The sequence below is a fragment of the Corynebacterium sp. TAE3-ERU2 genome, from assembly GCF_019209955.1.
Lineage (GTDB): Bacteria > Actinomycetota > Actinomycetes > Mycobacteriales > Mycobacteriaceae > Corynebacterium > Corynebacterium megadyptis.
The window spans coordinates 1-57,671 of record NZ_JAHUTL010000005.1 but is presented as its reverse complement, the minus strand read 5'-3'; the positions used below and the strand labels follow the sequence as shown (position 1 = coordinate 57,671).

The 57,671-nt window shown below is 63.2% G+C and carries 53 protein-coding genes, 1 tRNA gene and 1 rRNA gene (1 of these 55 running past the window's edge); 26 read left to right on the top strand and 29 right to left on the bottom strand.

Annotated features, from left to right (window positions below; translation table 11 throughout):
- The 4 genes from cobN to KRX12_RS07985 form a co-directional block, all read left to right on the top strand.
- Positions 1–3,333: the 3' portion of a cobaltochelatase subunit CobN gene (gene cobN, locus KRX12_RS08000; protein ID WP_218366285.1), read on the top strand. 288 nt of this gene lie to the left of the window's left edge; only the last 3,333 of its 3,621 coding nucleotides appear in the window; its start codon lies beyond the left edge, outside the window; it ends in the stop codon at positions 3,331–3,333.
- Positions 3,334–3,481: 148 nt separating this feature from the next.
- Positions 3,482–4,033, top strand: coding sequence for an FxsA family protein (locus tag KRX12_RS07995; RefSeq protein WP_218363223.1), 552 nt, complete (start codon positions 3,482–3,484; stop codon positions 4,031–4,033).
- Positions 4,033–5,496, top strand: coding sequence for an apolipoprotein N-acyltransferase (lnt, locus tag KRX12_RS07990; RefSeq protein ID WP_218366284.1), 1,464 nt, complete (start codon positions 4,033–4,035; stop codon positions 5,494–5,496). The genes KRX12_RS07995 and lnt overlap by 1 nt, the downstream gene beginning before the upstream one ends.
- Positions 5,497–5,570: 74 nt before the next feature.
- On the top strand, positions 5,571–6,380 hold the full coding sequence (locus KRX12_RS07985; protein WP_218366283.1) for a polyprenol monophosphomannose synthase: 810 nt from the start codon (positions 5,571–5,573) through the stop codon (positions 6,378–6,380).
- Between the two features lie 141 nt (positions 6,381–6,521).
- Here the strand turns inward: KRX12_RS07985 and KRX12_RS07980 are convergent, their stop codons facing one another.
- Positions 6,522–6,920 (bottom strand): RNA polymerase-binding protein RbpA, encoded by a 399-nt coding sequence (locus KRX12_RS07980; protein WP_151528807.1) that lies wholly within the window; start codon positions 6,918–6,920, stop codon positions 6,522–6,524.
- A gap of 166 nt (positions 6,921–7,086) precedes the next feature.
- Between KRX12_RS07980 and KRX12_RS07975 the strand changes: the two genes are divergently transcribed.
- The 6 genes from KRX12_RS07975 (at position 7,087) to KRX12_RS07950 (ending at position 10,993) form a co-directional block, all read left to right on the top strand.
- The gene (locus KRX12_RS07975; RefSeq protein ID WP_192795998.1) at positions 7,087–7,422 is read left to right on the top strand and encodes a hypothetical protein; all 336 of its coding nucleotides are present in this window, start codon (positions 7,087–7,089) and stop codon (positions 7,420–7,422) included.
- Positions 7,423–7,443: 21 nt separating this feature from the next.
- Positions 7,444–8,157 (top strand): YceI family protein, encoded by a 714-nt coding sequence (locus tag KRX12_RS07970; protein WP_370625565.1) that lies wholly within the window; start codon positions 7,444–7,446, stop codon positions 8,155–8,157.
- A 9-nt stretch (positions 8,158–8,166) separates the two neighbouring features.
- Positions 8,167–8,328: a hypothetical protein gene (locus KRX12_RS07965; RefSeq protein ID WP_192796229.1), complete on the top strand. Its 162-nt coding sequence runs from the start codon at positions 8,167–8,169 to the stop codon at positions 8,326–8,328.
- Between the two features lie 1,461 nt (positions 8,329–9,789).
- Positions 9,790–10,119, top strand: coding sequence for a hypothetical protein (locus tag KRX12_RS07960; protein WP_192796000.1), 330 nt, complete (start codon positions 9,790–9,792; stop codon positions 10,117–10,119).
- A gap of 63 nt (positions 10,120–10,182) precedes the next feature.
- Positions 10,183–10,329 (top strand): hypothetical protein, encoded by a 147-nt coding sequence (locus tag KRX12_RS07955; RefSeq protein WP_192796001.1) that lies wholly within the window; start codon positions 10,183–10,185, stop codon positions 10,327–10,329.
- A gap of 103 nt (positions 10,330–10,432) precedes the next feature.
- Entirely contained in the window at positions 10,433–10,993 is a 561-nt protein-coding gene (locus KRX12_RS07950) for a hypothetical protein (RefSeq protein ID WP_151528810.1), read from the top strand.
- Between the two features lie 258 nt (positions 10,994–11,251).
- Here the strand turns inward: KRX12_RS07950 and KRX12_RS07945 are convergent, their stop codons facing one another.
- Positions 11,252–12,568 (bottom strand): cyclopropane-fatty-acyl-phospholipid synthase family protein, encoded by a 1,317-nt coding sequence (locus KRX12_RS07945; RefSeq protein ID WP_218363218.1) that lies wholly within the window; start codon positions 12,566–12,568, stop codon positions 11,252–11,254.
- A gap of 422 nt (positions 12,569–12,990) precedes the next feature.
- Between KRX12_RS07945 and KRX12_RS07940 the strand changes: the two genes are divergently transcribed.
- From KRX12_RS07940 to KRX12_RS07915, 6 genes are all read left to right on the top strand, one after another.
- Positions 12,991–14,418, top strand: coding sequence for an NAD(P)/FAD-dependent oxidoreductase (locus tag KRX12_RS07940; RefSeq protein ID WP_218363217.1), 1,428 nt, complete (start codon positions 12,991–12,993; stop codon positions 14,416–14,418).
- 375 nt (positions 14,419–14,793) lie between these two features.
- Positions 14,794–16,902, top strand: coding sequence for a pyruvate formate lyase family protein (locus KRX12_RS07935; RefSeq protein WP_218366281.1), 2,109 nt, complete (start codon positions 14,794–14,796; stop codon positions 16,900–16,902).
- A gap of 82 nt (positions 16,903–16,984) precedes the next feature.
- Positions 16,985–17,236, top strand: coding sequence for an autonomous glycyl radical cofactor GrcA2 (gene grcA2, locus KRX12_RS07930; RefSeq protein ID WP_018019663.1), 252 nt, complete (start codon positions 16,985–16,987; stop codon positions 17,234–17,236).
- Positions 17,237–17,280: 44 nt separating this feature from the next.
- Positions 17,281–18,150 carry a pyruvate formate-lyase-activating protein gene (gene pflA / locus KRX12_RS07925; protein ID WP_218366280.1) on the top strand — a complete coding sequence of 290 codons (870 nt, stop codon included), beginning with the start codon at positions 17,281–17,283 and terminating at the stop codon, positions 18,148–18,150.
- Between the two features lie 305 nt (positions 18,151–18,455).
- Positions 18,456–19,727: an amino acid permease gene (locus KRX12_RS07920; RefSeq protein ID WP_218366279.1), complete on the top strand. Its 1,272-nt coding sequence runs from the start codon at positions 18,456–18,458 to the stop codon at positions 19,725–19,727.
- Between the two features lie 102 nt (positions 19,728–19,829).
- Positions 19,830–20,591, top strand: coding sequence for a cyclase family protein (locus KRX12_RS07915; RefSeq protein WP_218366278.1), 762 nt, complete (start codon positions 19,830–19,832; stop codon positions 20,589–20,591).
- On the opposite strand, the gene KRX12_RS07910 is transcribed toward KRX12_RS07915, so the two are convergent.
- Positions 20,588–21,196 (bottom strand): bifunctional 2-polyprenyl-6-hydroxyphenol methylase/3-demethylubiquinol 3-O-methyltransferase UbiG, encoded by a 609-nt coding sequence (locus tag KRX12_RS07910; protein WP_218366277.1) that lies wholly within the window; start codon positions 21,194–21,196, stop codon positions 20,588–20,590. The two genes, KRX12_RS07915 and KRX12_RS07910, sit on opposite strands and share 4 nt — an antisense overlap.
- Before the next feature lie 37 nt (positions 21,197–21,233).
- Complete coding sequence (locus KRX12_RS07905) at positions 21,234–21,674, bottom strand: PaaI family thioesterase (RefSeq protein WP_218363211.1); 441 nt, start codon at positions 21,672–21,674, stop codon at positions 21,234–21,236.
- A 104-nt stretch (positions 21,675–21,778) separates the two neighbouring features.
- On the opposite strand from KRX12_RS07905, the gene gndA reads away from it, so the two are divergent.
- The 6 genes from gndA to KRX12_RS07875 are packed head-to-tail and all read left to right on the top strand — an operon-like array spanning position 21,779 to position 29,488.
- A complete protein-coding gene (gene gndA, locus KRX12_RS07900; RefSeq protein WP_218366276.1) occupies positions 21,779–23,233 on the top strand; it encodes an NADP-dependent phosphogluconate dehydrogenase in 1,455 nt (484 codons plus the stop codon).
- Between the two features lie 7 nt (positions 23,234–23,240).
- The gene (locus KRX12_RS07895) at positions 23,241–24,605 is read left to right on the top strand and encodes a DEAD/DEAH box helicase (protein WP_218366275.1); all 1,365 of its coding nucleotides are present in this window, start codon (positions 23,241–23,243) and stop codon (positions 24,603–24,605) included.
- Positions 24,606–24,643: 38 nt separating this feature from the next.
- A complete protein-coding gene (locus KRX12_RS07890) occupies positions 24,644–26,029 on the top strand; it encodes a hemolysin family protein (RefSeq protein WP_218363208.1) in 1,386 nt (461 codons plus the stop codon).
- The gene (locus tag KRX12_RS07885; protein WP_218363207.1) at positions 26,026–27,093 is read left to right on the top strand and encodes a hemolysin family protein; all 1,068 of its coding nucleotides are present in this window, start codon (positions 26,026–26,028) and stop codon (positions 27,091–27,093) included. The genes KRX12_RS07890 and KRX12_RS07885 overlap by 4 nt, the downstream gene beginning before the upstream one ends.
- Entirely contained in the window at positions 27,086–27,967 is an 882-nt protein-coding gene (locus KRX12_RS07880; protein WP_218366274.1) for a 3-methyladenine DNA glycosylase, read from the top strand. The genes KRX12_RS07885 and KRX12_RS07880 overlap by 8 nt, the downstream gene beginning before the upstream one ends.
- A 57-nt stretch (positions 27,968–28,024) precedes the next feature.
- The gene (locus KRX12_RS07875; RefSeq protein WP_218366273.1) at positions 28,025–29,488 is read left to right on the top strand and encodes a hypothetical protein; all 1,464 of its coding nucleotides are present in this window, start codon (positions 28,025–28,027) and stop codon (positions 29,486–29,488) included.
- 131 nt (positions 29,489–29,619) lie between these two features.
- On the opposite strand, the gene KRX12_RS07870 is transcribed toward KRX12_RS07875, so the two are convergent.
- The 5 genes from KRX12_RS07870 to secA2 all read right to left on the bottom strand — a co-directional run bounded on the left by KRX12_RS07870 (position 29,620) and on the right by secA2 (position 34,965).
- On the bottom strand, positions 29,620–30,162 hold the full coding sequence (locus tag KRX12_RS07870) for a MerR family transcriptional regulator (RefSeq protein ID WP_218366272.1): 543 nt from the start codon (positions 30,160–30,162) through the stop codon (positions 29,620–29,622).
- A 224-nt stretch (positions 30,163–30,386) separates the two neighbouring features.
- Entirely contained in the window at positions 30,387–30,977 is a 591-nt protein-coding gene (locus KRX12_RS07865) for a bifunctional nuclease family protein (protein WP_218366271.1), read from the bottom strand.
- A gap of 90 nt (positions 30,978–31,067) precedes the next feature.
- A complete protein-coding gene (locus tag KRX12_RS07860; RefSeq protein ID WP_151528876.1) occupies positions 31,068–31,733 on the bottom strand; it encodes a MerR family transcriptional regulator in 666 nt (221 codons plus the stop codon).
- A 189-nt stretch (positions 31,734–31,922) separates the two neighbouring features.
- On the bottom strand, positions 31,923–32,357 hold the full coding sequence (odhI, locus tag KRX12_RS07855) for an oxoglutarate dehydrogenase inhibitor Odhl (RefSeq protein ID WP_151528827.1): 435 nt from the start codon (positions 32,355–32,357) through the stop codon (positions 31,923–31,925).
- A gap of 292 nt (positions 32,358–32,649) precedes the next feature.
- Positions 32,650–34,965, bottom strand: coding sequence for an accessory Sec system translocase SecA2 (gene secA2 / locus KRX12_RS07850; protein WP_218366270.1), 2,316 nt, complete (start codon positions 34,963–34,965; stop codon positions 32,650–32,652).
- Positions 34,966–35,227: 262 nt separating this feature from the next.
- On the opposite strand from secA2, the gene KRX12_RS07845 reads away from it, so the two are divergent.
- The 4 genes from KRX12_RS07845 to KRX12_RS07830 all read left to right on the top strand — a co-directional run bounded on the left by KRX12_RS07845 (position 35,228) and on the right by KRX12_RS07830 (position 38,065).
- Positions 35,228–36,430, top strand: a complete 1,203-nt coding sequence (locus KRX12_RS07845) for an alpha/beta fold hydrolase (protein WP_218366269.1) — start codon at positions 35,228–35,230, stop codon at positions 36,428–36,430.
- Complete coding sequence (locus KRX12_RS07840; protein ID WP_370625564.1) at positions 36,423–36,866, top strand: YchJ family protein; 444 nt, start codon at positions 36,423–36,425, stop codon at positions 36,864–36,866. Before KRX12_RS07845 ends, KRX12_RS07840 begins: the two co-directional genes overlap by 8 nt.
- 77 nt (positions 36,867–36,943) lie before the next feature.
- A tRNA-Pro gene (locus KRX12_RS07835) sits at positions 36,944–37,017 on the top strand.
- A gap of 211 nt (positions 37,018–37,228) precedes the next feature.
- Positions 37,229–38,065, top strand: a complete 837-nt coding sequence (locus KRX12_RS07830; protein ID WP_218363201.1) for a PASTA domain-containing protein — start codon at positions 37,229–37,231, stop codon at positions 38,063–38,065.
- 83 nt (positions 38,066–38,148) lie between these two features.
- Here KRX12_RS07830 and der read toward each other — a convergent pair whose 3' ends face one another.
- From der to rrf, 20 genes are all read right to left on the bottom strand, one after another.
- Positions 38,149–39,828: a ribosome biogenesis GTPase Der gene (gene der / locus KRX12_RS07825; protein WP_218363200.1), complete on the bottom strand. Its 1,680-nt coding sequence runs from the start codon at positions 39,826–39,828 to the stop codon at positions 38,149–38,151.
- Positions 39,825–40,610 carry a (d)CMP kinase gene (gene cmk / locus KRX12_RS07820; protein WP_218366268.1) on the bottom strand — a complete coding sequence of 262 codons (786 nt, stop codon included), beginning with the start codon at positions 40,608–40,610 and terminating at the stop codon, positions 39,825–39,827. The genes der and cmk overlap by 4 nt, the downstream gene beginning before the upstream one ends.
- A 22-nt stretch (positions 40,611–40,632) precedes the next feature.
- Positions 40,633–41,580, bottom strand: coding sequence for a pseudouridine synthase (locus KRX12_RS07815; protein WP_218363198.1), 948 nt, complete (start codon positions 41,578–41,580; stop codon positions 40,633–40,635).
- A gap of 26 nt (positions 41,581–41,606) precedes the next feature.
- Entirely contained in the window at positions 41,607–42,293 is a 687-nt protein-coding gene (gene bioD, locus KRX12_RS07810; protein ID WP_218363197.1) for a dethiobiotin synthase, read from the bottom strand.
- Positions 42,294–42,386: 93 nt separating this feature from the next.
- Positions 42,387–43,676 carry an adenosylmethionine--8-amino-7-oxononanoate transaminase gene (locus KRX12_RS07805; RefSeq protein WP_255549028.1) on the bottom strand — a complete coding sequence of 430 codons (1,290 nt, stop codon included), beginning with the start codon at positions 43,674–43,676 and terminating at the stop codon, positions 42,387–42,389.
- Positions 43,677–43,882: 206 nt separating this feature from the next.
- Positions 43,883–44,413, bottom strand: a complete 531-nt coding sequence (scpB, locus tag KRX12_RS07800; RefSeq protein WP_218363645.1) for an SMC-Scp complex subunit ScpB — start codon at positions 44,411–44,413, stop codon at positions 43,883–43,885.
- Between the two features lie 41 nt (positions 44,414–44,454).
- The gene (locus tag KRX12_RS07795; protein WP_218366266.1) at positions 44,455–45,279 is read right to left on the bottom strand and encodes a sulfurtransferase; all 825 of its coding nucleotides are present in this window, start codon (positions 45,277–45,279) and stop codon (positions 44,455–44,457) included.
- 82 nt (positions 45,280–45,361) lie between these two features.
- Positions 45,362–46,192 (bottom strand): ScpA family protein, encoded by an 831-nt coding sequence (locus KRX12_RS07790; protein ID WP_255550180.1) that lies wholly within the window; start codon positions 46,190–46,192, stop codon positions 45,362–45,364.
- Positions 46,193–46,232: 40 nt separating this feature from the next.
- Positions 46,233–47,105, bottom strand: coding sequence for a ParA family protein (locus KRX12_RS07785; RefSeq protein ID WP_151528838.1), 873 nt, complete (start codon positions 47,103–47,105; stop codon positions 46,233–46,235).
- A 175-nt stretch (positions 47,106–47,280) separates the two neighbouring features.
- Positions 47,281–48,192, bottom strand: a complete 912-nt coding sequence (gene xerD, locus KRX12_RS07780; protein ID WP_218366264.1) for a site-specific tyrosine recombinase XerD — start codon at positions 48,190–48,192, stop codon at positions 47,281–47,283.
- Positions 48,193–48,198: 6 nt separating this feature from the next.
- Positions 48,199–48,846, bottom strand: coding sequence for an NUDIX hydrolase (locus tag KRX12_RS07775; protein WP_218366263.1), 648 nt, complete (start codon positions 48,844–48,846; stop codon positions 48,199–48,201).
- Positions 48,847–48,941: 95 nt separating this feature from the next.
- Entirely contained in the window at positions 48,942–49,982 is a 1,041-nt protein-coding gene (locus KRX12_RS07770) for a copper transporter (protein ID WP_218366262.1), read from the bottom strand.
- Complete coding sequence (steA, locus tag KRX12_RS07765) at positions 49,983–51,188, bottom strand: putative cytokinetic ring protein SteA (protein WP_218363190.1); 1,206 nt, start codon at positions 51,186–51,188, stop codon at positions 49,983–49,985.
- Between the two features lie 75 nt (positions 51,189–51,263).
- Positions 51,264–52,997, bottom strand: a complete 1,734-nt coding sequence (recN, locus tag KRX12_RS07760; RefSeq protein ID WP_218366261.1) for a DNA repair protein RecN — start codon at positions 52,995–52,997, stop codon at positions 51,264–51,266.
- Positions 52,998–53,079: 82 nt separating this feature from the next.
- Positions 53,080–54,063 (bottom strand): NAD kinase, encoded by a 984-nt coding sequence (locus KRX12_RS07755; protein WP_218366260.1) that lies wholly within the window; start codon positions 54,061–54,063, stop codon positions 53,080–53,082.
- Positions 54,060–54,881: a TlyA family RNA methyltransferase gene (locus KRX12_RS07750; RefSeq protein ID WP_218366259.1), complete on the bottom strand. Its 822-nt coding sequence runs from the start codon at positions 54,879–54,881 to the stop codon at positions 54,060–54,062. Before KRX12_RS07750 ends, KRX12_RS07755 begins: the two co-directional genes overlap by 4 nt.
- The gene (locus KRX12_RS07745) at positions 54,881–55,084 is read right to left on the bottom strand and encodes a hypothetical protein (RefSeq protein WP_151547686.1); all 204 of its coding nucleotides are present in this window, start codon (positions 55,082–55,084) and stop codon (positions 54,881–54,883) included. The genes KRX12_RS07750 and KRX12_RS07745 overlap by 1 nt, the downstream gene beginning before the upstream one ends.
- A 3-nt stretch (positions 55,085–55,087) precedes the next feature.
- Complete coding sequence (locus tag KRX12_RS07740) at positions 55,088–56,107, bottom strand: HAD-IIA family hydrolase (protein WP_218366258.1); 1,020 nt, start codon at positions 56,105–56,107, stop codon at positions 55,088–55,090.
- A gap of 116 nt (positions 56,108–56,223) precedes the next feature.
- Positions 56,224–57,390: a M48 family metallopeptidase gene (locus KRX12_RS07735; RefSeq protein WP_218366257.1), complete on the bottom strand. Its 1,167-nt coding sequence runs from the start codon at positions 57,388–57,390 to the stop codon at positions 56,224–56,226.
- Between the two features lie 161 nt (positions 57,391–57,551).
- Positions 57,552–57,668, bottom strand: a 5S ribosomal RNA gene (gene rrf, locus KRX12_RS07730).
- Positions 57,669–57,671 lie beyond the last annotated feature (3 nt).

Here is a 57,671-nt window from a genome sequence, read left to right as displayed (position 1 = left end):
GTGACCACCGAGGCCCACACCTATCTCGCCGAGGGCGGGGCGAAGAACCTGGTGCAGCTGCACCACTTCCTCTCCGATACCGTGCTGCTCACCGGCTTTGGCTTCCAGCCGCCGGAGCGTATGCCCATGTGGGGCCATCTCGACGAGGCAGTGCCCGACGCGAGCGCGGCGCACGCGGCGCCGCGGGTGGGCATTATCTACTACCGCGCCCAGCACCTCGCCGGCAATACCGACTACATTGCGGAGCTCGCGCGCGCCATCCAGGCCGCGGGGGCGGTGCCCGTGCCGCTCTTTGCCGCGTCTTTGCGCCAGGCCTCCGAGGAATTGCTCGATGAGCTCTCCACCATGGATGCCATCATCACCACCGTGCTGGCCGCCGGCGGCAAGGCTCCCGCGAGCGCACAGGCCGGCGGCGACGATGACTCTTGGGATGTGAAGGCACTCGCCGCCTTGGATGTGCCGATTATTCAGGGCATCGCCACCACCTCGCCGCGCAGCCAGTGGGTGGATAATGACGACGGCCTCACCCCGCTCGATGTCACCAACTCGGTGGCCGTGCCCGAGTTCGATGGCCGCATCATCACCGTTCCCTTCTCCTTCAAGGAATATGACGATGATGGCCTGATCTCCTATGTGGCCGATAAGGAGCGCTGCGCTCGGCTGGCGTCGATCAGCGTCAACCATGCCAAGCTGCGCTCGATTCCCAATGAGCAGAAGAAGATCGTGCTCATGCTCTCCGCTTATCCCACCAAGCACGCCCGCATCGGCAACGCGGTGGGCCTGGATACCCCTGCCTCCACGCTGCGGGTGCTGCACGCCCTGGACGAGGCAGGCTACGATCTCGGCGATACCACCCAGATCCCCGGTTTCACCGATGGCAACTCCGATGCGCTCATGCACGCCGTGATCGACGCCGGTGGCCACGACCCCGAGTGGCTCACCGAGGAAGTGCTGCGCACCAACCCGCTCAAGCTCTCTAAGGAAGACTACTGCTCGTTCTTCTCCACGCTGCCGCAGGCAATGCAGGAAGAAATGATCGAGCACTGGGGCCAGGCACCCGGCGAGCACTACGTGCATCCCGACACCGGCGAGCTCTATATCGCCGGCCTGAAGTTCGGCAATGTCATGCTGATGGTGCAGCCGCCGCGCGGCTTCGGGGAAAACCCTGTGGGCATCTACCATGACCCTGATCTTCCCGCGAACCACCACTATCTGGGCGTGTACTACTGGCTGCGAGAGATCTTCGGCGCCCACGCCATTGTGCACATGGGCAAGCACGGCAACATGGAATGGCTCCCCGGTAAAACCGTGGGCCTGTCCAATGAGTGCTATCCGGATCAAGCCATCGCCGATGTGCCCTTGATCTACCCCTTCTTGGTCAATGACCCCGGCGAGGGCACCCAGGCCAAGCGCCGCGCCCACGCCCTCTTGGTCGATCACATGATCCCGCCCATGGCCCGCGCCGAATCCTATGGCGATATCACCCGCCTCGAGCAGCTTCTCGACGAGCACCAGAACATCTCCGCCATGGACCCGGCCAAACTTCCGGCCATTCGCCAAGAGATCTGGACGCTTTTGCAAGCCGCCAAGATGGACCAAGACCTCGGCTGGGAGTCTCGCCCCGACGAGGAGGTCTTCGATGACATGCTCATGCACGTCGATGGCTGGCTCTGCGAGATCAAAGACGTTGCTATCCGCGGCGGCCTGCACGTGCTCGGCCAGCGCAGCAAGGACGAGGAGCTCGTGGAGCTGGTGGCCGCGATGCTGCGTTCCCGCCAGCTATGGGGCGGCTCCAGCGCGGTGGAGGGCCTGCGCGAAAGCCTCGGGCTCTCCGAATCGGGCGATGAAAGCCGCACCCGCGTCGATAACATCGAGGAGCTGGCTGTCGCGCTGATCCGCTCCCTCTCCGACCACAACTGGGACCCAGACGCCGTAGACGAGGTGCTGCGCAGCGTGGAGCTGCCGGAGACCGCCAAGCCGGAGCAGTTGGCACACCTGCTGCGCTTCGCCGCCGAGGAAGTGGTGCCGCGACTGGCGGCCACGCCGCGCGAGATCACCCAGATCCTGCGCGCCCTCGACGGCCGCTTCATCGAGGCCGGGCCCTCCGGATCGCCGATGCGCGGTTTGATCAATGTGCTGCCCACCGGCCGCAACTTCTACGCCGTGGATCCCAAAGCCATCCCCTCGCGGCTCGCGTGGGAGACCGGCCAGCTGCTGGCCGATTCACTTATCGAGCGCTACCAGTCGGATCACGACGGCGCCTATCCCGAGTCGGTGGGGCTTTCGGTATGGGGTACCTCCGCCATGCGCACCTCCGGCGATGACATCGCCGAGGTATTCGCCCTGCTGGGTGTGCGCCCCGTGTGGGACGAGGCCTCGCGACGCGTCGTGGATCTGCACGTGATCCCGCTGGAGGAACTCGGCCGCCCGCGCATCGATGTCACCGTGCGCATCTCCGGCTTCTTCCGCGATGCATTCCCGCACGTCATTACGCTTATCGACGATGCCGTCCAGCTCGTCGCCGGCCTGGACGAGCCCCACGAGCAGAACTATGTGGCCGCCCACGCCCAGGCCGATGTGGACTCCGGGCTCACCCCGCGCCGTATCTTCGGCTCCAAGCCCGGCACCTATGGCGCCGGGATGCTCGAGCTCATCGAATCCGGCAACTGGCGCGATGATCAAGACCTCGCGGCCGTCTACACCTCCTGGGGTGGCTATGCCTATGGCCGTGACCTCCCCGGTGTGAAGGCCGATGAGGAGATGAAGGCCGCCTACCGCCGCATCAAGGTCGCAGCGAAGAACATCGACTCCGCCGAGCACGATATCGCCGACTCGGATGACTACTTCCAGTATCACGGCGGCATGGTGGCCACGATTCGCGCTCTGACAGGGGAGAATCCCGACGCCGTCATCGGCGATTCCACCCGCCAGGAAACGGTGAAGACCCGCAGCCTGCACGAGGAATCGCGGCGCGTCTTCCGTGCCCGCGTCGTCAATCCGCGCTGGATCGAGGCGATGCGCCGCCACGGATATAAGGGCGCATTCGAGATGACCGCCACCGTGGACTATCTCTTCGGCTATGACGCCACCACCGGCCTCATGGACGATTGGATGTATGAGACTCTCACAGACACCTATGTGAAAGACGAGACCAACCGCGAGTTCTTCCAAGAGTCCAATCCGTGGGCGCTGAAGGATATCGCAGAACGTCTACTCGAAGCCGCCGACCGCAACCTCTGGGAGGAGCCGGACCAAGAGCGTCTGGATCTGCTCCGCGATACCTTCCTAGAGATGGAAGGCGATATCGAGGCCCGCGGCGACTCTCAGAGCTAGCCACGGCCACAGCGCCCTCCCGAGTATCTGCCCGCGCAGTGCTTCGGAAGGGCGCTTGTCGTCTCTTCTAGCCGGCAGGTGCCACGAGGGTAGGGGCGGGCGCTTGGCTTCACCCGTGTGCCCTTAGGCTCAGGTAGACTCGACCACCGTGCGTTTAGGACTACTTTTTCCCCTGTACATCGTCGGCGAGATCCTCGCCTTCTACCTCGTCGGTAGGTGGATTGGCTTCGGCTGGGCGATCCTACTGCTTGGCCTGCTGTTCATCCTCGGCTTTGTGTTCGCCAACTATGAGATGCGCGCGATCGTGCGCCGCGCCGCCAGCAACCCCACGGCGGCCCGACCCGGTCAGGTAGTAGGGGATTATGGCCTGCTCTTCGCCGGTTTGGTGGGCGTCGCTCTGCCCGGATACATCACCTCCATCACCGGTTTGCTCTGCATTCTGCCGCCCACCCGCGCGGTGATCCGGCGGGTCATGGCGCGCACCACCATGGCGCGCCTGGATAAGCTGAGCGTTAAGACCTTCACGATGACCCAAAAGCGCGGCACCTATGGCTCTTTCGCGCCGGTGATCGATGAAGAAGAAATCAAGAAGTGGACAGAAAGCGTCAATCCGGACGATTTCGACACCCCGCATAACGGCCAGAACAAGGGCCGCAGCAACGGCCCGAGCAACGATAGCGATAGCCCCGAATCTCAGTAATGCCGCTGCTTCTCCACCTCGCCTGCGCAGCCCTCTCAGGGCTGCTCTTGTATTTTTCCTTCGAACCCCACGGCTATTGGTTCGCCGGGGTGCTGAGCTTCGCGCTGCTGTATATCGCGCTGCACCCCTGGCGCCGCTGGCTGGCGCGCCCGATCACCTGGCGCAGCGGACTACTCATTGGCGCCACCCACGCCCTATGCGCCTACCTGCCGCTTTTGCCGTGGGTAGGCGAGTTCGTCGGCGCCCCGCCCTATATTGCCCTCGCTATCGTCAATACCCTCTATATCCTGCTCTTTTCCGCTATCGCACCGCGCCTCGGGCCGCTGGCCTTCACGCTGTTTTATGTGGCCGTGGAGTGGCTGCACTCCACATGGCCCTTCGGTGGCTTCGCCTGGGTGCGGGTGGCCTGGGGACAAATCACTGGGCCCCTCAGCGCCCTAGCCCCGGTGGGCGGACCGGCGCTGGTGACCGCCGCCACCGTCGGCATCGGCGCCGGACTCGCCGGCCTGCTCCTGCGCGCGCGGCTATCGTCACTGCTCACGCTCGCATCCGTCGCCGTGATACTGCTCGGCGGCACGCTATATGGCTCCTCGCTGGAGCAGCGCCCCTCTTCAGGCGAGGTGACGGTCGCCGCCGTGCAGGGCAATGTGCCGCGCATGGGCTTGGACTTCAACGCCCAGCGCGAGGCAGTGCTGAACAACCATAGTGCCGAAACCGAACGCATTGACCGCCCAGTCGATCTGGTGGTCTGGCCGGAAAACGCCGCCGATGTCAATCCTTTTGCCCACGCTTCTGCCCGGGCGCGCATCGCGGAGGCGGTGGCGCACGTGAACGCGCCACTCTTGGTAGGCACGGTCACCCGCGATGAGGTGGGCGCGCGCAACACGATGGTGGTGTTCAATGCCGATGGCACAGTGGGCGAGCACCATTACAAGAAGTATCTGCAGCCCTTCGGCGAGTACATGCCCTACCGAGATTTCTTTCGGCACTTCTCCGACTACGTTGATCTCGCCGGGGATTTCAGGCCCGGCGAGGGCTCGGGCGTGGTGCATATGAACGACATCGCGGTGGGTGTATCCACCTGCTACGAGGTGGCCTTCGACCGCGCCGGCCGCGATGCCGTGCTGGCCGGCGCGCAGATCCTGACCACGCCCACCAACAATGCCACCTTCGGTTTCACAGACATGACCTATCAACAGTTGGCGATGAGCAGATTCCGCGCCAAGGAGTTGGATAGGGCAGTTGTGGTGGCCGCCACCTCTGGGGTCTCCGCACTGGTCAGCCCGAGTGGAAAGGTGCTGGAACAGACCGATATTTTCACCGCGGATCACCTGGTGGACACGCTACCGCTGCGGTCCACGCGCACGATCGCAGCCATCCATGGTGGTCAGATCGAGGCCGGACTCACTATTATTGGAGTGTTAGCCGCTGCGGCCGGTATAGTGCGTGGTCGCAAAGCCTGAAGTCAGCCCCTAGTGGCGCTTTCTCACCGTGCTGGTGCGGATGCGTCCCGTAGCAATGGAAAGTAGCGACATCTGTGACGAAGCCGAGTGAGAAGACACTGGTCATTATCCCGACCTACAATGAGCGCGAAAACACCCCGCTGATCACCGCTCGTATCCGCCAGGCCGCGCCGAGTGTGGACATCCTCATTGTGGACGACAACAGCCCCGACGGCACCGGCGACGTCGCCGATGAGCTTGCCGCCAAGGACGATCAGATCCATGTGTGCCACCGGAAGGTTAAGGAAGGTCTGCTCGGAGCCTATATCGAGGGCTTTAACTGGGGCTTGGAGCGCGACTACAGCGTGCTCTGCGAAATGGATGCAGACGGTTCCCATGCCCCGGAGCAGCTTCAGCAGCTGCTGAACGCGGTGGATGAGGGCGCCGACCTGGTCATCGGCTCGCGCTATATTCCGGGCGCCCGCGTGGTCAATTGGCCCAAGAAGCGCTATGTGCTGTCCAAGGGCGGCAATATCTACATCTCGCTCGCCCTCGGCGCAGGCCTGAGTGATATGACCGCAGGCTATCGCGCTTATCGACGCGAGGTCCTCGAAGCAATCGACTTCTCGGAGCTGTCCAACGCCGGCTATATTTTCCAGGTGGATCTCGCCTTCCGCGCCGTCCAAGCGGGCTTCGATGTCCAGGAAGTCCCGATCACGTTCACCGAACGCGAAATCGGCGAATCCAAGCTGGACGGCAGCTTCGTCACCAGCTCGCTATCCCAGGTCACGCTCTGGGGTCTCAAGCACCGCGCCCAGCAGCTCCGCGATCTCTACAACGAGACCAGCAAACAGGTGCAGTACGAAATCAAGCGCCACAAGACCCGCCCCAAGTTCAACCACTAATTACCTGCACCCCGCCACGAGCACCGCAGCTCGCGGTGGGGGCAGGAACTAGGGGAGTAGCTTATAAGGACAAAGACCACGACCCGAGAACCGCTGCGTGTTGGTTCTCGGGTCGTGGTCTATCTGTGCACGGCGCTGGGCTTATTTGCCAGCCTCCTGCTTAGCGCGCTCTTCTTCTTCCTTCTGCTGCTTGAGCAGCTTAGCGGCGTTGCGGCGGCGCTTACGCAGATACTCGATGCGCTCATCGAGCAGCTCATCGAGTTCTTCCATGCTGCGGCGCTCGCAGAGCATGTCCCAGTGGGTGCGCGGCGGCTTCACCGGCTTACCCTCAACACCCTCGCCTTCCATGAGGGTGCCCATCTGGCCGTTCTTGCACAGCCACTCCTCGGGGAGTTCGGCATCGTCGGCGAAGGGAACCTCGAAGATCTCTCCCGAGTCCGTCTTGTACTTGACCATGCGCCGAGGTGCGAGATCATGATCTCGATCGGTTTCGTAACTCACAGCACCCATGCGGCTGCCGCGCAGTACGCGATCTGCCATGTTTGAATCCGTCCTTTTCTTTGCGGCTGTATTGCTTTAGGTACAACGCACATGCCGTGTATTTAGTTCCACCACGGAGCACTGCGGTTGTAGCTCATCAGACATATTTTAGCCACGCGGATCCTCCCGCACTCACACAGGGCGGGGTGCGCTAATATATACAGCCGTGACTAGACGCGATTCTGTGACCCACACCTGCCAGTGGTGCGGAAAGGAATTCGCCACTAGCGGCAGGGGGCGACCAAAGAAGTACTGCAGCGCCTCGTGTCGGCAACGTGCTTATGAGCACCGGCAACTGGCGGAGAGTCGACAGCTTCCTAGCGACGCAGTGGTAATCACCCCCGAACAACGGGCCCAGTTCACGGACTCGCTCTATGAGCTGCGTTGCGCCGCCGAGGATATCGCCACCGCGGTGGCCGAGGATGCCGAGCCCGAGGACATCGACGAGTTGTGCGAGGAGCTGCAGCGCATGGCTCGGGCCATTGAACATTTCCGTTTCTAGAATTGGGTTAGGATGCAAGACATGAATACTGGGGCTTCCAAAGGGGCTAATAAAGCCGTTGTCGTCGGTGCCGTTGTAGTCATCGTCGTACTCACGCTGCTTGCCGTGGCTCCCGTGGTGTATAAGGCCGTGATGAACTCCGGAGTGCAGACCGGGGGTATCTCTACCGAGCAGGCCAACGCGGCCAGCACGGACGTCAATGGCGAGTGGACTGTCGTTCCCAGCGCCGAGGGAAACACCACCTCGGTGGGCTATACCTTCGAGGAAATCCTGCCTGGAGAGCGCCGCAGCACCTCTGGCTCCACGCGAGCTGTCACCGGCTCGGCGACGGTCAGTGATAATTCCGTCCAGGCCGGCGCAGAAATGGTGGCCGACCTCACACAGGTCGAGACCGATCAGAAGCGCCGCGATGTGAACGTGCGCCGCAAGCTCTTGGAGACGGAGCTCTATCCCGAGGCCCGCTTCGTGCTCACCGAGCCTGCGGATCTCTCGCAAGTGCCCGATGATGGCACTCCGGCCACCGTGCAGCTCGATGGCGAGTTCACCATCAAGGGCGTGACCAACCCGGTGAGTGCCGAGTTCGAGGTGCTGCGCAGCGGCGAATCCATCATTCTGGCGGGCACCATTCCTTTTAATCGCGAGGACTTTGGAGTCAAGACTCCAGACTTCATTGCCGCGAAGATCTCCGAGGACGGCGAGCTTAATATCCGCATCAGCATGCAGAAAGACAGCTAGGAAAACGCCATGGTGAATAAGCTGATTCCCGCCATGTGGGTGCGCCTCGTCGTACTCATTATCTTCGGCATCTTCATGTACACCGAAGGCCTACCGTGGCTGGCCGGTTTCTCCGTACTGCTGATCGCATTAACCATCTGGCAGTTGGTTACGGCTTATAAACAGCGATAGCCGCTTCATCCAATAGCCTAGGAATGCCACTTATTTCGTCACTGTGACGTAATAGGTGGCATATCTGCATAGGGCAGAGGTACGCGCCGAGGGCCGCCTGGGCGGGGCTACTACGCAGTGGCGCATTCTCTCGCGTCGTTAGCGGGAGCGATGGCGGGATGAGCGCCTCGCACTCAGTGGCGCGTGAGCGTGTGGGCGTGGGCGGCAAGGCCGCACGAAGGCCGCACAGCGCAGATGAGCACATGGACAACCGAGCCGCCGAGAACGGCTGAGCACGAAGCGCGCGCCACGGACGCCGCAGGCGCTGCGACTGAACCTCACACAGTGAGCGAAGATCCAAAGGGCGACGCCGCACCAGGCGTGCACAGAGCCGCAGACAGCGGCGCGGGAGGACAATAGTCTCAACCACGGGCAGACGGCGGAAACCATAACGGCAGCATGCGCCCACCAGCATCCGTATTTGTCCGATAATATACATTATGTCACTTTAGCGATGCCCCCCATTCCCCGCTCAGCGTTGGCGGCGCATCGCGCTCCACACTCCAGCGAGGCCTAGCGGTCTCACCCGCTTCCGCATCCGGCCCCTAGATTCCCCATTCCGCCATCGCTGGGGCCACGTCCACGTCTCGCGCTCTGTTCTCAGTGGCCACCGCACGCCTCACGCCACACTCAGGCCCAGACACAGCGCCCCATACGAGTCACAGCACGCACTTAGTGGACTGTGTACAAGTGCTCAGAATGGCGGCACATAACCCCCGACCGACATCGGACATCACCCCCAGATTAGCCTACCCTGAATCGGTCGCTATGGCCCCTTGTTAAGCGATAGACATCGACATTTACGCGTCCCCACATACGCTGGCGAGCGACGCTGTGCAGTGCATCCTTTGCTGAGGTGGCCACAAGTCTGTACACATCCCACCACCCCCGCGCCCCACACACGGCCGGCTGGCGCCTCATGTCGCCATAGGGTTAATCAATAAATCTGGCCATGGACGAGGTGCGCCTTACTCCCCTAACCTACGGACAAGTAGGGATTATCACTGCTCAACACCCAGCACCCTTGCTGCACTCACTACCGCGCCGATGTCCGTCATCAGACCACATACGCCCGTTATTCCATAGGTTTTAATAGAAAAGCTCTTCCAGTAGCACATCATTTTGTTGCACTATTCAACAAGTCTTAAGCATTCCGAATAATGATGTAAATTGAGCCGCTCAATCATTCTCAGAATCGCTATATTCAGCTTTTTCTTAGCTTCTTGTCAGGAGCGTAAGTTGGCTCATTTTTCGAGGTGCTAGCGGTTTTCTTCTGCGTCCGTTAGTGTTCATCGTAACGAGCTGGTGAGACGTTACAGAGAGTTACTTCACACCTAGCGAGTTACGTGTACAAGGCGCGTTATGTGCCACATTCTGAAGAATCTCGTGAAATCGAGATCCAACTCATAAGGAGTTTGTTTCATGGACAATGCAGTAGTTGAGAACGACGTGATTGACGAGACCACCACCGTGACCGAAACCCCCGTGGCTGACGCTCCTGAGACCGAGGCTCCCGTCGTGGACGCCCCCGAGACCGAGGTTCCCGAGGTGGACACCCCTGCCGTTGACGCCCCCGCTGGCGATCTTCCGGTAGACGAGGTTCCGGGCGCCGGCGAGACCACCGGTGTTGCCGACACCTCCAGCCTGGATGCCTTCTCCTCCGAGATCAGCGTGGACAACGTCGACAGCTTCTTCTCCAACGCCGTCGACCTGACCGTCGCCATCCTGGGCCTCGTGGGCAAGCTGGCCTAAGACTCCGTAGTGCTGGGTCATGCCCAGCACCTCCGAAGCACTTTCAGCCGAAAGGATTACATCATGGGTGCAGATCACGACCCCAATGCAGGCATTCCGCTCGACCCGCCCAGCGACCCCATGCCGGTGGTCCACTGGTTCCAAGAGGTTGGACCTGCACTAGTTGATGCCACCAAGGCGATGCTCGGCTTCGCCGCTGGCGTCGTGTAGTACACAGGCACCGTTCTCAGTGCTTAGCGGCGGGCCGAACCTTCCCGGCTCGCCGCTTTTTCTCCCCACTTATAACCTCTACCGAGAGAATATTATGCGTTCATTGACTAAAGGTATTAGCGCGTGCGTCATCGCCGTGAGCACTCTCTGTGCCGGCGTTGGTACGGCCAACGCTGTTCAGGATCGCCCATGGTGGGATCCCACGCAGGTGATCGAGTCTCCCGTCAACCCGAACCGTGCTGAAGGTGCGGTGGAGGGCGTCTCCTTTACCGCTTCTGATTCCGCTGCGAAGGAAGTCAGCCCGAGCGACTGGGCTCGCGTCACCTTCACCGGCACCGGTTTTACCCCCGGCTTGTACTACACGGTGCGCGTCACCCTCCGTGAGCCGGGCACCGGCCGCGACTGGGGCGTCTACACCTGGCTGACCTATCGCGCCACCGCAGAGGGCAAGATCCACTCCAACCTGCGCGTGTTCATCCCGAGCCGTGCGGTACCTGGGGAAAAGGTCATCGCCGTTCCCACCGTGTACAACGCCGAGGATGTTCGCCGCGATGGTCGCCCGGAAAAGGCCGATCCGAGCTGCGTTCTGCAATGTGAGCGCGTGGCCCCGCTGGCCGCGTACACCAATCTCACTGATCCCGGCGCCACCATCACCATCCGCTAGTACCCCCTTCCCATCACGTTTTTTCACACAGTAAGGACATAGCTATGCCTACCGGACCCGCACCCCACCCCGGCTACTTTGACCAGGATGCACTCGACTTCTCTGTCGCCATCGTCGAGACGATCCTCGGCGGCGCCGGACAGATCTTCGGCGCTATCTAAATAGCGAGCATCAACTCACACACACGCCCCGGCCAGATACTGGTCAGGGGCGTGTGCTTCGTCGTGCCCTGATGCGTTCTCGGGGCACTAGACAGTACTAGCTGCGCCGGCTGGCCCGACTACGCGAGGTCAGCCGCAGCTGCAGCGCATCGAGGTGGTTCTCCTCCAGCAGCGCTTGTTGCAGCGCAAGGTGGAAACGCCACAACCGCCGGAAGGTGATATCGAAGCCGGCGGCGGCAGCGTCACGCGAGTTGGCGTCGAAAAGCTCGCCCTGGATCGCCGCAACCTGTGCGTAGTGCGAAGCGAAGTGGGTCTCGCCGATGATGCGCAAGGAGGTATCGCGGTCGACCGTCTTGTGCAGCTCCTCGATGCTCGGATAGTCCATGGCCGGCCAGATATAGGCCCGCTCCACGGCGAGCGCTTGGCGCGTGACTGCAGAAAAGTTGCTGCCTTCGCTGAGGGTCTGGATCGCGGCGACGCCGCCTACCGACAACATGCGGTCGATAGCGCGGAAGAACTCCCGCTGCCCATCGGCGCCCATGGGCACGAGCTTGTCCAGGCTGACGATGGATTCATAGCGCGAACGCCAGTCCTCGCGGGTGGCGATGGGATGCTCGATGGTGTGAATGAACACCGAATCGGCCACTCCGGCGAGCTGCACGCTCTCATCCACGGCCGCCACAAACTCCGCATCGGGGCTGAGCGCATCCACACTGGCCCCGCGCTGGGCGGCACGAATCGCCAGGGCGCCACGGGAGAGCGGATATTCCAGCACATCGCGGCCGCCACCAACCTGCGCGGCATCGAGAAGAGAGTCGATAGCGCGGTTCTGCGCATCGGCGAGATCCGCCCGGCCCACCTCGGCCGGCGGGGAGATGCGCGTGTCATCCACAAAGTGGTGCGAGGACTCGGCTTTCGGCCGCGAACTGTGGGTATAGCTTTTGCGGGTAATTCTTTCGGTCGTGGCCACCCCGGAGGCGAACATGCCGCCGCCGTCATGAATGCTGTCAGTGGAGGTGAACTCGCTGAGCGCCGGCGGCAGTTCACCGCCCTCATAGCGGCCGCGCTGCGGCAAGCGGCGGGCCGTACCGAAGGTGGTGCCCAGCAGTGCCTTCACCACAGCACCGAGATCGCGGGCATGCCACTCCCCTGCCATATAGCTTTCGGCCAAGCCGAGCCAGCCGCCATCGGAGAGGCGGTAGAACAGCTCCTCGTGCTCCACCACCACGTCGGAATCTTCGAGCGAAATGCCCACGCTGAGCCCAGCGTCGGCGAGAGCGCGAGCGAAGTGAGCCTCCACGCGCCGCAGCCGCCACGAAGCAATCCGATCGCCCCAGGCGACCGGCACCGTGGCCACTCCCGGCCACCGCTGCGCATCCACATGCGCCAGGTGGCTGGCCTTATAACGGGGCATAGATTCTTCCGGCTCCCTTTCCACATCCGAGATAACGCGCAATCTGAACATGACGCGCGTGGTGCGCTCCCCTCCTCAGCGCCTGAGCACGGCCGACGCCGCAGCGGCGAGGAGTGGGAGGATGGCCGCAACGACGCCTCGTTGCTCCATCACCATTGATGAATTCATGGTAGAACTCTCGCTACCCTCGCTCGGGGAGGCGGGGCCGCAGACGGCACCCACCGCGGCAAATACCATAAGGGATAATGGCGCACCTCAACATGGCTGTGTTTTCTATCACCACGGCGGAGGTATAAACTGAGCATCTATGCGCGCCCTGCCTTGCACTCGCGCCGCTTTCCGCGGCTGCCGAGCACAGGGCCCTTATATATGTCATGCTGGGCGCGCGAGAATCTGTTCTTTGTTTCGAGGAGTTTATCTTTATGTCTGACCAGCCCTTCCGCCCAGAGAGCGGCCGCCACCACGTGGTGATTATTGGCTCCGGCTTCGGCGGCATCTTCGCTGCTCAGCGCCTTAAGGAGGCCGATGTTGATATCACCATCATCGACCGCACCAACCACCACCTTTTCCAGCCGCTGCTGTACCAGGTGGCTACCGGCCTGCTCTCCTCAGGGGAGATCGCTCCAGCAAACCGCCAGGTGCTGAAGAACCAGGACAATATCAATATTGTCAAGGGCGAGGTCACCGACATTAACGCCGAGGAGCAGACGGTCACCGCCGAGCTCGGCGAAATCAAGCGCGTATATAGCTATGACTCGCTCATCGCCGCCGCCGGCGCCGGCCAGTCCTATTTCGGTAATGAGCACTTCGCCGAGTTCGCGCCGGGCATGAAGTCCATTGACGACGCCCTCGAAATTCGCGCCCGCATCATCGGCGCCTTCGAGCGCGCTGAGCTGGCCACCGACCCGGCCGAGCGCGAGCGCTATCTCACCTTCGTCGTCGTCGGCGCCGGCCCCACCGGTGTGGAGCTGGCCGGGCAGCTGGCCGAGATGGCCCACCGCACCCTTGCCGGCCGCTACACCAATATCAATCCGGCCAATGCCCGCATTTTGCTTCTCGACGGCGCCCCGCAGGTGCTGCCGCCCTTCGGCAAGCGTTTGGGCCGCAAGGCACAGCGTCAGCTGGAGAAGCTCGGTGTCTCGGTTCGCCTCAACTCGATGGTGACCAATGTGGACGCCGAGTCTGTCACCTACAAGAACATGCAGGATGACACCGAGACCACCATCCCCTCCTACTGCAAGATCTGGTCCGCCGGTGTGCAGGCATCTCCGCTGGGCAAGCTCATCGCCGCACAGACCGGTGCCGAGGTCGATCGCGCCGGCCGTCTGCTGGTGAACGAGGATCTCACCGCGGGCGACAGCAGCAACATCTTCGTTGTCGGCGACATGATGAACTGCAATAACCTCCCGGGCGTGGCCCAGGTGGCGATCCAGGCCGGCGAGTACGCCGCCGATGTCATTGCCGCCGAGCAGGGCACCGTCGCCGCCCGCGAGCCCTTCGAGTACTTCGATAAGGGCTCCATGGCCACCGTCTCCCGCTTCTCCGCTGTGGTGAAGATGGGGCGCATCGAGGTCACCGGCTTTATTGGCTGGGTGCTGTGGCTGGCCGTGCACGTGATGTTCCTGGTCGGCTTCCGCAACCGTTTTGTGGCTGCCATGTCCTGGGGCCTCAACGTGCTCTCGCGGGCCCGCTGGCAAATCACCACCACCCGCCAGCAGCTGCATGGCCGCAATGGCCTGAACAAGCTCGCCCAGCTCAGCGCCGAGCAGGGCCAGCCGGTAGAGGCGGCGGAAACCCGCCAATACGCGCTGGATGAGCAGACCCAGAAGCAGCTGAACAAGGACAACTAAACGCCTCGTTTTCAGCGACGGAGAGCACCCGCGGCCACACCCCTAATCGGGGGATTGTGGCCGCGTTGCTTATATCACACTCAGCAACCCCCAACTCCCCGCTACCCCCGTTTCCCACACAAGTAAATTGTCTGGCATCTGAGAAAAACACCTGTGCCAGCGCCTTTGTTGAGGTAACCCCATTCGTGTCTACTTGACATCCCACCACCGAGCGGAACCGTTACTGGTGTGCATCTATATGTTCTCACGGGCTATCTACACCGGCGTAGTATTCGACATGGACATATACCCACTAACGAAGGTCGGGATCCCACTAAGGTGTGCAGTGGCCTCCCGGCACGTTGAACACAACATAGTGAAGGGCTAGGTGAACGCGTGTCTCAGGACACCCTGAACCCCGACAACATTGGCTGGGACGGTTTCGCCGCCGGTGCGTGGCAGACCGAGATCAACCTGCGTGACTTCATCCAAAACAACTACACCCCCTATGACGGGGACGATAGCTTCCTCGCAGGTCCCACCGATAAAACCATGCGCGTGTGGAATCACTTGGAGAAGAACTATCTCTCCGAGGAGCGCAAGCGTCGCGTCTACGATGTAGACACCGAAACCCCGGCAGATGTGGATGCCTTCCCTGCCGGCTATATCAGCGAGGACGACGATGTGATCGTCGGCCTGCAAACGGATGTGCCGCTCAAGCGCGCCATGATGCCCAATGGCGGCTGGCGCATGGTGGAAACCGCCATTAAGGAAGCCGGCAAAGAGGTTAATGAGGACGTGAAGAAGATCTTCACCTCCTACCGCAAGACCCATAATGATGCCGTCTTCGATATCTACACTCCCCGCATCCGCGCGGCCCGTAGCTCCCACATCGTCACCGGCCTGCCTGATGCCTATGGCCGCGGCCGCATTATCGGCGACTATCGCCGCGTGGCCCTCTACGGTGTCGATGCCCTGATCGCCGAGAAGCAGCGGGCGAAGGATGCTCACGCCAATGAGCCTTTCTCTGAGCACTGGGCGCGCTACCGCGAGGAGCATTCCGAGCAGATCAAGGCGCTGAAGAAGCTGAAGAATATGGCTGCCGCCTATGGCTTCGATATTTCTCAGCCGGCCACCACCGCCCAAGAGGCCGTGCAGTGGACCTACTTCGCCTACTTGGGCTCGGTGAAGTCCCAGGATGGCGCCGCGATGTCCATCGGTCGCCTCTCTGCCTTCCTCGATATCTACTTCGAGCGCGATCTCGCCGCCGGCCGCATCACCGAAGAGGATGCCCAGGAAATCATGGATGCGCTCGTGATCAAGCTGCGCATCGTGCGTTTCTTGCGCACCATCGACTATGACCAGATCTTCTCCGGCGATCCCTACTGGGCAACCTGGTCCGATGCTGGTTTCGCCACCGATGGCCGCTCGCTGGTGACCAAGACCTCCTTCCGTCTGCTGCAGACCCTGCGCAACCTTGGTCCTGCACCGGAGCCGAATATCACCATCTTCTGGGATCCGGCACTGCCGAAGGGCTATAAGGACTTCTGCGCCGCCATCTCCATCGAGACCTCCTCTATTCAGTACGAGTCCGATGAGCAGATCCGCGATCAATGGGGCGACGACGCCGCCATCGCCTGTTGCGTCTCCCCCATGGCCGTGGGCAAGCAGATGCAGTTCTTCGGCGCCCGCGTCAATGCCGCCAAGTCCTTGCTCTACGCCATGAACGGTGGCCGCGACGAGGTCAGCGGCAAGCAGATCACCGAAGAAGGCCTGTTCACTCCGATCGAGGGCGATGGCCCGCTGGACTTCGATGAGGTCTGGCAGAAGTACGAGGAGATGCTCGACTGGGTGGTAGGCACCTACGTGGAGGCCCTCAACATCATCCACTACTGCCACGATCGTTATGCCTATGAAGCTATCGAGATGGCACTGCACGACTCCGACATCATCCGCACCATGGGCTGCGGTATCGCCGGACTCTCGATCGTCGCCGATTCGCTGTCTGCGATTAAGTACGCCAGCGTCACGCCGGTCCGCGATGAGACCGGACTGATCGTGGACTATGTCACCGAGGGCGAGTTCCCGCGCTATGGCAATGACGATGACCGCGCCGACGATATCGCCGCCACGATCGTCCACACCGTCATGGACAAAATCAAGTCCATCCCGATGTATCGCGATGCCATCCCGACGCAGTCGGTGCTCACCATCACCTCGAACGTGGTCTACGGCAAGGCCACCGGCTCCTTCCCCTCCGGGCACCAGGCCGGTACGCCGTTTAGCCCCGGCGCCAACCCGGAAAATGGCGCCGATACCCACGGCATGGTCGCCTCCATGCTTTCGGTGGGCAAGCTGGACTACCAGGACGCGCTCGATGGCATCTCGTTGACGAACACCATCACCCCCTCCGGTTTGGGCCGCGATAAGTCCGAACAGGTGGGCAACCTGGTGGGCATTCTCGACGCCGGCTTCATCATCGACGACACCACCTGCCCCGCCTAATACCCTCCCGCCTCGCCTCGGAACCCCGGGGCGAGGCCCCAAGACTTCACCTTTCACCACCCACTATCCAAGGAGTATCACCATGTCCACCAAGACTTTCGACGAGCGCATGGCTGCTATGAAGGCTGCCCGTTCCCAGCACAATGCCGGCTCTGGGCTCTACCACGCCAATATCAACGTGCTCGATCACAAGACCCTGCAAGATGCCATGGACAATCCGGAGAACTACCCCAACCTCACCGTGCGTGTGTCCGGCTACGCCGTGAACTTCGTCAAGCTCACCCGTGAGCAGCAGCTCGACGTGATGGCTCGTACCTTCCACCACAACGCCTAAGCGCGCCTGACACCACGATCCAGCACTCAAGGAGCTTCCACCCCATGGCCGACGGCCTCAACTCGGCAGTAACTCTCTCCCCTCAGCAGGGCCCCCGCCACCGCGGAAGCGCCCACGGCTTGGGCATGCCCGGGCTCGATGGTGAGGAGCGCAGCGAGTTGCTCGAGGCGCGCCGCACCGGCAATGCCGGGCTGGTGCACTCCTGGGAGCTGGTCACCGCCGTGGACGGCCCCGGCACTCGGATGACGATGTTTCTTTCCGGGTGCCCGCTGCGCTGCGTGTACTGCCACAACCCCGACACCATGGGGATGAAGGAAGGCACCATGCACACGGTGGAGCAGATCGTCTCTAAGGTGCGCCGCTACAAGGCCGTGTTTCGCGCCTCCGGCGGCGGATTGACGATCTCCGGCGGGGAGCCGCTCTTTCAGATCGAGTTCACCCGCAAGGTGCTGCGTGCCGTGCACGACTCCGGCATCCACACCGCCATCGACACCTCCGGGTATCTGGGGGCCCGACTCAGCGATGAGGACCTCGACAATATCGACCTCGTGCTGCTCGATGTGAAATCCGGTGACCCGGATACCTATAGGGCTGTGACCGGTGGCCGCGAGCTCCAGCCCACCATTGACTTCGGTGACCGTCTCAGCGCGAAGGGCGTGGCCATCTGGGTCCGCTTCGTGCTCGTACCCGGCTGGAGCGACGATCCTGACAATGTCGCGAAAGTAGCCGATATCGTCTCCCGTTGGTCCTCCAGCGTCGAGCGCGTCGAGGTCCTGCCCTTTCACAACATGGGCCAAGACAAGTGGGAGAAACTGGGCCTGCCCTATGAGCTCTCCGGGGTCAAGCCGCCCTCCGCGGCGGCCGTGGAGGAGGTTCGCGAGGTCTTTCGTTCCCGCGGCCTGACGGTGTACTAGCACCGCCACTCCCAGCGGGTGTAGACATAACTACCGCCACCGCAACCGACATCGTCTCGGTTGCGGTGGCGGTGTTTGTTATGGGCTATAAGCTGCGTCGATGCGCCTGTCTTCCGTTGCCATTGCTCACCGTCAATCAAGTCTTAATGCCAAGACACAACGACCCCATTTTCATGGCCTACGCAACAGTAGGGTTGCTAGCGTGAAGGGTATAACAATTGGGCTGAACCCAGCTGTGTGAGTGTTCGGCCCACGATCCTATCGCCAAGGCCTCGCGAGGCCTTTTCCAGAAGGGATATGTGAGTATGACCGCTCCCACCACTGTGTCGGCGCCCGACAGCGCCACAAAGGCCCGCAGCATCAACAACAGCTGGGCACTGAGCCTCTTTGGTACCGCTGTAGGCGCCGGCATCCTGTTTCTTCCCATCAACGCCGGTGCCGCCGGCATCTGGCCGCTGCTCATCGTCACCCTGCTCATCGGGCCGATGACCTATTTCTCCCACCGAGCGCTCGCCCGCTTCGTCTGTAAATCTCCTCGCCAGGGCGAGGACATCACCGTGGTCGCCACCGATTATTTCGGCACGGCGTGGGGCTGGGCAATCACCATCCTCTATTTCTTCGCCATCTACCCCATCGTGCTCATCTACGGGGTATCGATCACCAACTCCGTCGATAGCCTCATCCAGAATCAGCTCGGCGGCCCCGCCATTGATCGCTGGATCCTCGCCGGGGCGCTGGTGGCCGCGATGATGGTGCCCATGGTGGTGGGGCAAAAGCTCATGTTGGCTGTCACGCAATTTTTGGTCTACCCGCTGATCATCGCCTTGCTGGGTATTTCGCTCTATCTGATTCCCACCTGGAAGCTGGATGGTCTCACCGCGATGCCTGGCGCCGGAGACTTCCTCGTCTCCGTATGGCTGATCATCCCCGTGCTGGTCTTTGCCTTCAACCACTCCCCTGCGATCTCGCAGTTCTCGCTGGCCATGCAGCGCACCCACGGCCCACGCAGCGCCGAGAACGCCTCCATCGTCTTGCGTCGCACCGCCATGCTGCTCACGGTATTCACCATGCTCTTCGTGTGGTCGTGTGTGCTGTCTTTGGGCACGGACGGCCTCGCCGCCGCCCGCGAGGAAAACCTGCCGGTGCTGTCCTATCTCGGCAATGTGCACGACGCCCCGGTCATCACCTATTTGGCCCCGGCGATCGCCATCGTGGCCATCGTCTCTTCCTTCTTCGGCCACACTCTTGGTGCCGCCGAGGGGGCCGCCGGCATTGTGCGCCATGCCCGTCCAGAGATGGTCGATCGCCTCGGCGAGCGCACGCTCATGATCGCGGTGAACGTCTTTATCGCCCTAACCGCCTGGATCGCCGGCGTGCTCAACCCTTCCATTTTGGAGGTTATCGAGACGCTTTCCGGCCCGGTCATCGCCTCGATCCTGTACCTCATGCCGATGGTGGCCATCTATAAGGTCGACGCCCTCGCCCCCTTTAGAAAGTACGCCTCGAACTGGTTCGTGATTGTCACCGGCATCATCGCGATCTCGGCCGTGATCTACAAAATTATCGGCCTGTTTTAGCTACTACGCACCACGCTTATCGACGCCCACCTCCCGCCACACACCGCGGGAGTGGGCGTCGCCTTTCTGCGCACCCCACAAAAAATAGACTATGCTGTCTACATGTCTACTTTTCCTGAACTATGGACCCTAGCCCGCTCACTGCGCCAGGACTATCGCTGGGTGGATCTCACCCACAGTTTCCATGCCGGCCAGCCCCACTTCGGGGCGCTACCCGATGAGACTCGCGAGCGCCTCTACACCGTGGAGGAGCATGGCTTCGAAATCGACCGCTACAGCATTGTGGGCCAATGGGGCACGCACGTGGATCCGCCGGTGCACTTTGTTACTGGGGCTCGCCCCTTAGATGAGATCCCCGTCGAGCAAATGGTATTGCCGCTCGTGGTGATCGACGTCCATGAGCAGGCCGCCGCGGACGCCGATTACAGCCCCACAGTCGAGGACATCCTGGAGTGGGAGAAGCGCCACCGGCCCATCCCCGAGGGCAGCTTCGTGGCACTACGCACTGACTGGTCGCAGCGGTGGCCCGATGCAACGGCAATGAATAACGCCGATGAGGAGGGCATCAACCACTATCCCGCGTGGAACCCGACGGTCGTGGAGTGGCTCATCACCGAGCGGAATATCACCGCGCTCGGGCATGAAACCACCGATACCGATCTCGGGGCACGGGTGAGCCGCGGTGAGCTGCCTAGCGAATTGCTGCTGCTGCAGCATGACCGGTGGCAGATCGAGATGCTGTGCAACCTGAATCAGGTACCTGAGGTGGGTGCGCTCATCGTGGCCTCGTGGCCGAAGCCGCTGCACGGCACGGGCTTTCCTGCCCGCGCCTTCGCTATTGTTCCGGAGCCGGCAGCCCGCTAGCCGCCGAATCCCGGCAGCAGCATACGCGGGCTGAGCACGGCCACCAGAAAGGACGAGGTGGAGCGCAAGGGCTTGAGATCCCAGCTTTCGAGCTTAAGGGAGTCCACGAAGCCTGCGGCGTGGGCATCGGCGAAAAAGTCGTCGAATTCATAGCCGCGGCCCGCCCCAAAACCAATCACGGCGCGACCGTGCGGGCCCAAAACGCCATGCAGCGCTTCGAGTGCTGGGAGGCGGCCCTCGGGCGGCAGGAACCCCATCACATTGCCGGCACAGACGATGAGATCGAAGGGGCCAGCGGGTACCTCGCCGGCGGTAAGATCCCCGACATGCCACTCGGCGTCGGGATAATCCTTGCGGGCGTAATCGATCAGCACCGGATCGAGGTCCACGCCCACGACGGTGTGGCCGCGCTCCGCGAGATAGCCGCCGACGCGGCCGGTGCCGCAGCCGGCGTCGAGAATGCGCGAACCACGCTCGGCCATCGCGTCGATGGTGCGTGCCTCGCCCACGATATCGCGGCCCTCTGCAGCGAAGGCGCGCCAGCGGGCGGCGTAGTTCTCGGAATGGTCAGGGTTGGAGGCGAGCATCTCGTGCCAGGTGGGCATAGCGTCCTTTACTCAATGGGCGGCGGCCACGAGAGGGTTATCCCTCGAGGCGGATCGTGCGCAGGGTGGTACGGGCAACAAGCCGATCGCGCTGGAAGCATTCCACGCTGATCAGCTGGGTGGTCGCGCCGTTATGCAGCGGGGCAGCAATCACCGTCACCACTCCAGCCTTGACGGAAGAGATCATATCGGTGGTGTTATTCACCCCAGCCACGGGCTGGCCATCGGCAAGAATCATAGCGAGAAGAGAGCCGGTGGACTCGGCGAGGGAGCAGAACACACCCCCGTTGACCAGACCGAAGGGCTGCAGATGCCCCTCGGCGACAGAAATCTGGGCGCGCACCTGCTTGCGGGAGACCACGGTGTAGTTCACCCCGAGGGTGGCATCAAGACCCGTGTTGATCTCATTGAGTTCGCTGAGTTCGGCATCGGTGAGCGGACGGGAGATAGCGGTATTCAACAACTCTGCGACAGACATACGACCAGTCTATACGCCACACGTCCTACCCCGTGAAGTCATCGTTGCGCGTGCCGATGCGGTCGATATGACTCTCCCGTAGCGTGACGTCTACGATTGAGCACATGTCGAATGCAGAAAAACTCGCCCCCATTGGTGTCGTTGGCCTCGCAGTAATGGGGTCCAACCTCGCCCGCAACTTCGCTCACAAGGGTCACACCGTTGCGGTGTACAACCGCAGCTACAACAAGACCGAGGCCCTCATCGCCGACCACGGCGATGAAGGAGACTTTCTGCCCGCCGCCACCATCGAGGAATTCGTGGCCTCGCTGGAGCGTCCCCGTCGCGCCATCATCATGGTGCAGGCCGGTAAGGCCACCGATGCCGTGATCGAGCAGCTGGCCGACGCCATGGATGAAGGCGACATCATCATCGATGGTGGCAATGCGCTCTACACCGATACCATCCGTCGTGAAGCGGAGCTCAGCGCCCGCAACCTGCACTTCGTTGGTGCCGGCATCTCCGGCGGCGAAGAAGGCGCTCTCAATGGGCCGGCCATCATGCCCGGCGGCTCCGCCGAGTCCTATGAATCGCTCGGGCCGCTGCTGGAGTCCATTTCGGCTCAGGTGGACGGGGTGCCCTGCTGCACCCATATCGGCCCCAATGGTGCCGGCCACTTCGTGAAGATGGTGCACAATGGCATCGAGTACGCGGATATGCAGGTCATCGGCGAGGCCTATCACCTGCTGCGCTATGCGGCGGGCATGACTCCCCAGGAGATCTCCGAGGTGTTCTCTGAGTGGAACAACGGCGATCTGGATTCCTATCTCGTAGAGATCACCGCCGAGGTGCTCAAGCAGGTGGATGCCGAGACCGGCACCCCCTTGGTCGACATCGTGGTGGATGCCGCCGGGCAAAAGGGCACGGGCCGCTGGACCGTCAAGGCCGCCCTCGATCTCGGTATCCCCGTGACCGGTATTGGCGAGGCCGTCTTCGCCCGCGCCCTCTCCGGCGATCGCGCGATGCGTGCCGCTACCTCCGGTGAGCTCGCCTCCGGTTCCCTGCGCACCCTCAAGGACCTCGGCGTGACGCGTGAGGACTTCATCAACGATGTCCGCGCCGCTCTCTACGCCTCCAAGCTGGTGGCCTACTCGCAGGGATTCGACGAGATCAAGGCCGGCTCCGCTGAGCACGGCTGGGATGTTGATCCCCGCGATCTCGCCACCATTTGGCGCGATGGCTGCATCATTCGCGCGAAGTTCCTGGATCGTATCCGCGAGGCCTATGACTCCACTCCGGAGCTGACCTCGCTGCTGCTCGATCCCTACTTCCGTGCGGAGATGGAGCAGAGCATGGATGCCTGGCGTCGCGTGGTGGTTATCGCCACCCAGCTGGGTCTGCCCATTCCGGTCTTCGGTTCCTCGCTGTCCTACTACGATTCTTTGCGCTCCTCGCGCCTGCCCGCCGCGCTCATTCAGGCGCAGCGTGACTACTTTGGCGCCCACACCTATGAGCGCATCGACCGTCCGGGCAGCTTCCACACCCTCTGGAGCGGTGACCGCACCGAGGTCGAAGCCTAGGAGCACTGTGCGCACCTTCAGGGATCTCGCTTTACCCGATCAGCTCGTTCACGAGCTCACCCGCCGTGAGCTCACCCACCCGACAGCGATCCAGGAGGCGACGATCCCTGATGCGCTATCGGGGGCCTCGGTTATCGGCCGCAGCCATACCGGTTCGGGGAAAACCTATGCCTTTGCCCTGCCGCTGATTACGCGGCTCGCCACCGATGAGCGGCTCTCTCGCACCTCCGCGCCCGGCCAGCCGCGCTCACTCATTCTCGCCCCCACCCGCGAATTAGCGCAGCAGATCACCGATCGTATCGAGGATCTTGCTGCCGCGGTGGGGCTGCGCACCCTTGTGCTCAGCGGCGGGGTACCCGTCGCCACCCACCGCACCCAGCTGGCCGCCCCGGTGGATATCGCCGTGGCCACTCCCGCGCGGCTGCTCGATCTGCGCCGACGGAAGTTGTTGAGCTTGGACGCGGTGGAGATCTTCGTCGTCGATGAGGCCGATCACCTCACCGAGGTGGGCTTTGCCCCGCAGCTCGATGCCATCGCGGCCCGGATACCCGAGAGCGCCCAGAGGCTGGTGTTTTCCGCCACGGTGGATCAGAGCACCCGGCGACTGGCGCCGCATGCCCGCGTCCACGAGCTCTCTGATGGCGCCGCCACCGCCGCGGTCGAGGGTTTGAGCCAGTGGCTGGTGATGGTGCGCACGAAGGAGCAACGCGACGCGCTCATTCATCGCCTCGCCCGCCGGCGCGCGAGCACGATCATCTTCTGCTCTACGAAGGAAGACGTCGATCGCTACGCCCGCGATACCGGCGCCTGCTCGGTGCACTCCGATCGCACCCAGGCCCAGCGCACCGCGGCCGTGGAGCGCTTCTCCTCCGGCGAGGAGCCCGTGCTGATCTGCACCGATATCGCCGCCCGCGGCATCGACATCGCCAATATTGACCTGGTGGTGCACCTCGGTCTGGCCTTCGACCCGAAGTCCTTTGTGCACCGCTCCGGCCGTACCGCTCGCTCCGGTGCGACAGGCAATAGCCTGAGCATTATCGACGCCAACCGCCAGCACCGCGCCGAGGAACAATTTCGCAGCGCCGGGGTGACTCCCCGCCAGCTGGAACTCGATTCCGCCGAGCTCGACTCGCTGATCGGCCCGCTGCGCCAGCCTCGTTCCACCCAGGGGGAATCTGCACGTACCCAATCAGGCGGGCGCACGGGCAAGAAGTCGAGTTCTGGCTCCCGCCGCTCTGCTGCGGGCTCACGCGGCGGCACCGCGCAGCAACCCGCGCAGGGTGGGCGCCGCGGGTTTCGGCCGAAGAAGAAGAAAAAGGGCGGCGCCTGGGGCAAAGGCTCTGTGACGACACGCCGACATATTCCCACGTAGGATAGATAGTTCGGTATTGTTTTAGCCGATCAACAATTATGGATATACTTTTCAGCATTCTGGCTCTCCTCGGCTTTGTGGCATTGACCGCCGGCACGGGACTATTCGTGGCAATCGAGTTCGCTCTCACCGGGCTCGAGCGCTCCACCATCGATAACCACGTCGCACGCAAAAAAGACGCTGTCTCTCAGCGCGTTCGCGATGCCCACGAGAATCTCTCTTTCGAACTCTCCGGTGCCCAATTGGGCATCACCATCACCACCCTGGCAACGGGCTATTTAGCGGGGCCGGTACTGGCCCGCTTCTTCACCCCGCTGCTGGAATTAGTGGGCCTTTCGGAGCGTGCGGCCTCGCCCATCGCTTTGATCCTCGCCCTGATCGTGGCCACCTTCTTGTCCATGATCTATGGCGAGCTGCTGCCTAAGAACATGGCGATCACCGATCCGTGGGCCACCGCCCGCGTGGTGGTCACCCCAGTGCAGTGGTTTAACAAGGCACTCAAGTGGTTTATCACCGCGTTGAACTCCTCGGCCAACTTTATTGTGCGCAAGCTCGGTATCGAGCCCGCCGATGAGCTGGCCAGCGCCCGCTCCGCCCAAGAGTTGGGCGCTTTGGTGCGTAACTCCGCCCAAGTGGGCACCTTCGATGTGTCCAAGGCGCGCATGATTGATCGGGCGCTGAAGTTCGGCGAAGCCACTGCCGAGGAGTTTATGACTCCTCGCTCTACTATTTTGTTCCTGCACAGCACGGACTCGGTGGAGGATTTGGTCCAGCTGGCACTGGAGTCCGGTCATTCCCGCTTCCCCGTGGTAGACGACGATCTCGACGACACCATCGGCGTCGTGCACATCAAAAACGCGTTCTCCATCCCCAGGCACCGGCGCCCCGAGGTGCCGGTGGCGCAGCTGGCCCGCGAAGTCAATACCGTGCCCGATTCCCTCGATGGAGATGCCGTGCTCAATGCGGTACGCTCCGCCGGCTCCCAGATGGTGCTGGTCGCCGATGAGTATGGCGGCACCGCCGGTATCGTCACGATCGAGGACGTGGTCGAGGAACTGCTCGGCGAGGTCTATGACGAACACGACGATGCCGAGGCGGAAAAGGACTTCCGCCGCGTCGGCGATTCTTGGGAGGTTGCCGGGCTGGTTCGCGTCGACGAGCTCGCTGAAGCCATTGGTTATGCCGCCCCCGATGATCACCGCTATGAAACTGTCGGCGGGCTGATCATGACGTGTTTGGGCCGCATCCCCCAGCCGGGCGATGTTGTCCTGCTCCCGCTCACGGAACACGATATGCGCGATGAATTCGAAACCGGCATGACCGGGCGCTGGATCGCCTCGGTCGCAGCCATGGACGATCGCCGCGTCGAACGCGCATTCTTTACCTCTATCAGCAACGAAGAAGCAGCGGAGTACGCCTCATGAGTGGAATCCAAGCAATCATCTTCGCCATTGTCCTTTTGGCTCTCAACGGCTTCTTTGTCGCCGCCGAATTCTCGCTCATCTCCTCGCGCAAGGACCGCATCGACGCGCTCATTGCCCAAGGAAAAACGCGGGCAAAGAAGGTGGAATACGCCACGGAGCATCTCTCCATCATGCTCGCCGGTGCGCAGCTGGGCATCACCATCGCCTCGCTGCTGCTCGGTAAAGTTGGCGAGCCAGCAATCGCGCACCTTTTGGAACGCCCCTTCGGCGCCCTCGGGGTGCCCGAATCCTTATTGCACGCGATCTCCTTCGCGATCGCCCTAGCAGTCATCACCTTCTTGCACATTCTCGTTGGCGAGATGGTGCCGAAGAATATCGCCCTCGCCGGCCCCGAAACCCTGGCCATGATCTTGGTTCCGGCCCACATTCTCTTTGTGAAGATGATGCTGCCCATCCTGAACTTCATGAACTGGGTGGCACGGCATACCCTGCGGCTCTTCGGCATCGAGCAAAAAGACGAGCTGGATTCCGCAGTGGACACCGAGCAGCTGGCCATTATGGTCTCTGAGTCCCGCTCCGAGGGGCTTCTCGACGCCGAGGAGCATGCCCGCCTCGCCAAGGCCCTGCGCACCGATAAGCGCTCGGTGCGCGAGGTGCTCATCCGCAAGGAAGATGTCCACGCCATTCCCTTCGGCGAGCGCGGCCCCACCGTGCAGCAGCTGGAAGAAGCCGTCAATGAGACCGGCTATTCCCGCTTCCCCATCACTGGGGCCACTGGCAACTATCTCGGCTATGTCCACATCAAGGACGTGCTTGATCGCCTCGCCTCCTCCAGCTCCTCGGAGCAGGACGTGATTCCGCGCTCCCAGATCCGCCAGCTGATCAATATCGACGCCTCCGGCGTGCTGGATCAGACTCTGCGCCGGATGCGTAGTAGCTCCGCCCATATGGCGCAGGTGCGCGATCGCGGCCAGCTCATCGGCGTGATCACCCTCGAGGATCTCATCGAGGAGTATGTGGGCAACGTCCGCGACTGGACCCACGAGGACACCGCAGATGCCTGATCTGCTGGCCCCTGCCGAGTGGCAGCGGCGACGCGGGGAGCATGAGCGTCGCGTCGACGCGCTCACCGAGCAGCACCTGCGCCGTCGCTCACGGCAAGAAAAGCACCCGGTGTGGGACTTCATGTTCGACTACTATCCCTTCTCCCCCGGCAAGATGCGCCGGTGGCATCCGGGGATGGACTGCACGCTGATAGGCGATGCCCCGCACGCCCAGTGGTCCTTCTATCGCTCCACCGGCGCCGGGGATGAGGCTCGCACCGGCGTGGATCTGTCTGCCCTCGCACCCAAAAGGGTCCGCCTCTGGCGCTTCCTCGCCGAGCTACTGCAGCGCGAGGAGAGCAACCCCGCTCGTTTCGATTGCTTCGGCATGCACGAATGGGCCATGGTTTACCGCACCGATGAGGCCCGCCACGCGCTGCCGCTTCGCTTGGGCGCTGCCGGCACGGATGCGGTGGTCGAGGCCCATGGCCCGCTGAAGTGCACCCACTACGATGCCTTCCGCTTCTACACCCCGCCCGCACGCCCGCTGAATATCCGGCCCTTACAGCGCGAGGATCAACTCAGCTGCGAACAGCGCGGCTGTCTGCACGCCACCATGGACCTATATAAGTGGTCCTTTAAGATGCTGCCGGTAGTCCCCAGCGAGCTTGTTATCGACGCCTTCGAGCTGGCCTGCGAGGCACGCACCCTCGACATGGAGGCCTCCCCCTATGATTGCCGCGGCCTCGGCTTCGGCAGCGTGGCCGTGGAAACCGCCGCGGGCAAAGCCGAGTATGTGGCCCGCCAGCGCGCGCTGTCTCGCGCCGCCGAGCCGATCCGACACCGTCTGCGTTACTACGTCGAGCGTGCTCTTGCCACTACACTTAATGAGTGAGTCTTGAACCACAGCTAAAGGTTCACACTAATCACAATGTGAGGAAGAGGTGCACCCGTGGCCCGTCACGCATCCGGAGAATCTAATTACCGGCTATCGAAGGAGCTCATCACCGCAGGCGTGGTGGTGATTGCACTGGTCATAGCCCTCGTCGTGTGGCTTGCGGTGCGCTCATCCGCCGATAGCGCTGATAGCACCTTCGCCAAAGAATGCATCGAGGGCGATCTGCCGGTGCCCGTAGCGGTCAGCTCCTCCACCCCCGATGCGGTGGTCTCTTCGCTTGTCGACGAATACTCGCAGAGCTCCCCCGTGGTCAAAGATCATTGCGTGAACCTGAACACCGTCGATGATCCCGCCAGCGCAGCCGTTCTGATCTCCACCGGAACCCGCGGCGAGGTACAACGCCAACTGGATGCTGCACAGCTTTCTCCCGCCAGCGATACCTGGGCTATCGCCGCGAGCACCCCGGTTGGTTTGGCCTTTAAGCCCGATTCCCCGGCCCCGGATCAGGACTGGGACGCACAGCCCGCCGAGCGCGTGTTCTACCCCGAGCCGACCCAGAACCCGGCCGCCGCGTTAGTCGCCGCCGCTGTGTCCAAAGACAACCCCGATACCGGTGCACAGCTGCTCAAGGCCAATACCCTGCCCTCTTTCGAACCCGCAGCCGAGAGCCAGCTTCTCGCCGTGACCGAGTCCGAGACTCCCGAGGGCATGGACTTCTTCGCCCCCGATGACACCCAGGTTCCCACCTTCGTGGTGCCGCTTGTGACCCATGACGTCATTTCGGAGGAACAGTCCCGCGCTGGGGCGCATTTCGCCAAGTTCGTCACCGCCCATAACGAGGGCGCCGAGGACAAGTCCGTCACCTGGGCCACCACCGCCGATATTCTCAACGAGCGTTATGCCCAGGTTCCGGAAGAATCCACTGGCTCCACCACGCAGCCGATCAACCACACCCTGCTGCTGCTCGATACCTCCGAGGCGATGAATGCCTCGCCCTCCGGGCACTCCCTCTATGCCGAGACTGCCCGCATCGCCGATCCCCTAGTGGTCTCCGCGATCCGCGGCGGCGGCACGGTGGCCTTGTGGAACTACTCGTCCCCGCTCAACCCCGGTGTGACCAAGGGGTGGCGCAATAACATCGCCTTCAGCAGCGATAGCACCGCCATCGTCGACGCCATGAAGCGCTTCGGCACTGGTGGGCAGCCCCAGACCCGCGAGGCCCTGGCCGCCGCCTTGCCGGTCGCAGCCGACTACGCCGCGAGCACCGGCGAGGCCGTCCAGATTGTGCTCGTGACCTCCGGCACCGTCGATCCGATGAACGATGAGCAGCTGCGCACGATCCTGCAGCGCTACGCCGATGCCAATGTGCAGCTGGACGTGCTCACCGTCGGCGGCGGCGCAGAGGACACAGTGGTCACCGACTTCGCCCGCAGCACCGGCGGTTATGTCGGCACCGCCACCGATACCCCCGAGATCGCCGAGGGGCTGCAGCAGTCCTTCGGTATCGAGCGCCCCTAAGCCACAGCCACATAAGGGCTACTACGCAGCAGAGTTTCTCTGCTGCGTAGTAGCTTTTGGGATAAGCGGACATGCCACAGCCCAGGGATAGAATCCACCAACTATCCCTGGGCTGTTGACGTAACAGGTGTTTAGGAGCTGCGACGGCGACGTCGAATAGCGAGCTCGTCTTCCACCTCGAGCACGGCATCGCCATCGATGCGCTCGGAGGGGAATGCGGAGATGGTGCCGGTGAGCTCCTTCATGATGCCCGGCACGGCGATACCGAAGACGCCCTGACCGTCGGCGAGAAGGTCGATGACCTCCTCCGAGGAGCGGCACTCGTAGACGGTGGTGCCATCGGAGACGAGAGTAATGGTGGCGAGATCGTCCACGCCAAGATCGCGGAGTTTATCCACCGCGAGGCGGATGTTCTGCAGGGAGATACCTGTATCCAGCAGCCCCTTGACGATCTTCAGCACGAGAATGTCTTTGAAGGAGTACAGACGCTGCGAGCCGGAGCCACGGGCGCTGCGGATCGACGGGGTCACGAGCTTGGTGCGCGCCCAGTAATCCAGCTGCCGGTAGGTGATATTCGCTACCTGGCACGCGATGGGAACGCGGTAGCCAACCTCTTCATCGGGCCCCATGGTGAAGAGGGATTCTTGCACGCCGTGGGTGGTGGATTCAGACATGTGTAATTTCTCCCTTGTTATTTTTCTCTCAGGATACGTGTCCCATAGTGCCGAGGTACAGTCCTCGTTCATTTCGAGACACACGTTTCGCTCTTATGCCTCCGGATCAGGAGTGCTTACTCAGAATACTGAGAGCACCGTGAGCCACAGTGGAGACACGCCGAAACTCTAAACCTTTAGTTTAAGCTTAGGGTGCCTGAATCACTTTGTCACCTTTTGTCACACTAGCGGTCAGTTTTATCGTCCTCGCTGCTATCGCCGCGCAGGTCGGATTCTTCCACTCCCATCGAGCGCAGCAGGGATTCAAAGTCCGCATCTGCCTGGGCATCACCGGAGGCCGAGGAGAATTCATCCGCGGTATCACTGACATCCTCGCAGTCGATACCGAAACCGCGAGAGAGATCATCGGCGGAGACGAACACGCCGGTGCGGCGCAGCACGTCCTCGGCCACGGAGATCGGGAGCTGTTCTTCTCGCGCCAACAAGATCGCATCCGAGGGACGCATATCCAGCACGGTGCCATCGCCGCAGACCAGGCTGGCGGTGAAGCGACCGCGTACATAGCCGTCGATGCGCACCTCCATCGCGGAGCCGGCGTGCGAATCAGCGAGCTGTAAGAGCACATCATGGGCACGCGGGCGCACCGGTGCTCTCCCCTGCTCGCGCGCTGCGATGGCGGCCGCAGCATCCTCGCCGATCCAGATCGGAAGAATGCGGGTGGTGCCGACGACGCGGAGGAATATGACGTTATAGTCCTCGGGCGGAATCACGAACACACCGTGATAAACGAGATCAATAAAACTGCGATCATTCATGGGAGTAGCGTCCTTATACTCACTGCTAAAAAAGAGCCACGATGTAGCGGCGCTACCCCGTGACTCTCATGGTGGTGTTACTCGGTGCGGCTAGGAGCGAAGATCGTTTTTCACCAGGCTCGCATGCAGCGACACCACCAAGGCGGTGAGCTGCTCGGAAATCTCTTGGGCCTTGTGCTTGGCCACGTCCGAGCCCGACTGCGCCACCGGGGTGGTCACCTGGGAAATAAGATCCGCTTGGCGGCGCGCCGAATGACGCACCGACTTCAGATGGCGAACATCGAAACCGAATTCCGTGAGCGCCCGCGCGGTCGAGGCCACACGCACGTCATCGGCGGTGAAGAAACCAGCGGGATCGGCGCTAATCAAGCCTGCGCCAGCGAGCTCGCGGACGAATTCCTTGTCCACGTCGGCCTGCGCCGCGACGTCATCGTCGGTCAGCCGGGTAATGGCCGGGGCCCGAAACTCCTCCGGGCTGATGATCGGCTCCACCTTCGTGGCGCTGAGCAGCGCGGTCACCTCGCCGGAGTCCATGGCCTCGAGCTGCTGGCGGATGACCTTCAGCGGCGTGTAGTTATCGCGCTGTGTGACGAGGATGTAGCGGAGACGCTCCACATCCTTGTCCGTGAAGCGGCGATAGCCGGAGGGAGTGCGGGAAGGTGTGATGAGGCCCTCGGATTCGAGGAAGCGAATCTTAGACACCGTCACATCAGGGAACTCGCCCCGCAGGCGCTCCAGCACCACGCCGATAGACATGGTCTGCTGGCGCGCATGACGCAGTGGCTTCACGCTGCCGTCTTTAGAATCCCGTAGTGCGCTCACGTTGTTTTTACCCTTAGGTTTCTTCTTTTGATCTTTCGGTTCACGCGGTGCCGCTTGGCGCGTCTGCGCCGGCGACACGACCCGTATGCATCCTTTGTAGCCTAGCCGAGGGCTGGGGCGCTACTACTTCTTTGGACCGGCAAGGAAAACGAGGCGGAACTTGCCGATCTGCACCTCATCGCCGGTGTGCAGTGCCTCAGCATTCTTCGGCTCGCGGTTGACGTAGGTGCCGTTCAGGCTTCCCACGTCTACTACCTCAAACTGGCCCTCGCCATCGCGACGGAACTCGGCGTGGCGACGAGACACGGTGACGTCGTCAAGGAAAATATCGCTCTCTGGGTGGCGCCCCGCGGTGGTGGTCTCCTGGTCGAGCAGAAAACGCGAACCGGCGTTCGGGCCCCGCTTCACCACCAGCAATGCTGCCCCCTCGGGCAGGTTGCCCGCGCCAGCATTCGCCGGTGCAGCCTGAGCCCCAGACTCCATTTCCTTAAGCAGATCAGCGCGGAAAACAGATGTTGTCTCCACCTGAGTCTGGGAAACGTCAGTGTTGTCACTCATTGAGAAAAACCTCCGGTTGCTCGAGCACAGTGTGTCTTCGTCCCTCACCGCGGGTGCGGTGGCCGCCGTAGCGCTGGGTGAACAAAATCGTCTGCCCTACGGAATCTATCAAGCACAGCTCGTCGCTGCAGGGTCGTAATGTCTACATCATACGTGGCGTAGTAGCTCTTGGGTGTTTAAGCCCAGTGCCTGAGCCCGTTACGATTGCGTAACAAAACCTTAGCGCGCTGGGCAGCCTCCCCTACGGCCGACATAGCCTATGAGCTTCATCACACGCCGGTGATGAGGGGATTTATCGGAACATTCCTGATATCCCGCCCATCACCGAGTTACCGCTGCCGGACAAGGGGTTGTCATTGACCATGTAGGTCCATGTGGCCGAGGGGCGCACGAGCCCCTCATCGCCGAGGTGCGCGCCCTCGTTATCGATCAGCACATCCTCGAAGCTCTGCACGGCATCATCCACGGCCTGCTGCACGAGCTGCTTGAACTCGGAGACAGCAATGCGGTGGAACTCGTCGATGGGCGTTTCTTTCGCAATCGCCCGCAGGTGAATGGACTCGCGGACATCGTCGAGAAGCGCGAGATGCTCACTCCAGCCATAGTCCAAGTGATAGAGCATGATCTCGCGGGCAGCCTGCACCAGCGTCTCGTGCTCGACTGTCTCCTCCAGCTCAGCGGCGCGCTGGGGGCTGCGCTGCCGGAACTCCTCGAGTGCCTGCTCGGAATGCAGCAGGCGCTGGCGCCGCTCATCGATGATCACGCGCTGATCTGCCAGCAGCTTATTGTATTTCCAGGTCTGGGCGTGGATCTCCAGCAGCTGGCCTTCGGTGACGCGCTGACAGTGCTCGATAAAGTCGCGCACCTTCTTCGAATCAATAGCTCCGGCAGCATCTGGGCGGGCGTGGATCTGCGTTCCTCCGCCGCCGGCATGCACCACATCATCGTCGAGGGCAACAAAAAACACCGAGCTACCGGGATCGCCCTGGCGTCCGGCGCGCCCGCGCAGCTGATTATCGAGCCGGGCGGTGCGATGCCGCGCGGTACCGATCACGGCCAGTCCACCGCGCTCCACCACGGCGTCGTGATCGGCCTCATCGGCGCCGCCGAGCCGGATATCGGTGCCGCGGCCGGCCATCTGGGTGGACACAGTCACCCGCCCGAGATCACCGGCCTCAGCGACGATCGTGGCCTCCTCGGCATCGTTTTTCGCATTGAGCACGCTGACCGGAATGTCGCGCTCTGCAAGGGCTGCGGCCAGCTCCTCGGATTCGGCCACGTCGTGGGTGCCCACCAGCACCGGCTGATTCCGGCGATGCAGCTTGTCGATCTCCTCCACAATTGCCTTGTTCTTCTCAGCGATGGTGGCATAGATGCGGTCTTGTTCATCGAAGCGCTGCAGCGGCGTATCCCGCTCGATCACCGATACCCGCAGGTCATAGAATTGGCGCAGCTGATCGGTGGCCTCCACCGCGGTGCCGGTCATGCCGCAGACCAGCGGATAGCGCTTCATCAGCGCTTGCAGCGTAATGGTGTCGAGGATGCGCCCGCCATCAGAGACCACCAGGCCTTCCTTTGCCTCCACTGCGGCTTGCAGCCCATCGGGCCATCGTTGCAGGTCGGCGACGCGCCCGCGGGAGGCGTCGATAAGCGACACCTTGCCCTCGCGCACGATATAGTGCACATCCCGAATCAGCAGTGCTTGGGCGTGCAGCGCGAGATTGACGTGCACCAAGGTAGTGCCGATGTGCTCCTCGTCGTAGAGGGTGTCAATGCCCAGGACTTCCTCGACATAGTGCGCGCCGGCGTCATTGAGAAATACATTGCGCCGCTCATCATCAACATCGAAGTGTTCGCCCTCTTTGAGCCGACGCACGATTTCGGTGATCCGCCCGGTCGGCGCCGTGGACTGATCCGTGCCCGCCAGCACCAGCGGCACCAGAGCCTGATCCACCAGCACCGAATCGGCCTCGTCGACGATCGCCACATCCGCACCCGATTGCACCGCATCCTCGGCGCGGGTGATGAGCTGATCCCGCAAGACATCGAATCCGATCTCATTGACCGAGCTATACACCACGTCCGCGGCATAGGCGTGACGACGCTGCGCCGCCGTCATTTTCTCCGAGATGAAGGACACGCTCACCCCAAAGGGGCGGAACACGCTCTCCATCCGGGTGGCATCGCGCTGCGCGAGATAGTCATTGACGGTAATAACATGCACCCGCTGACCCTGCAGGGCAAAGCCCACCGCCGCCATGGCCCCAGCTAGGGTCTTTCCCTCACCGGTGGCCATCTGGATCACATCGCCGGCCAGCAGCCGCTGCGCGGCCTGGTACTGCGAGATAAACGGCTCCTCGTCATGGGCGGCGGCACTGCAGGCGCCAATGGCGGCGAGAAGCCGTGGCATATCGCTAATCGTGGTGCCCGCGGCACGGGGGCTGCCGGCTAAACACTCCGCCGCCACGTCTGCGGCATGGTCGCCGCCAAGAGCGGAGCCCTCGCTGCGCAGAATCTGCTGCGCCTGCTCGGCTATACCCAAGCTCTTCTTCTCGTGCTTGGTCTCCTTCGCTCCGAGCGCCTTCCAAAACCACTTCATGCCAGCCACCGTTTTTGGCCATCCTCCTCGAACAGCTCCCAGATCGGGCGTGGGCCCACCCCAGAAGTCATCGCGTGCTATCGGTGTTCCAGCTTAGCGCTCGCCCCAGACACTCTCGGCAGCCTCCCACACGCACTCATCCCACCTCTCCGAGAAATCCGGCACCACTCAGCCGCCCATTGCCTACCTAAACGCCCAGCTCGGAAGGCCTTTATAGAGAGGCGCTGAGGCGTCGGTGAAGCCGCGGCGAACACTGATTAGACTGGGCAGCATGCACTCAGTCTCAGTGAAACTACCGTCCTCCACCGGCTCGCTCATGGCAGGAACCCTCGACCTTCCCGATGGCACTCCCAAAGCCTTCTCCATGTTTGTCCACTGCTTCACTGGCTCCCGCTTCACCCCAGCGGCCTCTCGCGTGTCCAAGACACTCGCCGATGAGGGCATCGCCTGCCTGCGCTTCGATTTCCCCGGCCTGGGACAATCGGAGGGCGAATTTTCCCGCACCTCCTTTAGCTCGAATGTCGCCGATATCCGCGCCGCCTACGAGTGGCTCGAGAGCAACTACGAGGCGCCGCAATTACTGGTGGGGCACTCCCTCGGCGGGGCGGCCGCACTGCGGGCTGTATCCGCCAGCACGATCGAGCGCATGCGCGGAATCCGCGCGGTGGCCACTATTGGCGCCCCCTTCGACCCCGCGCACGCCGTGCTGCACTTCGCCGACCGTATCGGCGATGTGGATGAGCATGGCGCAGTGACGCTGAAGCTCGGCGGGCGCGATATCACCATTTCCCGCGAATTCCTCGAGGATCTCGCCGAAGTCAATCCGGAAAGCTACCTGCACCGGCTCAAGGTGCCCCTGCTGTTGCTGCACTCCCCCGTGGACCAGACGGTGGGCATTGATAATGCCCAGAAGATCTTCCTCTGCGCCCGCTACCCGAAGTCACTGGTGGCGCTGGATAAGGTCGATCACTTGGCCACCCGGCCTGGGGCCGCGCAGCGCGCCGCGCACCTCATCGCCACGTGGGTAAGCCCTTATCTGCAATCGACGGCCGACTCCGACGCCGAGGATGTCCTGCCCGAGGGCGTGGCCCAAGCGCAGTCCATTCCCGCCGGCGCATTCACGGACTTGGTCCACACTGGCTCACGCAGCTTCACTACCGACCGCGAAAAGGAACTCGGCGGCAAAAACCTCGGTATCGCGCCCAGCTCCTTGCTCATTGCTGCGCTCGCCGCGGCCACCTCCGAGGAAATCCGCGCCGCCGCCCGCGAGTCGCGCATTCGCGAGCTGGAGGACGTCCGGGTCTCCGTGACCACGGTGGTCGGCACCGACTCCGACCAGCCGGTACTGCGCCGCAATATCTCCTTGATCGGCAATCTCAGCGATGAGCAGCGCGCGGAACTGCTCGCCGCGCGCGACAACTCCCCTGTCGCCGCCATGCTCTCCCATGTCCGGATCGAGGATATCGATGACTAATATGCCGGGTCACATCCTCGATGGGGACACCCGCTGCCCCTGCTGCTCTGGACAAAGCTACGGCGAGTGCTGCGGTATCTACCACGGAATCAGCTGCTCCTGGGACGTCACCTGTGCGCCGCCGGCCCCCACGGCCGAGGCCACCATGCGCGCCCGCTACACCGCCTTCGCTGTGGGCCACGGCGACTATCTACTCGCCACCTGGGCACCAGAGGATTCGCCGGCGCGTTTATCGCTTAACGGTGAATCAATGAAGCTCTACCGGCTCGACATTCTCGAAACCACCCAGGGCGGCCCCATGGACGATGTAGGAACAGTCAGTTTTGCCGCCTACCATCGCGGCCCGAACGGCCCCTTCATTCAACGGGAACGATCTCTGTTCCGCCGCCGCGCCGGGCTCTGGTTGTACACCAAAAAAATTCCCCTGACCTGCTGATTGGACTCGCCGGCCAACACTGCTGTAATCTACTCGCTGTTGGAACACGCCGCCCCCGTGGCGCGGGTGAACAACATCGGACTGTGGCGCAGCTTGGTAGCGCACTACACTGGGGGTGTAGGGGTCGCAGGTTCAAATCCTGTCAGTCCGACTCTTCAGAGGCCGCAGGCCGGACATCGTCCGGTCTGCGGTTTTTCCTTGCCACCACCCCGCCAACTGAGCCCGCAGGGCATGCAGCGCTCTTCGCGGCGGACAGGTGCTTGGTAGATATTGGCGTATCCCACTACCCTTGAGACGATGGCTTCGAGCCTACTGACAGCGATGTGCCGCCGATAGAGCCGCGGCGCGTGCGGAAAGGACAGATGATGACCGACGATCGCCACCGGGACTCGTGGAAGGACTACGACGACGAGCCCACTCGCTTCATTCCGCGCGATACCTCGCCCCAGGGGCGCGGGGATTCCTATGGCCACTACGACGATGCCGAGGACTTCGCCACGAGCGAGTATCGTGGCGCGCCGGATGAACCGCCGCGCACCGAGCAGACACAATATCTCGGCCCGCAGGGCAGCCAGCAGCAGCCTGCTGGGGAGCGCCCGCGCCAGTACTACGCACCGCTGGAGGAGGAGCCTGGCTATTCCCAGGGCCAGCCGCAGGGACAACCCCCAGCCCAGCCGCAGGCAGCCGCCTATCCTCCGCCGAATTATGTGCCGCCGCAGGAGGAGAAAAAGTCCTCCTCCCTGCCGTGGGTGATCGCGGTGCTCGCCTTGGTCGTGCTGGCCGTGGTGTTGGGCATGTTTGCCTTCGGCGGCGATAAGGACTCCGCAACCGAGTCCACTACCCCGCCGCCGCCAGAGACCGTGACCGAGACCGTCGAACCGGAGGCCCCCGCCCCCACTGAGGACCCCGAGGTGCAGCAGCGCTTGGAGGAAGAAACCGACCGCCTGCGCGAATCCGTCGAATCGCTCACCTCTGAAGTGCAGGCCCCTGCCGCCGAAATTCCGGATGTTCTCGACGATAACGGCGTGGTGGCTGTGGCTCAGCTCAAGGCGCGCGGCTTCTCCGATGTCCGCACCGTCGATGCCAACGGCGCCGAGATCAGCGGCACGGATCTGCTCACCGGCACGGTCACTCGGGTGGATCCGCCCGTCGCCACCGAGACGGATAAGGCCACACCGATCACCTTGGTCATCGAGTAGCTCCTGCTCGTTCGCAGCAGAAGACAACGATGCCCCTCAACCATCAGAGGTTGAGGGGCATTGTTGCGTCGATAAGCGTGCGATTAACGCTTCCGCTTTTCGCGCACGCGCACGGCGATGCGCACCGGCGAGCCCTCGAAACCGAAGGACTCGCGGAACTTGCGCTCCAGGTAGCGGCGATAGCCGGCATCGAGGAATCCGGTGGTAAACAGCACGATCACGGGCGGACGGGTGGATGCCTGGGTGGCGAAGAGCACGCGCGGCAGCCGGCCAGCCTTCATCGGCGGCGGGTTCTGGGCAATGGTTTCTCGCACCCAGTTATTCAGCTTGCCTGTAGAAATACGCGTATCCCAGCTCTCCAGCGCCTCGATGAGCATGGGCTCGATCTTTTGCAGGGCACGCCCCGTTTTCGCGGAGATATTCACGCGCCGCGCCCACGGCACATGCGCGAGCTTCTCCTCGATATCCCGCTCCAGCAGATCCCGCTGGTCCTCGTCCATCAGATCCCACTTGTTATAGGCGATCACCAGGGCCTTACCGGACTCGATCACCATGCCGAGCACGCGCTGATCCTGCTCCGTGATCGGCTGGGAGGAATCGACCAAAAGCACGCACACCTCGGCGGAGTCGATCGCGTTTTTGGTGCGCAAGGAGGCGTAGAACTCGTGGCCGCGGGCATGCTTGACCTTCTTGCGCAAACCCGCGGTATCCACGAACTTCCACAACTGGTTATCCAGCTGCACCAAGGAATCCACCGGGTCCACAGTGGTGCCCGCAACATTGTCCACCACCGCGCGGTCCTCGCCGGTGAGCTTGTTCAGCAGCGAGGATTTACCCACATTCGGCTTGCCCACCAGCGCCACGCGACGCGGGCCGGAGGTGATAGAGGCCGCCTTAGGCGTATCGGGGAATAGCCGCACGACCTCGTCGAGCACATCGGCGCCGCCGCGACCATGCAGAGCGGATACCGGGTAGGGATCCCCGAGGCCGAGCGCATAGAATTCCGCCATTTCGGCGTATTGGCCATCCGATTCAAACTTATTGGCCACCACCAGCACCGGCACATCGGCGCGGTGCAGCTTGCGGGCCATCACCGCGTCCGCATCGGTGATACCCACCGTGGTATCGACCACGAATAGGATGATGTCGGCCTCGGCCATGGCATTCTCTGCCTGGCGGGCGATGGCGGCATGCATGCCCTTGGCGTCGGGGTCCCAGCCACCGGTATCTTGCACCCAGTAGCGGCGACCATTCCATTCCGCGAGATAGCTGACGCGATCGCGGGTCACACCAGGAAAGTCCTCCACCACGGCGGCACGGCGACCCAAAAAGCGGTTCGTCAGCGTGGACTTGCCCACATTGGGCCGGCCCACGATCGCCACGGTGCACAGCTGTTCTTCCACGATCTCCGGGGAGGTGATCCCCAACGCGGCCTCGAGCTCCGCCCACTCTTCCTCGGTGCGGGGGCCATCAGGGCCAAAGCGGGGGTCATTTTCATCCACGGGGCCCTCGACCTCGAGATCCTCCAGGTCCTCGGTGCCATAGCCTGATGCGTAGTAGACCTCGCCGAAGTCGGCTTCGTCGAAATCGTCTTCATCAAAGTCGGAGGCGCCATAGCCCTCGCCTGGGGCGAGCACATCCTCTTCGGTGAAGGCCTCATCGGCGGGCAGTTCGCCGCCATCAGCTACGGCGTAGACGAACTCGGTGTCGCGATCGAGATCCTCGTGGTTCTCGCTGTCTCCAGCGCTGTGAGTGGTGCTCATGATCGCCTCCTCTCGGTGGTGGTATCGGTGGTGCTTGTCGACGCCGTCTCCGTGCCCGCAGACGCAGAGTCGGTGTCAGTGGCGATGGCGGATTCTTCGACCAAGGCCATCAGGGCGTCGAGGACCTCCTCGAAGCTCATGTCCGAGGTATCGATGATGTGCGCGTCCTCGGCCGGCTTCAGCGGCGAGGCGGCGCGAGAAGAATCGGCCTGGTCGCGGCGTTTCACATCGGCCAGCACGTCCTCGAAATAGCCACCGCGGCCCTCCTTGCGGTTTTGCTTATGGCGCCTTTCGGCACGCACCTCGGGGCTGGCGGTCAAATAGGCCTTCACGGGGGCGTCGGGAAGCACCACGGTACCGATATCGCGGCCTTCTACTACGCAGCGCCCTGCGGAGGCAGCCAAGGTGCGCTGCAGGCGCACGAGGTTCTCGCGCACCTGCGGGATCGCGGACACCGCAGAGACAGCCTTGGTCACCTCGGGCCCACGGATCTCCTGCGAGACATCCTTGCCATTGAGCAGTACCTCGGTGGACTCAGGATCGTCATTGACGGCCAGCGGCAGGTGCACGGTCGCCTCAACAACGGCGGCGGTGTCCTCGGGTTTGATGGAACGCCGCAACACGTGCAAGGTGGCAACGCGATACATCGCGCCGGTATCGAGATACTTGGCGCACAGCCGGGTGGCCAGGGCGCGGGAGGCACTGGATTTGCCGGTGCCAGAGGGGCCATCGATGGCCACGATCAAGCCGCCTGCGGGCTTATTAGCAATGCTGCATTTCATAGTTGATCACACGCCCCTTGATCTAGAGCTCCACAGCCTTGTAGAGGCTGCGCAGCTCGGAGTCGTTCAACGCCCGCAGCGAGCCCGGCGTCTGCTCGCCCAGCTGCACGGTGTGCAGCTTGGTGCGCACCAGTCGCTGGACGGGATAGCCGGCCTCTTTGAGCATGCGGCGCACAATGTGCTTACGGCCCTCGTGCAGGTCCAGGCGCACCAGGGAGCGACCTTGGTTGGCATCAATGATGCTCACCTTGTCTGCCTTCGCGATGCCATCCTCGAGCTCGATGCCCTCGCGCAGCTGCCGGATGAGCTTCCGGTCGGCCTCGCCGAGCACGTTGGCCACATAGGTCTTCGATACCTCATAGCGCGGGTGCATGAGCCGGTTCGCCAGCTCGCCGTCATTGGTCAGCAGCAGCAGACCCTCGGTATCGGCGTCGAGGCGACCGACGTGGAAGAGCCGCTGTCCGGCGGAGAGCTTCTCCCCCACGATATCGCCCACGCAGGGCCGACCCATGTCATCGCTCATGGTGGACTGCATGCCGCGGGGCTTATTGAGTACGAAGTACTGCAGGTTCTCATCGATGCGCACGCGCACCCCATCGACGCGCACCACCGAGTTATTCGGATCGATGCGCACCCCCTGGGTGGTGATGATACGGCCATTGACCTCGACGCGCCCCTCATCAATGAGACGCTCGGACATGCGCCGCGAGGCCACGCCGGCCTGGGCAAGCACCTTTTGCAAACGCACGCCCTCGCCCTTGTCGTGGGAGGGGTTGGCGGTGATGTCCTCGGGACTGACGTGCTGGTGTCGCGCCGGCTTCGCCTGCGAGACGTAGATGGAGCTGCCGCGCTGGGCGCGCTGTTCGGGCTGCTCGGTGGAATTCGGTTGAGCCGACTCGGCACTATGAGACGAACGCGAGCGGAAGCCCTTGTTGTCCGGTGTGCCATCTCGGCGAGCGGAAGATGTCATGTATGCTCCTAAAACTTGCGGTGCAATTATCGACCGCCCAGTGTATCACCGCAGCCGGTCAGAGTAGCTATCAGAGCGCGCGCGGCAGTCTCATCGGCCAGCCGCGCCTGCCCCTGCGGCACACTCGCCACATAGGGCGTGGACGTGACCACACTAAATTCCTCAAGATTGAGCCGGGTCGCGAGATCTGGCTCCGGCGGCACACTGCCGCCGATCAATCCCGCCACCGTGATCCCGCGGGCCCGGGCCGCTTCCACACTGAGCTCTGCCAGGTTGAGCGATCCCAACCCCACCGAGGTGACCACCACGAGCGGCGCCTCCAGACGGGCGGCCACATCGGCAATGGTCCACTCGTCGGCAATCCGCACCAGCAGCCCGCCGGCGCCTTCGACGAGCACCAACCGGCCCGGGCCATCGAGTTCCGCGATCTGCTGCACGGTGGGTTCCAGCTCCAGCTGTTCCATGCCGGCGCGCCGGGCCGAGATATTCGGTGCAAGCGGCTCGGGATAACGGGCATATTCCACCACCCGCTCCACCGCTGGGCACAGTGCCTGCACGGTGGCGAGATCCCCCTGCCCCTCCGGTTCCCCGGTCTGGGCGGGTTTCACCACGGTGACTTCTAGGCCCATATCGCTGGCGACGGCCGCCAACGCGGCGGTGGCATAGGTTTTTCCCACATCAGTATTGGTTCCGGTGATCACAACAATGGCCATGGTGGGCGGCTCCTTCGCGGACGTGCGGCAGGCTGTGCCGCAAGAGTGGATACAATGCTCGACGGCGCGGGCGCGGCTAAGGGCGCGGCTGTTTTAGTGCTGCAACGCCGCTGCGGCCGCGCTACGCAGCGCTCGGGTAATGCTGGCGATGTGCTCGCTGCTGGAAATAAAGGGCGGCATGGCATAGATGAGCCGGCCGAAGGGCCGCAGCCACACGCCCTCGGCCAGAGCGGCGGCGGTGGTGGCCTCCATATCTACTGCCTTCTCCATTTCCACCACGGCAATAGCGCCGAGCACCCGCACATCCGCCACGCCGGGTTGATCGGCAAGCCCCTCGAGACCCGCCGTGAGTTCAGCTTCGATCCGCGGCACGCTCTCTCGCCAATAGCCCGAGGCGATCAACTCCACACTGGCCCCGGCCACGGCGCAGGCCAGCGGGTTGCCCATGAAGGTGGGGCCATGCATGAGGGCGCCGCCGCCAGCAGGACTGGAAATAGCCTCCGCCACCTCCGCGGTGGTCAGAGCGGCAGCGAGCGTCATAAACCCGCCGCTCAGGGCCTTGCCCACGCACATAATATCGGGAGTGATACCGGCGCCGCTGGTGGCGAAGAGCTCGCCGGTACGGCCAAAACCGGTGGCGATCTCATCGGCAATAAGCACCAGATCATGACGATCACACAGCCGGCGAATCCCGGCCACCAGGGCGGGATCATGAAAGCGCATGCCGCCGGCGCCTTGGACCACGGGCTCGATGATGATCGCGGCCGTGGTGGCGTCGATATGCTCCTCCATCTGGCGCAGATAGCGTTCGCTCTCGGCCGGATCGCAACCGCGCACTGGCGGCGGGGGCGCGAAGCGCTGGGTAGCAAGCACGCCCTGCCACAGCGAATGCATCCCGCCCTCGGGATCGCACACGCTCATCGCGCCGAAGGTATCGCCGTGATAGCCGGAGCGCCAGGTGAGCAGACCGGTGCGCTCGGGGTGGCCCTGACCGCGCTGATACTGCAGCGCCATTTTGATCGCGACCTCCACCGAGACCGAGCCGGAATCCGCGAAAAACACCTTGTCGAGACCCGCCGGGGTGAGATCCACGAGCTGCTCGGCCAGCTCGATTGCTGGGGCGTGCGTGAGGCCGCCGAACATCACATGCGGCATGGTGTCGATCTGCCGTTGGGCGGCGGCCACTAAGGCTGGGTGGCGGTGCCCATGGCAGGCCGCCCACCAGGAACTCATGCCGTCAATCACTCGGCTGCCGCCATCGAGCTCGAGGTAGACACCCTCGGCGGCGCTGACGAGTCGGCTCTGCATGGCCGCGGGCATGGGGCCATAGGGATGCCAGACATGGCGGCGATCGAAGTCGAGAAGATCCGTGCTACTACGCAGTCGACTCTGTGCCGCGGCGGGCTGATGCGTAGTATCCGGGGCTGCGGATGGGACGCTGGTGTTATGCAACTGGTGAACCACGCCCTTTAGGCTACACCCCTTCACCATGGACTTTGGCCATTACCGGCGGGCTTTCCCAGCAGCACTTGGACGTTGTTTAATTCCGCCCATTACACCGCATTTGAACGGCGTTTAGCTTTCTCTTCTCAGAACTGTTCCTCGATGGATTCCACGTCCGGAAGCAGCGGCGCCAAGGAGGGCAAGGCCCCGAGATCCTCGATTCCGAGAGTCTCGAGGAAGAGCTGCGTGGTCTCATAGCGGTGCGCGCCCGTGCTCGGCTCGGGCGGATCGACCTCGCGGATTAAGCCCCGCTGCGCCAAGGTGCGCATCACGCCATCCACATTCACCCCGCGCACCGCGGCCACCTGGGCGCGGGTCACCGGCTGGCGATAGGCCACCACAGCCAACGTCTCCAAGGCGGCGCGGGTTAGCTTCGTTTTCTCCCCATCGAGCACGAAGCGCTCCACGCTATCGGCGTACTCGGATCGGGTATACAGCCGCCAGCCGTCCTCGCTCTCGCGCAGATCGAAGCCACTGCCGCGGGCATCGAATTCGGCGGCCATGGCGCGCAGCTCCTGCTCCACCAGCGCTGGGGTGGTCTCCAGCACGCGGGCGAGCTGCGCCGTGGACACGGGCGCATCGATTACCAACACGATGGCCTCAAGACGCGCCCGCATCCCGCTAACGGGTGCTGGGTGGGTGGTGTCCTGCTCTGTCACTAGGGCGCTACCGGCTTGTTATTGGCGGGATTCCCCCACTCGGACCAGGAACCGTCATAGACCTTGACATTCTCCGCGCCCGCCTCGGTGGCGGCCAGTGCCAGCACACAGGCAGTCACACCCGAGCCGCAGCTCATGATGAGCTCCTCATCGGCGGCAGGCTCACCGAAGCGCTCCTTGAGTACCACGGCGTCGCGCAGCTGCTGGTTATCGTCGAGAAGCGAGCTAAAGGGAATATTGACAGAGCCTGGCATGTGGCCGGAGGCCAGCCCCTCCCGCGGTTCGGGCTCGGTGCCGTCGAAGCGACCGGCGCTGCGGGCATCGAACACGGGTCGGCCGGCGGCGAGGGCGGCCTCCACCTCGTCCATGTCCACGAGCAGGTTCCGCTCAGTAGTGTCGAGCTCGCCCGCCTCGGCACTGGTCCACTCCAGCGCCTGCTCGCGCGAGATCTCCTCGGTGCTGAATCCAGCGGCAGTCCATGCCGGGAGACCTCCATCGAGAACCTTCACATTGTCGATGCCTGCCTGGCGGGCCAGCCACCAGATACGCGGAGCCACCATGATGCCGTGCCGGTCATAGACCACAACCGTGGTATCGGCGCGCACCCCAGCTTGGGCGAACACGCGCGCCAGATCGGCGGGGGCGGTATGCGGCCGCGGATCACTGGTATCAGAAAACTCGGTCTCAATATCGGCCAGCTTGGAGCCAGGAATCACGGTATAGCTATCGCGCGGGCGTCCCATCGCCGCGAGAAGCACCACGATGCTTTCTGGATTCTCATTCAGGCGTTCGGCCAACCACGTCGGAGATACTACTGCGTTCATGTCACCCAACTATAGGCATCGCAGCGGACACCGGTGCCGGCGAGTGCCCCCGCGGCATAACCGCAGGCGCGCTGGAGCGGGATTAGGACCAGTTGGCGGAGGCCACCACAGCGGGGTCCACATCTTTGCCGGTCCACGCCACTCGCAGCTCTCCCAGCGCCTCTTCTTGCTCCACCTGCACCGCATGGGCCTTATAGAGCTCCAGGAGGGCAAGGAAACGGCCGACGATCTCCATACTCACCCCGCAGTCCTTGGTGAGCGCGGCAAAGCTGGCCCATTGGGATGCGCCCATGAATTTCAGCAGGCCCAGCAGTTTACCGGCCTGCTCCGGCACGGATACCGGCTGGAAGTGCAGATGCGAGGTCGAAACCTCCTCGGGCGGGCGGGGGCGAAAAACGCCCGCGGCGAGCTGCGCGAAACCCTGGGCGCCCATGCCCAGGTGCACCGGCGGCAGCAGCTCGGCGAAGCGCTCCTCTAAGGCCACGGCCCGGGGATAGCGGCGCTGGGCGCTGCGCTGCCATTCGGCAAAAAGATCGGCCACCTTCTTATAGGCGCGGTATTGCAGCAGGCGAGCAAAGAGCAGATCGCGCATCTCGAGAACCTCGGCGTCCTCGATGTCCTCGTCTCCTGATTGGGGCAGCAAGCGCGCGGCCTTCAAGCTCAGCAAGGTGGAGGCGATGAGCACAAACTCGGTGGTTTCATCGAGCCGGTCGTGCATCTCGCCGAGCTGCTTGGTGTAGGAGATGAATTCGTCGGTGACCTCGCTGAGGGCGATCTCGGTGATCTCCAGGGTCCGGCGATTGATCAGATGCAGCAGCAGATCGAAAGGCCCGGTGAAATTGTGCAGGCTGAGCTGAAAGCCGGGGATCTCCGGCTGCGAGGACGCCTCGATCGCCTCCTGGGATTGCCGCAGGGTTGCGCTGCCTGCGGCACGGGAGGTGGAGCTGGTGGCGCTAGATTTCGCTGCGCTCAATGACTTCCTTCGCCAGCTCACGATATTGCTGCGAGCCTTGGGAGCTGGGCGCCCACATAATGATGGGCTCGCCCGCCACCGAGGTTTCGGGGAAACGCACCGTGCGGGTAATGACGGTGTCAAAGACTTGATCCTCGAAAACCTCGATCACCCGTGACATCACCTCGCGGGCATGCGAGGTACGGCGGTCGAACATGGTCACCAAAATGCCGGTGATCTCCAGATCGAAGTTCAGGCGGTCGCGCACCTTCTCCACGGTGTCCGTGAGCAGCGCCAGTCCGCGCAGCGAGAAGTACTCGCATTCCATGGGAATAATCACCCCATGCGAGGCCGCCAAAGCGTTCACCGTGAGCAAGCCCAAGGACGGCTGGCAGTCCAGAATGATGAAGTCATAATCCTTGCGCACCGGCCGCAGCGCGCGGCCCAAGGTGTGCTCGCGCCCCACCTCATTCACCAGCTGAATTTCGGCCGCCGAGAGGTCGATATTGGCGGGCACCAGATCCAGCCCGGGCATGGCGGTGCTATGAATCGCGTTCAGGATCGACGAGCGGGAGTCCAGCATGACGTCATAAATGGTCAGATCCAGCTCATCATGCGCGATACCCAGCCCTGCGGTCAGCGCGCCCTGCGGATCGAGATCCACCAGCAGCACCTTGCGCCCCAGCTCCGCGAGGCAGGCGCCGAGGTTAATCGTGGAGGTGGTCTTGCCCACTCCGCCCTTCTGGTTCACCATCGAAATGATGTGCGCCGGACCATGACGATCCACCGGCGCCGGTTCGGGCAGCGTGCGCAGGGGCCGGCCCGTCAAGCCGTACTCGTCCTCTGGCTTGTCGAACAATCCCTGCTCTCCCACGATCAACCCTTCTTCCTTGACTATCTCGCCCGCTGGTTCGCGGCGCGCCCCACACGCGCGAGATCACTCGAATCACATCAGTGTTCTTTACCCATAGATTACACGGGCGGCAGCGCTTCACCCTACGCTTATCGACGGCGCGTTGCACAGCACCCTTAAGTCAAGGTTTTATGCTTTACTTTTCCCGCGCGCGGGGATGTGCCGCCGCCCAGGACTCGCGCAGAGCATCCGCCGAAATATGAGTATAAATCTGAGTGGTCGTCACAGACGAGTGCCCCAGCAGCTCTTGCACCACGCGCACATCAGCGCCGCCCTCGATCAAGTGGGTGGCATAGCTATGCCGCAGCGTATGCGGGGAGATCGACTCCGTGATACCGGCCCGCGCCGCAGCCCGCTTCACCAGCGCCCACGCGGACTGTCGCGACAAGGGCCCGCCTCGCAGGTTGAGAAAGAGGTGATGATCGCCCTTGGTGTTCAACGCCGGCCGCGCCCGCACCATATAGGCCTCCACTGCCCTATGGGCAGCACCGCCCACCGGCACCACGCGGTGTTTATCCCCCTTGCCTTTGAGTAGGAGGGCGCCGTCCTCGATCCCGGAGATGTCGTCGACACGCAAAGACACCACCTCAGAAATACGCGCGCCGGTGCCATAGAGCAGCTCGAGCACCGCCAGATCGCGCAGATCCACCGCCGAGGCGTGCTCCCCCTGCGGCACCGCATCGAGCATGGCCGTTACCTGCGCCACGCTGAGCGTATCCGGCAGGTGCTGCGGTGGACTCGGCGGCGTGACCTCCTTGGCCACATTCGCCGCCACCGCGTTCTCCTCGAGGGCGAAGGCGTGCATCCCGCGCACCACCGAGAGCGCCCGCGCCGCCGAGCGCACCGACAACCCGCCGCGGCGAATATCGCTTAAGAATGTTTCCACCATGACTGCATCCACGGCGGCGAGATCCCGCACCCCCTGCACGTCCAGCCAGGAAAGATAACGCTGGACATCGCGGCGATAGTTCGAGAGCGTATTGGCGCTGAGACCGCGTTCCACGCGCAGGTGCACGAGCCAGCGCTCGGCAAGAGATTCGGGAGTCACAACCAGCTACACCCGCTTCAGGTCTCCATCGCCCCACTGCGCGGCACGCCGGGACGCCAAGCGGGTCGGGCGCAGCTCAAAGGGGGTGTCCACGCTACGCAGCACGCCCTCATGCTCTGCTGCGTAGTAGGCAGCCATAATCCCAGAGATGGCGATGGAATTAACGATCTCCCCGCGCAGCACCGCGGCGGCGGCCTTCTCCACTGGCACCCACTCGAGGATCATATCTGCTTCCTCATCCACCGCCTCCGGCCGCGGCACCTCCGTGAGATCGCGCGCCAAGAAGATGCGGATGGCCTCTTCGCAAAAGCCCGGCGAGGAGACGACATCGCACAGCAGATGCCAGCGTGCGGCGCTCAAGCCCGCCTCCTCCTGGAGTTCCCGCTGGGCGCAGCGCAGGGCCGGCTCCTCGGCCATATCGAGCAGCCCGGCCGGCAGCTCCCACAGCCGCTGCTGCACCGAATGACGGTATTGGCGCACCATCGCGATCTCGCCGGAGTCGCGCTGCGCCACCACCGCCACAGCACCGAAGTGCTCGATGATCTCCCGCTTCGCCGAGCTGCCCCCAGGCATCGTGACCGTGTCGCGACGCAGCGCCAGAATGGGCGACTCGTTGAGAATTTCGGAATCTTCGACGATGAATTCGTGGCTCATGGTGAGGGTTCTTTCTGGGTGGGGCCAAATACGTGTGGCGGGCTGAATGCTACTACGCATCAGCCCGCCAGTTCTCAATTCTGCCGCGACCGGGCCTATTCGGCGCTGTCCTCGGCGTTGTCCTCAGCGGCGTCGCCGGTGGCGTCGACAACCTCGTCATCGACGGGCGTATTGCTGCTCGGCGGATGTGCAGCCTCGGCGTTCGGGGCGGCACCATAGGCGCCGCTGCCGCCGTCAAGTTGCTGCTTCACCGCCAGCACCACGCTCATGCGGGCATAGGCGCGGTTGATGGAATCCACGGTACTCACGCCCTCCGCGGCCTCGGGGTTGGCACGCACGATGCCCAAGGGGCCATTCTCGGCCGCCGCGGAGTAGCGCCCGGCCAACACGGTGGGGCTATCGCGGCCATCCATGGCCTCCGCAAAATCAGCGAGATTCTTCGCGGTCTTGGCCACGTCACCGGCGTTGTCACTATCGCCGGTGTTCTCATAATCGCCGCTGAGGATCACCACGGCCGCGGCCGGGGAGAGACTTCCCTCTTCATAGTCGAGGTAGCCGGCCTCCTTTAGTGCTCCGAGCAGGGCATCGCGGTCCGCATCCGAGGCCCGGCCTTCCTCACTATCGGGCTTGCGAAGCAGCGCCTGGGCAAGGGCCTCGCCGGCGTGATAACCGGAATCGAGGCGCTCCTCGGAGAGCTGGGCCCCTGCCGGCAAGGTGGCGGTGACGATCGACTTCAGCTTGTCCGCGCCAGCGGGGCTGAAGAAGCTCTCGTCGAGCGTGATCGAGCCGGCACTGCTGGCACCGGCCTTATTCAAGAGGTCGTTAATGACGTCGAAGTCTTCGCCCACCGTGTCGTGGGTACGCAGCACCAACACGGGGGTGTCGTTGAGGGTGCCCTGGACCACGGCCTCGGCAACATTGCGGGCCACGGAGTCCGCGGCATCCGCCTGGGCGGCGGCGATCTCAGACTGGGATTCCAGCGCCTCGAGCTTCTTCGAGCTCTCGCTCTTGAGCACGCCGACGCTGTCTCCCGGCAAGTTCGGAGCCAAGGCATAAGTACCAAAGAGCACGCCAGCTGCCACACCGAAGGCGGCGCCAGCAATGGCAATGGAGGCTGATCCGGATGTTGTACCCATCTAGTTAAACCATCCCTTCACAAGATCCTGCACAGCGAGAGCGAAGCTATTCCAGGTGTCCACGAGGTTCTGGGTGAAACTAGCATCGCCGCTGGTGCCGGCGATAACCACGATCACGGCGAGAGCAACAAGGATACCCAGCAACGCCCACATCCATCCGAGCGAGGCACTGGAACGCACGGTGTAGAGATCGGCCACAGCGTGGCCATCGACGAGCTTATTGCCCACCTTGGCGCGGGTAAGCAGGCCCGAGGGGGTGGCTGTCTCGGCGTTGGCGAACATGTGCTGTAAGTCGAAGACGGCGCCGACGTTCACGATCAGCGAGGCGCCGTGATAATCGGCGAGCAGCAGCGCAAGATCCGTCGCGGACTCGGTAGCTGCCGGGAAGGTCATCGCGCCCACCCCGAGGTCCTGGATTCGCTCCAAACCGGCGGCATAGCCATCGGGGTCGGCCGGCAGAATCACCAGCGCCCCGGAGCGCAGGGCGTCCGCGCCGATCGTGGTGGGGTTACCGACGATGATATCGGGGGTATAGCCATCCTCGACGAGAGTATCCGCGGCAGCATTAACGCCGATGAGCACGGGGCTGTATTCCCGAATGAAGTTGCGCAGGCGCTTCAGCTCTTCGCGATGGCCTCGACCCGGGCTAAGCACCACAACCTTGCGGTCTTTGAGGTCGGAATCGATATCGGGGATGCCGATACCATCGATGAGCAGCGGCGACTCGGAGCGAATGAACTCGGTGGTATTGCCAAAATAGGCTTCCATATTATCCACCAGGGTCTGCTGCGCTTCACCGAAGCGGCTCAATGCTTCTTCTGCGGTGAGCACATCGCCAGAGCCGATAAGGCTGCTGCCGTGGAAGAACTCGCCCTCCTCGGTGAGGCGGGCTTTTTTGCCGTTCTTCAGCGTCGACCACGCCTCGGCGCCGAGTCCTTCGACCAGCATGATGCCCTCGTCCGCCATTAGCTGCGGCCCAAAGTTAGGCATAGCACCGGTGGAGAACTGGGCGATATTCACCACGGCCGCCGGGCGGGCGTCGATAAGCCGTTGCGCCTGCGCACGGGTGATATCCGGGGCGTCGACGACGGCAATATCGCCTTCCGATAGTTTCTTCCATCCGCGACCCCGTGCCGTGCAGTCGCGGGCAGTGGCGTGCACACCTGGGAGGTCATCGCTCTTCGAGAACAGACTCATGCCCGCCATTGTGCAAGTTCTCGGCGCTGAAGTGGGTGAGGCGCGCGGACGCGCTGCACAAATCCCCTCCGCTGCGATATTTTCTTAGCCGCGAACAAAGCCCTCTTTGTCCCGCGCCGCGGTGGCGAGTAGCTCCGTGGCGTGGGCCTTACCGGTTTCGGTGTCATCCAATCCGGCCAACATGCGCGCCAGCTCCTCGACGCGGCGCTCCCCCGTGAGATCCTCCACGGCCGAGGTCACAGAAGAATCGGAGACATCCTTCGATACGTGCAGGTGTTGATCCGCATAGGCGGCCACCTGCGGCAGGTGCGTCACCACAATCACCTGATTGCGCTGGGCGAGTCGCGCCAGCCGGCGCCCGATCTCCACGGCGGCGCGCCCGCCTACCCCGGCATCCACCTCGTCGAATACTAAGGTGGTAGAGCTTTGAGATTGGGCCACCACCACTTCGAGGGCGAGCATCACACGGGAGAGCTCACCGCCGGATGCCGCGTTCGCGATGGGTTGGGGGCTGGCACCTGGGTGGGCGGCGAGGCGAAATTCCACGGTCTCTGCGCCGTGGGGTGTCGGTGTGCACGCCTCAAGCGAGACCACAAACTCCGCCTTGGGCATGGCAAGTCCGCGGATCTCCGCGGTCACGTCCTGTTCCAAGGCGGTGGCGGCGCGGGCACGGGCGGCACTGAGCTTCTTCGCGGCCGCGGTGAGTTTCTTCTCCGCGCGCGCGACCTTCTTTTTCAGCTCTTCCAGCGCCTCCGGCGAGGTATCGATGCTGGCCAACTTGGCTTCGGCTTTGGTTTTCCACGCCAGCACCCCGGCAATATCGGGGGCGTATTTGCGAGTGAGGGATTTCAGATCCTGCTGCCGCTGCAGGGACTCCTCCAGCGCCTGCGGGTCCGAGGGCAGGGTGGAAAGAAACATGCCGAGCTCGCCGCTGATCTCGCCCAGCTGGCTGGTGAGCTCCTCGAGACGCTCGGCCAGCTGGGAAAGATCCGGGTCCTCGGATCCGGCGAGCGCGCCGCTGGCTTCCCCAAGCAGATCGGATGCCGAGGCCTGCTCGTCGAAGCCGCCATCGCCTAGTGCCTCCATGCCGTCGAGGGCAACCAGGGCGTTCTGCGCCTGCTCCCGCAGGGTGTCTACGTCTTGCAGCCGGCGGATCATGGCCTGCAGCTCGGTATCTTCCCCGGGCTGGGGATCTACTGTGCTGATCTCGTTAATGGCGAACTGAAGGCGATCGACTTCTTGGGCCATCTCACGGCGTGAGGCGGTGCGCTGGGCAAGATCGCGCGCCAGGTTGCGCCAGGTGGTGTAGCACTCGGTGTAGGTAGCGAGCAGGGGCGCGATGGCCTCGTCGCTGCGATCCAGGGCGGCGCGCTGGTGCTCGGGGCTGACCAGGCGCAGCTGATCGTTTTGGCCGTGAATGGCCAGCATCTCCCCCGCAAAGTGTTTCAGGGTCGCGGCCGGCACCGAACGTCCGCCCAGATGCGCCCGCGAGCGACCGGTGGACTTGATCACGCGGGTGGCGATGAACTCCTCATTTTCATCACGCGCTCCCCCTGCCTCGCTCACGATCTCTTCCACCGTGGCGCACTGGGTGCTGGCCATACCGGCGGTGGAAAAACGCCCCTCCACGGCGGCTTCACTGGCACCACTGCGCACCCTGGAGGCATCGGCGCGATCGCCGGCAAGCATGCGCAGACCAAAGACCACCATCGTCTTACCCGCGCCGGTTTCGCCGGTGAGCACGCTTAATCCCCCCGAGAATTCGACACTCTCCGAGGGGATCACGCCTACGTTGTTGATCGCCAGTTCAGCAAGCATGCCTTAAAGCGTAGCGGAAGCGGGGTGCAGCTGTGCGTTGAGGATGCGCCCGCGAGCACCAGTTGGCAGGCAGACGGCGTCGTCACGCTGTAGCGTGCGGATTATTCGCGGCCGAGGGGCCGCGCCAGCCCTCCACGGGAAGCCGGAATTTGGTCACGAGCCGATCGGCGAAGGGCTTGCGGTCGAGCCGCACCCAGCGCACCGGAGTGGCGGCCTTGTTGATCTCGATGCGCGACCCCGGCGGCATGGCTACTTGGCGGAAACCATCCATCACTGCCTGGGCGGGGAAGGTCGTGGACACCGATTCCACCGCCACCTGCGAATCCGGGCTGACCACTAGCGGTTTCGCGAAGAGCGCATGGGCGTTATTGGGCACCACCAGGATTGCATCGAGTTCCGGCCACAGCACTGGGCCTCCCGCAGAAAAGGCATAGGCGGTAGAGCCGGTGGGGGTGGACACGAGCACACCATCGCAGCCGAAGGAGCTTACGGGACGGCCATCCACTTCGAGGATCGCATCCAGCACTCCCCGACTGTTGAGGCTTTCCACGCTCACTTCATTCAGCGCCCAGCTCCGCCCGGCCACCTCATTATTCGGCCCCCGCACCACCGCTTCGATGGTCATGCGGTCTTCCACCTCATAATCACGGGCCACCACCCGCTCGATAGCTAGGTCGAGCGAATCGGAGTCCCATTCGGCGAGGAAGCCCACATGGCCGAGGTTGATGCCGAGCACCGGCAGGTCCGCGGAATAGGCGAGGTCGGCGCCGCGGAGGAAGGTGCCATCGCCGCCGAGCACGAGCACCATCTCCACGCCCTCGGTGGCCGAAACATCGTGCCCGAATTGCTTGAGCCGAGAAAAAATGGGGTGGCTGTCCAGGGGCGCTGCCTGCGGATCGACAGATACCCGTACCTCGATGCCGGCGTCGAGAAGCAATTCTGCGGCGCGCGCGGCGGCCTCCACATTCGAGCTACGTCCGGTGTGTGGCACCAACAACACGCTGCGCGTGGTGTCGTCCTGGGCCGCGACGAAGTGCGCGGGGGTCTCAGGTGCCGTGTTGCTCATTGGGGTCCCTCCTCGATGGCGCGATGAACCATCGCGTCAATGCGTGCGGCGGCAGGCTGGCTCGCGCCGCCATCCTTGATCAACCACAGGAAATACTCTACGTTGCCGGCGGGGCCGGGCAGGCCACTGGCCACAACTCCGCGCACACTGAGCCCCAAGTCCGCGGCGGCGTCGATGATATCGCGCACCACCTCCTGGCGCAGCTGCGCTGAGCGCACCACCCCGCCGGCGCCGATACGATCTTTGCCCACCTCGAATTGGGGCTTGACCATGGGCAGCAGCTCCGCCCCATCGCGCAGGCAGGAGACGATAGCCGGCAGCACCAGCTTTAAGGAGATGAAAGAAAGATCGCCCACCATCATGTCGGCCTGCCCGCCGAGCATCTCTGGGGTGAGATGCCGAATATTGGTGCGGTCGAGCACATGCACCCGCGCATCGTTTTGCAGCCGCCACACCAGCTGGCCATAGCCGACATCCACGGCGTGGACCTGCGCCGCCCCCTGCTGGAGGCACACATCGGTGAACCCGCCGGTCGAGGCGCCGGCATCAATGATCTGCTTGTGGGTGAGGCTGAGGCCCTCCTCGCGGAAGGCATCGAGCGCGCTGAGCAGCTTGTGTGCCCCGCGGGAGGCCCACTGATCGGAGTCAGCCTGCTGCACCTTGATGGAGATATCCCCAGTCACTTGGGTAGCTGGCTTGGTGGCCAGCATGCCCGCCACCATCACCCTGTTCTCGCGGATCATCTGCTGGGCTTGCTCCCGCGACCGGGCGATCTTGCGCTTCACCAGCTCCTGATCGAGCCGTCTGCGTCCACTCACTAGGATCCTTCTACTTTTCTTTCCAAGGCCTGATGCACCAATTCATGGGCCTGCGCCAGCACGCGCGCCTCCTCCGCCGCATCGGCGGTCGGCTGCTCTAAGAGCGCAGTCACCTCTTCTTTGAGCTTATCGACGTCGCCCTCTCCCCTGCCGCTCTGGGCGGCATAGAGATCACCGGGGGTGGGCATGGACTGTGGCGCCACGGTCTACCACCACTGGGCGACGGCGCGCTCGGCCGCATCGGAGGTGGTGCGCACCGCGGCGGCGGTGAGTTCATGAGCGTCCTCGCTGTCACTCCACACGGCACCGAGTGCGGCGCGGAGTGCCTCAAAGCCGGCATCGTCGTCATCGATGGCTGTGCCGCCGATACTCAGCTCGCCGCGGGCGGGATCAAAGGTGGCGGTGAAATTGCCGTGGCTATCGCTGTGGAAGGGATCCACGGCGTCGGCGGCAAGATCCAGCGCCCTTAAGTCTGCGGCCACATAGGTGGCGCGTTCTGCGACCGGGGCGTTGAGCACGTCCCAGCAGCCGCTGACGCCGGTGAGCACATGCAGGCTCGGCATTCCTGCAGCCACGCTTCCAGCGATATCGGTGTTCAGGCGATCGCCGATAGACAGCGGGCGGCGGGCGCCGGCGCGGTGCGCTGCCGCGAGGAACATCGTGGGTCCTGGTTTGCCCGCGGACTGCGGGGTAACGCCGGTGGCCGTGGCCACGGCCGCCACCATAGAGCCATTGCCCACGTGCAGGCCGCGTTCCATGGGCAGGGTGGTATCCAGGTTCGAGGCGAAATAGCGTGCCCCGCGCCCAATGGCGAGGGCGGCCTCCGAGAGCTCCGCCCACCCAGTGGCGGGGCTGTGGCCGTGCAGCACTGCGGCCGGGCGATCATCGGCGGAGTCGACCACCTCGAAGCCGGCATCGCGGGTGAGTTCTTTGAAGGAGTCCGCGCCGAGCACATACACCCGTGCCCCGGCCTCGACTTCTTGGGCGAGCATCGCCACGGCGGCTTGGGCAGAGGTGAGGACATCGCCAGGGCTCACCGTCAAGCCGAGGGAGCTGAGCTGCTGGGCGACGACTTCGGGGGCGCGAGAGGCATTATTGGTCACGTATTGGCAGTTCATATCTGCCGCTGTGATGGATTCCACGGCGTGCTCGATAGGGTCGCCGCCGGCGTAGACCGTTCCATCGAGATCGAAGATCAGCAGGTCAAAATTCTTGCTCAGGCACATGGCACATCATTCTACCCACCACGCAGCGCGGCACCGAGAGCCCCTGCATACCGCAGCCACCACCCACGATGCTGCGGGTGGTGGCGGGTGCGGGGATCTGGGGTATACGGCCTCGTTTAGCCAAGCTCGGCGAGGCGGGAACGGGCGTCGAGAAGCTCCTCGTGGTCTTCGGAGATGGCCTTTTCGAACCACTTCTTTGCCTCGCTGCTGCGGCCAGCATCGATGAGGGCATCGGCATAGGCGTAGTGCAGGCGGGCGGCGCTCAAGTCCGGCTCGATATCTTCCAGGCCGAAGCGTTCCAGCTCGAGCACGGCGGCGTCGAATTGCTGCAAATCGCGGCGAGCGCCGGCGATCACGATTGCGAGTTCGGCTTTGTCGGCCTTGCTCATACCGGAGGTGGATTCTTCCCGGGCGATCTCGATGGCCTTTTCTGGGCGGCCGAGGCCGCGTTCGCAGTCCGCCATCACTGCGAGAAGCCCCGGTCCACCGCTCATGCGGCGCGCAGCGCGCAGCTCGGAGAGGGCTTCCTTCCACTCGCCGGCGTGATAGGCGGCGATACCTGCGGTTTCGCGCACCACAGCGACGCGGCCGCCGCGGTCCTTGGCGGCACGGGCGTGAGCGAGGGCCTTCGCGGGGTCCTCGGCCATGAAGGCGGCGGCAGCAACCATGTGGGCGCCGACGCGTTCCGCGTTGTCCTTTGACAGGCTCCGCAGGTCCTGACGAACGGAGGGATCGAGATCCTTCCAGTTGATATCTTCAGGAATGGCCGGCTCGTTCTGGCGGGCGCGTTCTTTTTCATTGCGGAAGTTGGCCCGGGTGCCGCCGCTGCGATAGCCGGGACTGCGGTTACGGCCGCCGCGCTGTGCGTGGCCGCGAGAACCACCCCGCGGGCCGTCGTTGCGGCGATCGCGACGGTCAGAGTCGCGGCCCTGCCCGCCTCGGCGTTCGCCGCCGCGGTAGCCACGATCATCGCGGTCGCGGCGCTGTCCGTTATGGCGGCGATCTTCGTTATCGCCACGCTCATAGCGCTCTCGCCTATCACCGCCGCGGTAGCCGCGGTCATCGCGGTCGCGGTGGTCACGACGATCACGGCGGTCGTCGCGCTGGCGGCGATCTCCTCGTTCCTCCCAGCGGCGACCGTCCCGGTCTTTGTAGCCGCGGTGCTCACGGTCACCCCGCGAGCGTCCCTGGGATCCGCGGTTGCCGCCGCCGTGCTTATGGCCGTGCTCGCGGCGTGGGGAGTGGGAGGAGTTATCGCGGCGGCGTCCGTCGTTGTCTGCCATGGGAGGTTGTGACACCCTTTCTTGGGCTCTGTGGTCGTGCTCTATGGGCTCTAGATTAGAGCAGTTCTGGTTCGGGCATGCAAAAAAGGATGTGATAGGTAAGCAGAGAATACTCTGTTCTTACCTATCACATCCTTTATATGTTGCACTGTGAAGTTTTAGGTCGGCGGTGACTTACTCTCCCACACCCTCCCGGGTGCAGTACCATCAGCGCTGTCGGGCTTAGCTTCCGGGTTCGGAATGGGACCGGGCGTGTCCCCGATGCTATAACCACCGACACA

Bases quoted from the DNA above. Each gene is read 5' to 3' on its own strand.
- KRX12_RS07735 (WP_218366257.1), bottom strand. From the start codon at position 57,390: ATGGCAGACAACGACGGACGCCGCCGCGATAACTCCTCCCACTCCCCA.
- grcA2 (WP_018019663.1), top strand. From the start codon at position 16,985: ATGTCCACCAAGACTTTCGACGAGCGCATGGCTGCTATGAAGGCTGCC.
- gndA (WP_218366276.1), top strand. From the start codon at position 21,779: ATGTCGAATGCAGAAAAACTCGCCCCCATTGGTGTCGTTGGCCTCGCA.
- KRX12_RS07840 (WP_370625564.1), top strand. From the start codon at position 36,423: ATGACTAATATGCCGGGTCACATCCTCGATGGGGACACCCGCTGCCCC.
- KRX12_RS07885 (WP_218363207.1), top strand. From the start codon at position 26,026: ATGAGTGGAATCCAAGCAATCATCTTCGCCATTGTCCTTTTGGCTCTC.
- KRX12_RS07960 (WP_192796000.1), top strand. From the start codon at position 9,790: ATGGACAATGCAGTAGTTGAGAACGACGTGATTGACGAGACCACCACC.
- recN (WP_218366261.1), bottom strand. From the start codon at position 52,997: ATGCTTGCTGAACTGGCGATCAACAACGTAGGCGTGATCCCCTCGGAG.
- KRX12_RS07955 (WP_192796001.1), top strand. From the start codon at position 10,183: ATGGGTGCAGATCACGACCCCAATGCAGGCATTCCGCTCGACCCGCCC.
- lnt (WP_218366284.1), top strand. From the start codon at position 4,033: ATGCCGCTGCTTCTCCACCTCGCCTGCGCAGCCCTCTCAGGGCTGCTC.
- KRX12_RS07890 (WP_218363208.1), top strand. From the start codon at position 24,644: ATGGATATACTTTTCAGCATTCTGGCTCTCCTCGGCTTTGTGGCATTG.
- KRX12_RS07830 (WP_218363201.1), top strand. From the start codon at position 37,229: ATGATGACCGACGATCGCCACCGGGACTCGTGGAAGGACTACGACGAC.
- steA (WP_218363190.1), bottom strand. From the start codon at position 51,188: ATGGCGGGCATGAGTCTGTTCTCGAAGAGCGATGACCTCCCAGGTGTG.
- der (WP_218363200.1), bottom strand. From the start codon at position 39,828: ATGAGCACCACTCACAGCGCTGGAGACAGCGAGAACCACGAGGATCTC.
- KRX12_RS07795 (WP_218366266.1), bottom strand. From the start codon at position 45,279: ATGAACGCAGTAGTATCTCCGACGTGGTTGGCCGAACGCCTGAATGAG.
- cmk (WP_218366268.1), bottom strand. From the start codon at position 40,610: ATGAAATGCAGCATTGCTAATAAGCCCGCAGGCGGCTTGATCGTGGCC.
- KRX12_RS07965 (WP_192796229.1), top strand. From the start codon at position 8,167: ATGGTGAATAAGCTGATTCCCGCCATGTGGGTGCGCCTCGTCGTACTC.
- bioD (WP_218363197.1), bottom strand. From the start codon at position 42,293: ATGGCCATTGTTGTGATCACCGGAACCAATACTGATGTGGGAAAAACC.
- KRX12_RS07775 (WP_218366263.1), bottom strand. From the start codon at position 48,846: ATGAGCCACGAATTCATCGTCGAAGATTCCGAAATTCTCAACGAGTCG.
- KRX12_RS07910 (WP_218366277.1), bottom strand. From the start codon at position 21,196: ATGCCCACCTGGCACGAGATGCTCGCCTCCAACCCTGACCATTCCGAG.
- KRX12_RS07940 (WP_218363217.1), top strand. From the start codon at position 12,991: ATGTCTGACCAGCCCTTCCGCCCAGAGAGCGGCCGCCACCACGTGGTG.
- KRX12_RS07970 (WP_370625565.1), top strand. From the start codon at position 7,444: ATGAATACTGGGGCTTCCAAAGGGGCTAATAAAGCCGTTGTCGTCGGT.
- odhI (WP_151528827.1), bottom strand. From the start codon at position 32,357: ATGAGTGACAACACTGACGTTTCCCAGACTCAGGTGGAGACAACATCT.
- pflA (WP_218366280.1), top strand. From the start codon at position 17,281: ATGGCCGACGGCCTCAACTCGGCAGTAACTCTCTCCCCTCAGCAGGGC.
- scpB (WP_218363645.1), bottom strand. From the start codon at position 44,413: ATGCGGGCGCGTCTTGAGGCCATCGTGTTGGTAATCGATGCGCCCGTG.
- KRX12_RS07865 (WP_218366271.1), bottom strand. From the start codon at position 30,977: ATGAATGATCGCAGTTTTATTGATCTCGTTTATCACGGTGTGTTCGTG.
- KRX12_RS07880 (WP_218366274.1), top strand. From the start codon at position 27,086: ATGCCTGATCTGCTGGCCCCTGCCGAGTGGCAGCGGCGACGCGGGGAG.
- KRX12_RS07945 (WP_218363218.1), bottom strand. From the start codon at position 12,568: ATGCCCCGTTATAAGGCCAGCCACCTGGCGCATGTGGATGCGCAGCGG.
- KRX12_RS07915 (WP_218366278.1), top strand. From the start codon at position 19,830: ATGTCTACTTTTCCTGAACTATGGACCCTAGCCCGCTCACTGCGCCAG.
- KRX12_RS07870 (WP_218366272.1), bottom strand. From the start codon at position 30,162: ATGTCTGAATCCACCACCCACGGCGTGCAAGAATCCCTCTTCACCATG.
- KRX12_RS07815 (WP_218363198.1), bottom strand. From the start codon at position 41,580: ATGACATCTTCCGCTCGCCGAGATGGCACACCGGACAACAAGGGCTTC.
- KRX12_RS07905 (WP_218363211.1), bottom strand. From the start codon at position 21,674: ATGTCTGTCGCAGAGTTGTTGAATACCGCTATCTCCCGTCCGCTCACC.
- KRX12_RS07770 (WP_218366262.1), bottom strand. From the start codon at position 49,982: ATGGGTACAACATCCGGATCAGCCTCCATTGCCATTGCTGGCGCCGCC.
- KRX12_RS07845 (WP_218366269.1), top strand. From the start codon at position 35,228: ATGCACTCAGTCTCAGTGAAACTACCGTCCTCCACCGGCTCGCTCATG.
- KRX12_RS07755 (WP_218366260.1), bottom strand. From the start codon at position 54,063: ATGAGCAACACGGCACCTGAGACCCCCGCGCACTTCGTCGCGGCCCAG.
- KRX12_RS07740 (WP_218366258.1), bottom strand. From the start codon at position 56,107: ATGTGCCTGAGCAAGAATTTTGACCTGCTGATCTTCGATCTCGATGGA.
- KRX12_RS07980 (WP_151528807.1), bottom strand. From the start codon at position 6,920: ATGGCAGATCGCGTACTGCGCGGCAGCCGCATGGGTGCTGTGAGTTAC.
- KRX12_RS07860 (WP_151528876.1), bottom strand. From the start codon at position 31,733: ATGTCTATCGGCGTGGTGCTGGAGCGCCTGCGGGGCGAGTTCCCTGAT.
- KRX12_RS07920 (WP_218366279.1), top strand. From the start codon at position 18,456: ATGACCGCTCCCACCACTGTGTCGGCGCCCGACAGCGCCACAAAGGCC.